At 74.4% G+C, this 56,882-nt stretch carries 48 protein-coding genes (2 of these 48 only partly in view); 22 read left to right on the forward strand and 26 right to left on the reverse strand.

The annotated features are described in order from the left end of the window. On the forward strand, positions 1-12 hold the final stretch of the coding sequence (locus ACZ4TG_RS18645; protein WP_468163964.1) for an alpha/beta fold hydrolase. It extends 861 nt beyond the left edge of the window; the window shows 12 of its 873 coding nt (coding positions 862-873); its start codon lies beyond the left edge, outside the window; it ends in the stop codon at positions 10-12. Positions 13-95: 83 nt separating this feature from the next. On the opposite strand, the gene ACZ4TG_RS18650 is transcribed toward ACZ4TG_RS18645, so the two are convergent. The 3 genes from ACZ4TG_RS18650 to ACZ4TG_RS18660 all read right to left on the reverse strand — a co-directional run bounded on the left by ACZ4TG_RS18650 (position 96) and on the right by ACZ4TG_RS18660 (position 5,362). After that, positions 96-896 carry an ATP-grasp domain-containing protein gene (locus ACZ4TG_RS18650; protein ID WP_468163966.1) on the reverse strand — a complete coding sequence of 267 codons (801 nt, stop codon included), beginning with the start codon at positions 894-896 and terminating at the stop codon, positions 96-98. After that, positions 893-1,834: an ATP-grasp domain-containing protein gene (locus ACZ4TG_RS18655; protein WP_468163968.1), complete on the reverse strand. Its 942-nt coding sequence runs from the start codon at positions 1,832-1,834 to the stop codon at positions 893-895. Before ACZ4TG_RS18655 ends, ACZ4TG_RS18650 begins: the two co-directional genes overlap by 4 nt. A gap of 141 nt (positions 1,835-1,975) precedes the next feature. Further along, a complete protein-coding gene (locus tag ACZ4TG_RS18660) occupies positions 1,976-5,362 on the reverse strand; it encodes a hypothetical protein (protein ID WP_468163970.1) in 3,387 nt (1,128 codons plus the stop codon). A gap of 214 nt (positions 5,363-5,576) precedes the next feature. On the opposite strand from ACZ4TG_RS18660, the gene ACZ4TG_RS18665 reads away from it, so the two are divergent. From ACZ4TG_RS18665 to ACZ4TG_RS18695, 7 genes are all read left to right on the forward strand, one after another. Beyond that, the gene (locus ACZ4TG_RS18665) at positions 5,577-7,148 is read left to right on the forward strand and encodes a sensor histidine kinase (RefSeq protein WP_468163972.1); all 1,572 of its coding nucleotides are present in this window, start codon (positions 5,577-5,579) and stop codon (positions 7,146-7,148) included. Further along, positions 7,145-7,546 carry a roadblock/LC7 domain-containing protein gene (locus ACZ4TG_RS18670; RefSeq protein ID WP_468163974.1) on the forward strand — a complete coding sequence of 134 codons (402 nt, stop codon included), beginning with the start codon at positions 7,145-7,147 and terminating at the stop codon, positions 7,544-7,546. The genes ACZ4TG_RS18665 and ACZ4TG_RS18670 overlap by 4 nt, the downstream gene beginning before the upstream one ends. After that, positions 7,543-7,896 (forward strand): DUF742 domain-containing protein, encoded by a 354-nt coding sequence (locus ACZ4TG_RS18675; protein WP_468163976.1) that lies wholly within the window; start codon positions 7,543-7,545, stop codon positions 7,894-7,896. Before ACZ4TG_RS18670 ends, ACZ4TG_RS18675 begins: the two co-directional genes overlap by 4 nt. Next, positions 7,877-8,506 carry a GTP-binding protein gene (locus ACZ4TG_RS18680; RefSeq protein ID WP_468163979.1) on the forward strand — a complete coding sequence of 210 codons (630 nt, stop codon included), beginning with the start codon at positions 7,877-7,879 and terminating at the stop codon, positions 8,504-8,506. Before ACZ4TG_RS18675 ends, ACZ4TG_RS18680 begins: the two co-directional genes overlap by 20 nt. After that, on the forward strand, positions 8,503-9,741 hold the full coding sequence (locus ACZ4TG_RS18685; protein ID WP_468163981.1) for a cytochrome P450: 1,239 nt from the start codon (positions 8,503-8,505) through the stop codon (positions 9,739-9,741). The genes ACZ4TG_RS18680 and ACZ4TG_RS18685 overlap by 4 nt, the downstream gene beginning before the upstream one ends. Next, positions 9,738-10,973 carry a cytochrome P450 family protein gene (locus ACZ4TG_RS18690; RefSeq protein ID WP_468163983.1) on the forward strand — a complete coding sequence of 412 codons (1,236 nt, stop codon included), beginning with the start codon at positions 9,738-9,740 and terminating at the stop codon, positions 10,971-10,973. Before ACZ4TG_RS18685 ends, ACZ4TG_RS18690 begins: the two co-directional genes overlap by 4 nt. Positions 10,974-11,101: 128 nt before the next feature. Continuing rightward, positions 11,102-11,833: a DUF7873 family protein gene (locus ACZ4TG_RS18695; protein WP_468163985.1), complete on the forward strand. Its 732-nt coding sequence runs from the start codon at positions 11,102-11,104 to the stop codon at positions 11,831-11,833. A 441-nt stretch (positions 11,834-12,274) separates the two neighbouring features. Here ACZ4TG_RS18695 and ACZ4TG_RS18700 read toward each other — a convergent pair whose 3' ends face one another. The 3 genes from ACZ4TG_RS18700 to ACZ4TG_RS18710 all read right to left on the reverse strand — a co-directional run bounded on the left by ACZ4TG_RS18700 (position 12,275) and on the right by ACZ4TG_RS18710 (position 14,691). Further along, a complete protein-coding gene (locus tag ACZ4TG_RS18700) occupies positions 12,275-13,003 on the reverse strand; it encodes an anti-sigma factor family protein (RefSeq protein WP_468163987.1) in 729 nt (242 codons plus the stop codon). Continuing rightward, positions 13,000-13,602 carry a sigma-70 family RNA polymerase sigma factor gene (locus tag ACZ4TG_RS18705; RefSeq protein WP_468163990.1) on the reverse strand — a complete coding sequence of 201 codons (603 nt, stop codon included), beginning with the start codon at positions 13,600-13,602 and terminating at the stop codon, positions 13,000-13,002. Before ACZ4TG_RS18705 ends, ACZ4TG_RS18700 begins: the two co-directional genes overlap by 4 nt. A 102-nt stretch (positions 13,603-13,704) precedes the next feature. After that, positions 13,705-14,691 carry a DUF1996 domain-containing protein gene (locus ACZ4TG_RS18710; protein WP_468163992.1) on the reverse strand — a complete coding sequence of 329 codons (987 nt, stop codon included), beginning with the start codon at positions 14,689-14,691 and terminating at the stop codon, positions 13,705-13,707. A gap of 137 nt (positions 14,692-14,828) precedes the next feature. On the opposite strand from ACZ4TG_RS18710, the gene ACZ4TG_RS18715 reads away from it, so the two are divergent. Next, positions 14,829-15,560 carry a DUF1838 family protein gene (locus ACZ4TG_RS18715; protein ID WP_468163994.1) on the forward strand — a complete coding sequence of 244 codons (732 nt, stop codon included), beginning with the start codon at positions 14,829-14,831 and terminating at the stop codon, positions 15,558-15,560. A 12-nt stretch (positions 15,561-15,572) separates the two neighbouring features. On the opposite strand, the gene ACZ4TG_RS18720 is transcribed toward ACZ4TG_RS18715, so the two are convergent. Next, positions 15,573-16,373 carry a hypothetical protein gene (locus ACZ4TG_RS18720; RefSeq protein ID WP_468163996.1) on the reverse strand — a complete coding sequence of 267 codons (801 nt, stop codon included), beginning with the start codon at positions 16,371-16,373 and terminating at the stop codon, positions 15,573-15,575. Positions 16,374-16,927: 554 nt separating this feature from the next. Here ACZ4TG_RS18720 and ACZ4TG_RS18725 point away from each other — a divergent pair. Beyond that, the gene (locus ACZ4TG_RS18725; protein WP_468164167.1) at positions 16,928-18,706 is read left to right on the forward strand and encodes a S8 family serine peptidase; all 1,779 of its coding nucleotides are present in this window, start codon (positions 16,928-16,930) and stop codon (positions 18,704-18,706) included. A 305-nt stretch (positions 18,707-19,011) separates the two neighbouring features. Further along, complete coding sequence (locus ACZ4TG_RS18730; protein ID WP_468163998.1) at positions 19,012-21,786, forward strand: helix-turn-helix transcriptional regulator; 2,775 nt, start codon at positions 19,012-19,014, stop codon at positions 21,784-21,786. On the opposite strand, the gene ACZ4TG_RS18735 is transcribed toward ACZ4TG_RS18730, so the two are convergent. The 11 genes from ACZ4TG_RS18735 to ACZ4TG_RS18785 all read right to left on the reverse strand — a co-directional run bounded on the left by ACZ4TG_RS18735 (position 21,776) and on the right by ACZ4TG_RS18785 (position 39,999). Continuing rightward, positions 21,776-22,666 carry a glycoside hydrolase family 19 protein gene (locus ACZ4TG_RS18735; RefSeq protein WP_468164169.1) on the reverse strand — a complete coding sequence of 297 codons (891 nt, stop codon included), beginning with the start codon at positions 22,664-22,666 and terminating at the stop codon, positions 21,776-21,778. The two genes, ACZ4TG_RS18730 and ACZ4TG_RS18735, sit on opposite strands and share 11 nt — an antisense overlap. A gap of 239 nt (positions 22,667-22,905) precedes the next feature. Continuing rightward, the gene (locus ACZ4TG_RS18740) at positions 22,906-23,319 is read right to left on the reverse strand and encodes a rodlin (RefSeq protein ID WP_468164000.1); all 414 of its coding nucleotides are present in this window, start codon (positions 23,317-23,319) and stop codon (positions 22,906-22,908) included. A gap of 140 nt (positions 23,320-23,459) precedes the next feature. Then, positions 23,460-23,651, reverse strand: coding sequence for a DUF5302 domain-containing protein (locus tag ACZ4TG_RS18745; protein WP_468164002.1), 192 nt, complete (start codon positions 23,649-23,651; stop codon positions 23,460-23,462). Between the two features lie 271 nt (positions 23,652-23,922). After that, entirely contained in the window at positions 23,923-24,198 is a 276-nt protein-coding gene (locus ACZ4TG_RS18750; protein ID WP_468164004.1) for a hypothetical protein, read from the reverse strand. Continuing rightward, the gene (locus ACZ4TG_RS18755) at positions 24,195-24,935 is read right to left on the reverse strand and encodes an HNH endonuclease family protein (RefSeq protein ID WP_468164006.1); all 741 of its coding nucleotides are present in this window, start codon (positions 24,933-24,935) and stop codon (positions 24,195-24,197) included. Before ACZ4TG_RS18755 ends, ACZ4TG_RS18750 begins: the two co-directional genes overlap by 4 nt. Before the next feature lie 329 nt (positions 24,936-25,264). After that, positions 25,265-27,337, reverse strand: a complete 2,073-nt coding sequence (locus ACZ4TG_RS18760) for a hypothetical protein (RefSeq protein ID WP_468164008.1) — start codon at positions 27,335-27,337, stop codon at positions 25,265-25,267. After that, the gene (locus tag ACZ4TG_RS18765) at positions 27,334-31,125 is read right to left on the reverse strand and encodes a vWA domain-containing protein (RefSeq protein ID WP_468164010.1); all 3,792 of its coding nucleotides are present in this window, start codon (positions 31,123-31,125) and stop codon (positions 27,334-27,336) included. Before ACZ4TG_RS18765 ends, ACZ4TG_RS18760 begins: the two co-directional genes overlap by 4 nt. After that, positions 31,122-32,276, reverse strand: a complete 1,155-nt coding sequence (locus tag ACZ4TG_RS18770) for an ATP-binding protein (protein ID WP_468164012.1) — start codon at positions 32,274-32,276, stop codon at positions 31,122-31,124. Before ACZ4TG_RS18770 ends, ACZ4TG_RS18765 begins: the two co-directional genes overlap by 4 nt. Positions 32,277-32,377: 101 nt before the next feature. Beyond that, positions 32,378-37,348, reverse strand: a complete 4,971-nt coding sequence (locus ACZ4TG_RS18775; RefSeq protein WP_468164172.1) for a DNA-binding protein — start codon at positions 37,346-37,348, stop codon at positions 32,378-32,380. A gap of 5 nt (positions 37,349-37,353) precedes the next feature. Beyond that, a complete protein-coding gene (locus ACZ4TG_RS18780) occupies positions 37,354-38,211 on the reverse strand; it encodes a DUF4132 domain-containing protein (protein WP_468164014.1) in 858 nt (285 codons plus the stop codon). A 282-nt stretch (positions 38,212-38,493) separates the two neighbouring features. Further along, positions 38,494-39,999 (reverse strand): MFS transporter, encoded by a 1,506-nt coding sequence (locus ACZ4TG_RS18785; protein WP_468164016.1) that lies wholly within the window; start codon positions 39,997-39,999, stop codon positions 38,494-38,496. A gap of 138 nt (positions 40,000-40,137) precedes the next feature. On the opposite strand from ACZ4TG_RS18785, the gene ACZ4TG_RS18790 reads away from it, so the two are divergent. Continuing rightward, positions 40,138-40,587, forward strand: a complete 450-nt coding sequence (locus ACZ4TG_RS18790) for a MarR family winged helix-turn-helix transcriptional regulator (protein ID WP_468164018.1) — start codon at positions 40,138-40,140, stop codon at positions 40,585-40,587. A 94-nt stretch (positions 40,588-40,681) separates the two neighbouring features. Here the strand turns inward: ACZ4TG_RS18790 and ACZ4TG_RS18795 are convergent, their stop codons facing one another. Continuing rightward, positions 40,682-41,209 carry a MarR family winged helix-turn-helix transcriptional regulator gene (locus tag ACZ4TG_RS18795; RefSeq protein WP_468164020.1) on the reverse strand — a complete coding sequence of 176 codons (528 nt, stop codon included), beginning with the start codon at positions 41,207-41,209 and terminating at the stop codon, positions 40,682-40,684. Positions 41,210-41,347: 138 nt separating this feature from the next. Between ACZ4TG_RS18795 and ACZ4TG_RS18800 the strand changes: the two genes are divergently transcribed. Beyond that, complete coding sequence (locus tag ACZ4TG_RS18800) at positions 41,348-41,758, forward strand: organic hydroperoxide resistance protein (protein WP_468164022.1); 411 nt, start codon at positions 41,348-41,350, stop codon at positions 41,756-41,758. A 106-nt stretch (positions 41,759-41,864) separates the two neighbouring features. Here ACZ4TG_RS18800 and ACZ4TG_RS18805 read toward each other — a convergent pair whose 3' ends face one another. Next, positions 41,865-42,356, reverse strand: a complete 492-nt coding sequence (locus tag ACZ4TG_RS18805; RefSeq protein WP_468164024.1) for an LPXTG cell wall anchor domain-containing protein — start codon at positions 42,354-42,356, stop codon at positions 41,865-41,867. Positions 42,357-42,533: 177 nt separating this feature from the next. Here ACZ4TG_RS18805 and ACZ4TG_RS18810 point away from each other — a divergent pair, with 177 nt between their 5' ends. The 4 genes from ACZ4TG_RS18810 to ACZ4TG_RS18825 all read left to right on the forward strand — a co-directional run bounded on the left by ACZ4TG_RS18810 (position 42,534) and on the right by ACZ4TG_RS18825 (position 46,078). Then, the gene (locus tag ACZ4TG_RS18810; RefSeq protein ID WP_468164026.1) at positions 42,534-43,799 is read left to right on the forward strand and encodes a sensor histidine kinase; all 1,266 of its coding nucleotides are present in this window, start codon (positions 42,534-42,536) and stop codon (positions 43,797-43,799) included. Further along, positions 43,787-44,443 carry a response regulator transcription factor gene (locus ACZ4TG_RS18815; RefSeq protein WP_468164028.1) on the forward strand — a complete coding sequence of 219 codons (657 nt, stop codon included), beginning with the start codon at positions 43,787-43,789 and terminating at the stop codon, positions 44,441-44,443. Before ACZ4TG_RS18810 ends, ACZ4TG_RS18815 begins: the two co-directional genes overlap by 13 nt. Beyond that, on the forward strand, positions 44,440-45,348 hold the full coding sequence (locus tag ACZ4TG_RS18820) for a DUF4097 family beta strand repeat-containing protein (RefSeq protein WP_468164030.1): 909 nt from the start codon (positions 44,440-44,442) through the stop codon (positions 45,346-45,348). Before ACZ4TG_RS18815 ends, ACZ4TG_RS18820 begins: the two co-directional genes overlap by 4 nt. Positions 45,349-45,478: 130 nt before the next feature. Further along, complete coding sequence (locus ACZ4TG_RS18825; protein ID WP_468164032.1) at positions 45,479-46,078, forward strand: MepB family protein; 600 nt, start codon at positions 45,479-45,481, stop codon at positions 46,076-46,078. A 159-nt stretch (positions 46,079-46,237) separates the two neighbouring features. Here ACZ4TG_RS18825 and ACZ4TG_RS18830 read toward each other — a convergent pair whose 3' ends face one another. The 5 genes from ACZ4TG_RS18830 to ACZ4TG_RS18850 all read right to left on the reverse strand — a co-directional run bounded on the left by ACZ4TG_RS18830 (position 46,238) and on the right by ACZ4TG_RS18850 (position 51,393). Next, positions 46,238-46,909 carry a TetR/AcrR family transcriptional regulator gene (locus ACZ4TG_RS18830; protein ID WP_468164034.1) on the reverse strand — a complete coding sequence of 224 codons (672 nt, stop codon included), beginning with the start codon at positions 46,907-46,909 and terminating at the stop codon, positions 46,238-46,240. A gap of 223 nt (positions 46,910-47,132) precedes the next feature. After that, entirely contained in the window at positions 47,133-48,179 is a 1,047-nt protein-coding gene (locus ACZ4TG_RS18835) for a LacI family DNA-binding transcriptional regulator (protein WP_468164036.1), read from the reverse strand. 294 nt (positions 48,180-48,473) lie between these two features. After that, positions 48,474-49,301, reverse strand: coding sequence for a hypothetical protein (locus ACZ4TG_RS18840; protein ID WP_468164038.1), 828 nt, complete (start codon positions 49,299-49,301; stop codon positions 48,474-48,476). A 78-nt stretch (positions 49,302-49,379) separates the two neighbouring features. Then, positions 49,380-51,017, reverse strand: coding sequence for an FAD-dependent monooxygenase (locus tag ACZ4TG_RS18845; RefSeq protein WP_468164040.1), 1,638 nt, complete (start codon positions 51,015-51,017; stop codon positions 49,380-49,382). Between the two features lie 172 nt (positions 51,018-51,189). Continuing rightward, positions 51,190-51,393, reverse strand: coding sequence for a DUF6204 family protein (locus tag ACZ4TG_RS18850; protein WP_468164174.1), 204 nt, complete (start codon positions 51,391-51,393; stop codon positions 51,190-51,192). Positions 51,394-51,729: 336 nt separating this feature from the next. On the opposite strand from ACZ4TG_RS18850, the gene ACZ4TG_RS18855 reads away from it, so the two are divergent. The 5 genes from ACZ4TG_RS18855 (at position 51,730) to ACZ4TG_RS18875 (ending at position 55,621) form a co-directional block, all read left to right on the forward strand. Further along, a complete protein-coding gene (locus ACZ4TG_RS18855; RefSeq protein WP_468164042.1) occupies positions 51,730-52,377 on the forward strand; it encodes a DUF4360 domain-containing protein in 648 nt (215 codons plus the stop codon). 187 nt (positions 52,378-52,564) lie between these two features. Beyond that, the gene (locus ACZ4TG_RS18860) at positions 52,565-52,972 is read left to right on the forward strand and encodes a YciI family protein (protein ID WP_468164045.1); all 408 of its coding nucleotides are present in this window, start codon (positions 52,565-52,567) and stop codon (positions 52,970-52,972) included. Positions 52,973-52,980: 8 nt separating this feature from the next. Then, the gene (locus ACZ4TG_RS18865) at positions 52,981-54,126 is read left to right on the forward strand and encodes an RNA polymerase sigma factor (protein ID WP_468164176.1); all 1,146 of its coding nucleotides are present in this window, start codon (positions 52,981-52,983) and stop codon (positions 54,124-54,126) included. A 242-nt stretch (positions 54,127-54,368) separates the two neighbouring features. After that, positions 54,369-54,734: a hypothetical protein gene (locus ACZ4TG_RS18870; protein WP_468164047.1), complete on the forward strand. Its 366-nt coding sequence runs from the start codon at positions 54,369-54,371 to the stop codon at positions 54,732-54,734. Between the two features lie 131 nt (positions 54,735-54,865). After that, entirely contained in the window at positions 54,866-55,621 is a 756-nt protein-coding gene (locus ACZ4TG_RS18875) for a carbonic anhydrase (RefSeq protein WP_468164049.1), read from the forward strand. A 55-nt stretch (positions 55,622-55,676) separates the two neighbouring features. Here ACZ4TG_RS18875 and ACZ4TG_RS18880 read toward each other — a convergent pair whose 3' ends face one another. Then, positions 55,677-56,882, reverse strand: partial view of an NAD(P)/FAD-dependent oxidoreductase gene (locus ACZ4TG_RS18880; protein WP_468164051.1) — the 3' portion only. 24 nt of this gene lie beyond the right edge of the window; only the last 1,206 of its 1,230 coding nucleotides appear in the window; its start codon lies beyond the right edge, outside the window; its stop codon occupies positions 55,677-55,679.

A 56,882-nucleotide genomic window follows, 5' to 3' on the forward strand; every position in this document is an offset into this window, starting at 1 on the left:
CTCGGCGGCTGATGCCCGGGCCGGCCCATCAAGTAGCCGCCCGGGGCGGGGCCGGGCCCGCGGGGCCCGACCCCGCCCCGGGCGGTCAAGGACGGTCAGCGGGCCTTGCGGACAGCCAGGGACGCCAGCGCCTCAGGGGCGCCGGCCTGGCCCCGGATGCCGGGGAAGGCGTTGACGTCCACGATCAGCGGGGCGCCCTCGCCCGTGTCGATGATGTCCACCCCGTACACGTCCAGTTCGAAGACCTCGCCGACCTGGAGCGTCAGCTCCGCCCAATGCGAGGGCAGTTCCTCCGCCGGTCGCGGCGAACCCCCTCCGCCGACGGCGAGTTCGGAGGGCCGCAGGGCGGTGAAGACCCGGTTGCCGATCGCCCACACCTTGTGGTCCCAGCCGCTGTTCGGCGCGAACCCCTGCACCACGACGGGCTCCTGGCCCCAGCCGCCCGCCAGCTGCCGCAGCCGGGCGGCGTCGTCGACCCGTGCGACCAGGTCGTCCTTGCGGCTGCGCCGGCTCTTGACCACCACCGGCCACGGCAGCCCGGGCAGCCCCGGCCCGGTCGCCTGGAGCGCGAGCTGCCCCAGCGAGCCGAAGGTCCGGGTCGCGGCGAAGGGCAGCCCGGCCCGGCGGGCCAGCTCCGCCATCTCCGTCCGGTCCTGGCAGCGTTCGGTCGCCGCCGCCGAGTTCACCACGGGCGCCCCGCGCCGCTCCAGTTCCCGCGCCAGCTCCAGCGCCCTCGGGGTGCGCGCCTTCAGCAGGTACACGTCGGCCCGCGCGGCGGCCGCCGCCCCGGGATCCCCCGGATCGAGTACGGCCACCTCGTGGTCGGGAGCGAGCAGCCCGGCCGCCGTCGCCAGCAGCGGGTGCCCGGAGTCCGCAGTGATCAGGCCGATCCTCATGCGCCATCCCCCGCCCGGGCCGGAACCTGCACCGCGATCTGCACCGGAATCGAGACCGGCAGCGGCGTGGACGCAGCGTACTGCCGTTGCCGCGGGCAGGAGGGCTCTGCCGGATGTTCCCGGGCGCCGCCGGCCCGCGCCAGTTCGAGCACCGCCCGCGCCACCCGGGCGGCCGCGTCCGGCACCTGGCGGAAGCTCGGGAAGTCGTTCACGTCGACCACCACCGGCCCGTCGGGACCCAGCAGCACGTCGAGCCCGTACAGGTCCAGCCCGTACACCGTCCCGACCCGGGCCGCGATGGCCGCCACCTCGGCGGGCAGCGGAACCTGCCGCTCCCGCACCGGGCGGTCCGGGCGCAGCGGCGAGCAGCGCTCGGTGGCGAACAGTTCCCCGCCGACGCAGTACACCTTGATGTCGGTGCCCGAATTGGGCACGTACGGCTGGGCGATGAGCATCCCCTCGCCCGCCAGCTCGGGCAGCAGGGCCGCGAGCCGGTCCGGCGAGGACACCAGGTGCACCGCCCGCCCGGAGCTGCCGTCGGCGGGCTTGACGACCAGGGGGTACTCGCCCGCGGGGATCTCCGCCAGCAGTTCGGGCCGCGCCACCGCGTACGTCGGGGGCAGCGGAAGCCCCCGGGCGCGGCCGATCGCCGCGGCCACCGCCTTGTCCCGTACGCCCCGGATGGATCGGGCGTCGTTGACCGTGGTCATCCCGGTCGCGGCGGCCGCTTCGAGCAGGGTCAGCCCGGGACCGCCGGAGACCGTCTTGAGCACCCAGGCGTCGTGGGCGCCGGCCTGTACCAGGTCGGTCATGCGCACCAGCGAGCCGCCCGGCCGCAGGACATCCACCTGGTGCCCCCAAGAGGTCAGTTGCCGGATCACCTCGTTCGGCATGCCGTCGTGGCGGTAGTGCTCCTCCACCAGGAAGCAGAGCCTCATGGACCTTCCCCATATTCCCCGGACGTCCGCCGATCCCGTCCGGCGAGTTGTGACGTCACAGGATGCCATGGCCGCAATGTGATGATCGTCCCGCAGGGGCCGTTCTCAGGAGAGGGTCCGGAAATGAGCCGTCGGTCCCGCTCACTCCTCGTGCGTCGTGGCCGACAGCGCCGCGTCCCGGACCTCGAGTTCGGGGTGCCCGCGCAGCGCGGCCAGCATCGTGCGCCACTCCTGCGGCCAGTCGTAGTGCCGGCCGAGCGCCGCGGTGAGGGCCGCGGCGAACAGCCCCCGCGTCCTCGTACCGGGCCGTGCGAGGCCGCGCACCACCTCCAGTACGGTCGCGGAGTCCGGGAGCGGATCGCGGTACCAGTAACGCTGGCGGAACCTGTCCGCGCAGGTCGCGGCGAGCCCCGGGCGGCCCTCCACCGCCTCGGCCAGCCGCTCCAGGGCGGCCACCACGACCGGCGCCCGTGCGGTCAGGTCGACCGCCCTGGCCAGCAGTTCGGCACGGGTCACGGCCAGCGCGGGCTCACCCGCCAGCTGCCCGGCCAGTGCGGTGAGCAGTTCGGGGGAGTCGTCGACCAGCCGGCCCGACAGGTGCCGGATCCGCTGCACGGCCGGCAGGTCCCGGTCCGCCCCGGCCTCCGGTTCGCCGCCGGCCCGTACGACGGCCAGCAGGTCCTCGACCGCGCCGTGCAGCGCGCTCCCCGGCGCGCCCCCGCCGACCGGATGCGGCTGCCCCGAGTGCGCGATCCGCTGCAGGGCCATCGCGGCGTGCTTCCAACGGCCGGGGCGCCCCAGGTCGCAGGTCAGCAGCCGGACGGCGTCGGCCGCCTCCGGCGCGTACGCCACCCAGTGCGGCAGGGCCCAGAGCGCGGCGTGCGCGGTGCGACCGTCCTCGGCCCCGGCCAGCGCGGCCACCAGCCGTGCGTAGCGGGGCCGGTGGGCCCGGGGCACGTCGAGCGGCGCGGCCGACGCGATCGCGCAGCGCGTGTCCGGTCCGGCCGTGCCGGCCACGGCCTCCAGGAACTCCCACACCTCCTCCAGGGCGAGCAGCTCCGTCGTGAGGCCCACGATCACGTCCAGCACGTCGGGGTGGACGCCCTCGGCGCTCCCGGCCTCCAGCAGCAGCGCGGCCGCACGCCGCGGCGGCAGGAACCGCACCGCCAGCCGGGCGGCCTCCTTGCGGCTGGTCACCTTCACGCCGCCGTCCGCGCGCAGCAGTCCCGCCAGCAGCTCCCCGAGCCGGGACGGCGGGGTGTGGGCGGCCGCGCGCCCCGCGGCGTACATCCCGGCGCGCGCCTGGTCGTCGCCCGCGTGCGCGAGCAGCCCCGGGAGCGCCTCGGCGGGCTCTTCGGTCCAGGCCGAGGCGCTCAGCGCGGCCTCGGCCAGGACCGGCTGCCGCGAACGGGCCAGCCGTCGCAGCAGTTCCGGCCCGTGGTCGGGGATCCGCGCCGCGTTGCGGATCAGGGCGGCGCGGTGGTAGAGGGCGGCCGACTCGTCGTCGAGGGCGGCCTCCACGAGCCGTACGGCCGCCTCCTGCTGGCGCGGCAGCCACCGGTCGGCCCGCTCGAAGCGGGGCAGCGGCCGGGCGTCTCCCGCGCGCAGGAACCGGCCGTACGGGGCCTCGTGCGCCAGTGCGCGGTCCAGCAGGTCGGTGCGGTGCGCCGACAGCACCTCCATGACGGGGGCCAGGGCGACCGCGGAGGGCTCGCCCTCGACCAGGGCCGCCACCCGGTCGCCGCGGGTGGCCGGGTCCGCGAGCCAGATCCGGGCGAGTCCGGGGAAGTCGGCGTCCTCGCACCGCTCCAGGGCCTCGCCCAGCATCCGCTGGAGGCCGGCCGACCCGCGGCCCCGGTCGCCCAGGGCGTCCGCGACGGCGAGCAGCAGACCGTACTCGCCCTTGGCGGCGGCGCCGTCGAGGAAGGGGCGCAGGGCGTCGAACACCGGCTGCTCGCGGCCGGGGCGCAGGCTCCGGCCGTGCGGGCCGAGTGCGGCCGGGCCGGTGTGGGCGGTGAGCTCCCGCAGGGTCAGCAGGGCCCAGTCGAGCAGCCCCTCGTCCGGGCCGGCTTCGTCGAGCACGTTGAAGACCAGGTCGCGCAGGGCCGCGCGGCTCCCGACGGAGCTGTCCCGGGCCCGCAGGGCGTCGAGCGCGATCCGCTCCAGTGCGCCGGCGGCCGCGCCGTCCAGCAGGCGGACGGGCAGGGCCGCGAGCGCGCGGAGCGCGGCCGCCCGGACGGGGTCGCGGTCGTTGCGCAGCCGTGCCGTCATCAGTTCCAGGGCATCTCGCACCGCCGCGGGGTCGCCGGCCCAGGACGCGTTGCCGAGGAGGTGCCGCCAGCCGGCGGCGCGGGTGTCGGGGTCGGAGTCCCCGATCGCCGCGAGGAGTTCGGGCCGGGCCTCGGCGACGGGCAGGTAGGCGAGCGTCTCCAGGCGGTCGCCGATCCACCCCTCCTCCCACCAGGCGGTGTCGCCCTTCTCCGGCGGGGCCAGGGAGCGCCGCACCTCGGTGAGGAGGCGCCGGCGGGGGAGCAGCTCCAGTACGGCCTCGCTGTGGTTGCCCTCCGGGATGGCGGCGTCCCGGAGGGCGGCGTCGTAGAAGGCCTCCCGGCGGTCCGGGGCCATCGCCTTCAGCAGGAGGAGGAAGGGGCCCGTGCGCTTGATCCAGAGCCGTCCGAGGGCGGGCAGGGACGGCGGATCGGCCCGTACGAGCCCGCGGAACACGGCGGCCGGGAGCGCGGACTCGTAGCGCCTCTCCTCCCGTTCGGGCGCGATGATCCAGCGCACGACGCGTTCGGCGTCGGCCGCCACCAGGTCGCCCAGCCGGTCCCGCAGGAGCCGCGGCAGGCGCTTGGGGCCGTACCGCTCCAGCAGGCCGAGCACCCGCAGCGGTTCGGCGGGCGTGGCGGCGGCCACGGCCGGTGACTGCTTCTCCCACCACGAGTCCAGGAGGGTCCCCGGCAGGGCGGCGAGTTCGGCTTCGGCCAGGTCCAGCAGGGGCCCCGGATGGGAGCGGCCCAGCCGCACCGGGTCCGTGACGGCGTGCGCGAGCTCCGGCAGCAGCCGGGCCGTGAACGCGGGCCCGCAGGCGGGGAGCAGGACGGCGGCCTCCCGGTCGCCCCAGCGCTCGCGCAGCCGCGGCACCAGGCGCTCCGCGAGGGCGGTCCGGGGCCCGGTGAGGACCGCCTTGGCCAGCTCCCTGCGGATCTCGGCGGCCGCCTCGGGGTACGGAGCCTCGATCGCCTCGTCCGGTACCGGCAGGGTCCGGGCGGCGCGCAGCGCGTAGCGGCGGACCACGGGGTCCGGGTCGGTCAGCCGCCGTGCCAGGTACCCGGCGTCCCGTCCGGCCAGCGCCCCGAGGGCTGCGAGCCGCCGCTCGTAGCGGCCCCGGGAATCCAGCTCGGCCAGTACGCCGGCCAGTTCACCGGTGCGCGCCAGATCCCGGGCGGCGGTGGCGAGGCGGCGGAGGCGCTCGGCGTGGGGGAGCGGGTCGAGGGAGGCGAGCAGTTGCTCGGCGCTGAACGGCATCCGGCCATTGTGGCTTCGCGGCCATCGGCAGACGAAACCATTTTTCGACCGCGCTCAAAGCTGCCGAAACTGCCCTTGAACCACCTCTAACGGTCGTTACCGAGGGTGATATTGGCCGAGAGCTTTCCAAAGTGATCAACAGTTCTCCTATAGTGACACCTCGTTGCCACAGGAACCCTCTCTTCCATTTCGCCCCGGTTTGAGGCTTTGATTGATGACGGCGTCGCCTTCCCCTCTGCGCCCCTCCGCGCTCGCCCTGCTCGTCACCGCGGTGGCGGCGGGAGTGCTCTGCACGGCGGCGGTGGCCGCGGCCCCGTCGACCGTCCGCGTCCCCCTCGGCTGGTTCTCCGTCTTCGGCGTCCTGTTGCTCTCGGTCGCCGCCTTCGCCGTCACCTGGACCGCGCGCACCGCCCGGCTGCTGCGCGGCCGGGTCTCCGGCCTCGGCGCCGAACTCGCCGCCCGTGACGGGCACATCGCACGGCTGACCGCCGACGCCGCCCGCGACGCGGCCGCCCGCACCGCCGAACGCGACCGGGTCGCACGCGCCCACGCCGCCGAAGTCGAACAGCTGGTGGCCGCGCACGCCGCCGAACTCGACGGCGTCGCCGCCGCCCAGCTCGCCACCCGCGAGCGCCTCGGCGCCGAACTTCGCCGCGCCGAGTCCGGACGGGCCGCCGCCATGGCCGCCGCAGCCAACGCGGCCGGCCGGATGCAGGCGCTCGCCACCGGAATGCTGGCCGACCTGCGCGAGATGGAGCACCGGCACGCGGACGAGGACGTCCTCGGCGACCTGCTCCACCTGGACCACCGCACCGCCCAGGCGGGCCGCCTCGCCGACTCCGTCGCCGTCCTCACCGGAGCCCGCTCGGGCCGCCGCTGGGCGAAGCCGATCGTCATGGAGTCGATCCTGCGCGGCGCGATGGGCCGCATCGGCGGCTACCAGCGCGTCCGGCTGCACTCCACCTGCGACGCCGCCGTCGCCGGGCACGCCGCCGAGGGCGTCATGCACGCCCTCGCGGAACTCCTCGACAACGCGGCGAACTTCTCGCCGCCGACCGCCGAGGTCCACGTGTACGTGGAGGACGTGCCGGCCGGGATCGTCATCACCGTCGAGGACAGCGGCCTCGTCATGAGCGAACTCCAGCTGCGCCGCGCCGAACAGGCCGTGACCGCACAGTCGCTGGACCTCGCCGGGCTCTCCGGAACCCGCCTCGGGCTCGCCGTCGTCGGCCGCCTCTCCCTCAAGCACGGGCTCAAGGTGTCCTTCCGGCCCTCCGCCCGCGGCGGCACCGGCGCGCTCATGATGCTTCCCCAGGAACTGATCAGCCGTACCCCGGCCGAAGCCGTGCCCGCGCCGGCGCTCCCGGCGACCCCGGCCGGAGCCGCCCCGGCGCACGCCCGCGGAACCCGCGCACAGGACCGCCCCCGGGCCCACGGCGGCGCCGCCGCGGCCCAGGACACCGGGCGCGCGAAGGACCGTACGCCCACCGGAGCCGGCACCCCGGCCACCGCGGGCACCACCCCGGAGGAAGACCCCGGACCCACCGGCGGGCACCCGCCGCTCGGTGACAGCGGCCTGCCCCAGCGGCGGCGCGGCCGGACCCTGGCCGCAGCCCACCCCGAAGGGCCCGACGCCGCGGCCCGGGCGGCCCGCACCCAGGCCGCCCCGACCGGCGCCTCCCAGTCGGCCGCCCGCTTCGGCAGCTTCCGGCAGGCCGTGCGCGGCGCCGCGGCGGAGCCGTCGACCCCCCAGCACCCCCCGCTCCCGGAAGGCAACACGGAATGACCGGCTCCACCACCGACGAGACGCTCAGCTGGCTCCTCGAAGGGCTCCTGGAACGCACCCCCGACGCCCGGCACGCCCTCGTGCTCTCCCGCGACGGCCTCAAGCTCTGCCGCACCCCCGAGCTCTCCGTCGACCAGGCCGACCAGCTCGCCGCGATCGCCGCCGGCATCCAGAGCCTCTCGCACGGCGCGTCCATCGAGTTCGGCGACGGCACCGGCGGAGTCCGCTCCGCCATGGCCGAGTTCTACGGCGGCATCCTCTTCATCGTCGAGGCGGGCGAGGGCGCGCACCTGGCGCTCGTCGCCGCCGAGGAGGCCGACGCCGGCCTCGTCGGCCACAACATGTCCGAACTGGTGGAGCAGCTGAGCGAGCATCTGATCGCCAGGCCCCGGGGTTGAGCCGCGGCAGGCCGGGCCGGGACGACTCCCCGGACCGGCTCTACACCCTCACCGGTGGCCGCAGCCGCTCCGGTTCGGACGCCTTCGACCTGGTGACCCTCGTCGTCGCCGAGTGCGACCCGGCGCCCGGCATGCAGTCGGAGCACGCGGCCATCCTGCGGATGTGCCAGTACCCGACGGCCGTCGTGGAGATCGCCGCCGAACTCGGCCTGCCGGTGTCCATCGTCAGGATCCTGCTCGCCGACCTCCTCGGCACCGGGCGGATCAGCGCCCGGCACCCCCGTTCGACGTACAGCCTTCCCGACCCCGACATCCTGGAGCAGGTGCTCGTTGGACTCCGCAATCTCTGACGCGTCCCCCGAACCGCGCGGGCCCCGCCAGACCCTCCACAGCACCGCCGACAACGGCCTGAAGATCGTCATCGTGGGCGGCTTCGGCGTGGGCAAGACCACGATGGTCCGCTCGGTCAGCGAGATCCGCCCGCTGAACACCGAGGAGACCATGACCAAGGCGGGCGAGGCCGTCGACGACACCGACGGGATCGCCGCCAAGACCGCCACCACCGTCGCCTTCGACTTCGGCCGCATCACCCTCGACGCGCACAACGTGCTCTACCTGTTCGGCGCCCCCGGCCAGGAGCGGTTCTGGTTCCTGTGGGACCGCCTGTTCGCCGGCACCCTGGGCGCCGTCGTGCTCGTCGACACCCGTCGGCTCGCGGACTCCTGGTACGCCATCGACCGGCTCGAACACCACGGCACGCCCTTCGTGGTGGCCTGCAACGACTTCGGCGGACCCGCCCACACCCCCGAGCAGATCCGCGCGGCCCTCGACCTGCCGGAGGGCGTGCCGCTGGTGTTCTGCGACGCCCGCTCGCGCGAGTCCAGCAAGCACGTCCTGATCTCCCTCGTCCAGCACCTCCAGACGGCCGCCCCGTCCAAGACCCCGGAGCCCGCCCCGTGACCACCCCCGCCGCCCGCGCACCCCAGCCCGTCTACCTCGGCGGCCCCCGGTTCCAGACCGACCCCGTCGCGCTGTACCGGGAGATGCGGCGCGAGCACGGCGCCGTCGCCCCGGTCGTCCTCGACGGCGACGTACCGGCCTGGCTGGTCCTCGGCTACCGCGAACTGCACCAGGTCACCAGCGATCCGCAGCTGTTCTCCAGGGACTCCGAGCTGTGGAACCAGTGGGACCGCATCCCCGCCGACTGGCCGCTGCGCCCGATGATCGGGCGCAAGCAGCCGTCCATCCTCTACACCGTCGGCGAACGGCACGGCGAGCGCGCGGCCGTGATTTCCGAGGCCCTGGAATCCGTCGACCCCTTCGAACTCAGGGGCCACGCCGAGCGGTTCGCGGACGAGCTGATCGACCAGCTGTGCGGAAAGGGCGAGTGCGACATCGTCGGCGAGTACGCGATGCTCCTGCCGATGCGGGTGCTGGTCCGCATCTACGGGTTCTCCGACGAGCAGGGCCCCGGGCTCGTCACCGCCATGAACGACATGATCAACGGGCGGGAGGGCGCCCTGGACGGCCAGCGCCACCTGGGCGAGTCGATGTACGCGCTGCTCGCCGCCAAGGCCGCCGCGCCGGGCCCCGACGTGGCCTCCCGGATGCTCGCCAACCAGGCCGGCTTCACCCTGGACGAGGTGGCCCAGGACCTGATGGTGATGATGGCCGCCGGCCACCAGCCCACCGCCGACTGGATCGGCAACACCCTGCGCCTCATGCTCACCGACGACCGCTTCGCCGCCTCCCTCGCCGGCGGCCGGCACAGCGTCGGCGAAGCCATGAACGAGGTCCTCTGGGAGGACACCCCGACCCAGAACGTGGCCGGCCGGTGGGCCTCCCGGGACACCGAACTCGGCGGAGTGCGCATCGGCGGCGGCGACCTCGTCCTGCTGGGCCTGGCCGCCGCCAACTCCGACCCGCACGTACGCACCGACGCGGGCGCGCTCACCGGCGGCAACAACGCCTTCTTCTCGTTCGGCCACGGGGAACACCGCTGCCCCTTCCCCGCCCAGGAGGTCGCCGAGGTCATCGCGCGCACCGGCATCGAAGTACTCCTCGACCGGCTCCCCGACGTCGACCTCGCCGTTCCCGCCTCCACGCTCGCCAGGCGCCCCTCTCCCTGGCTGCGCGGACTCTCGGCACTTCCCGTGACCTACACCCCGACCCCCGCCCTTGGAGCCACCAGATGACGTGCCCGATCGACCACACCGGCCCCGCCGCCATCACGCTGGACCCCTTCGTCACCGACCTCGACGCCGAGAGCGCCGCGCTGCGCGCCGCGGGCCCGCTCGTCCGGGTCGTCCTGCCCGGCGGTGTCGGCGTGTACGCCGTCACGCACCACGCCGAGGCCCGAAAGCTCCTCACCGACACCCGCGTGGTGAAGGACATCAACGTGTGGGGCGCCTGGCAACGCGGCGAAATACCCCTGGACTGGCCGCTGATCGGCCTCGCCAACCCCGGCCGCTCCATGCTCACCGTCGACGGCGACGAGCACCGGCGGCTGCGCAGCCTCGTGGCCCAGGCCCTCACCGTCCGCCGGGTCGAGAAGCTGCGCGCGGGCATCGAGGCCCTGACCACGGGCATGCTGGACAAGCTGGCCGGACTGCCCGCCGGGGGAACGGTCGACCTGAAGGCCGAGTTCGCCTACCCGCTCCCGATGAACGTCATCAGCGAGCTGATGGGCGTGGAGGCCGCCGAACACCCGCGGCTGAAGGCCCTGTTCGAGAAGTTCTTCTCCACCCAGACCCTGCCCGAGGAAGTCCCCCGGATGATGGCGGACCTGGGCGCGCTGTTCTCCCGCATCGTCGAGTCCAAGCGCGAGAACCCCGGCGACGACCTCACCAGCGCCCTCATCGCGGCCTCGGAGGACGGCGACCACCTCAGCACCGAGGAGATCACCAACACCCTCCAGCTGATGGTGGCCGCGGGCCACGAGACCACGATCAGCCTGATCGTCAACGCGGTCGTCGCCCTGGAGACCCACCCCGAGCAGCGCGCCCTGGTGCTGGGGGGCGAGGTCCCCTGGGAGAACGTCATCGAGGAGACCCTGCGCTGGTCCACCCCGACCTCGCACGTCCTGATCCGCTTCGCGAGCGAGGACGTCGAGGTCGGCGACCGGATCCTGCCCAAGGGCGAGGGCCTGATCGTCTCCTTCGGCGCCCTCGGCCGCGACGAGGCCCAGCACGGCGGATCGGCGGGCGAGTTCGACATCACCCGCACCCCGAACCGGCACATCTCCTTCGGCCACGGGCCGCACGTCTGCCCCGGAGCGGCGCTCTCCCGCCTGGAGGCCCTGGTGGCCCTCCCGGCCCTCTACGCCCGTTTCCCGGGGCTGAGCCTCGCGGTCGCGCGCGAGGAGCTGCGCAACAAGCCGATCCTCACCCAGAACGACCTGTTCGACCTCCCCGTACGCCTGGCCTGAGCCGCGTGACCTGTGACCCGTGACCCGTGACCCGCGTCCCGCCGACCCGATGGGACGCGGGGCCGGTGTGACGCGGGCCGGCGGGAATGCGCATGCGCGTACGAGGAACACGCTGCTAGGTTGATCACGTGCCGAAGCTGAATCAGATAATCGCCGTGGAAAAGGGCGTAAAGTCCAAGTCCCTCCAGGAGCTGACCCAGGCTCACCAGGACGTCCAGAAGCCCGCCCTGCTGGCCGGCATCTCGCGGACCTACCAGCCCAAGGACGAGGAGGGCGAGCAGCTGCCGCCCGAGTCCACCCGGGTGCAGATCAAGGCCGAGGACGTGCTGCGCGCCACGGCCGGGACCCTCACGCGGCTGTTCGACGTGACGGCGACGAAGGACTGGGCGAACCGCACCGCGGCTGCGGACGTCGTGGTCGACGGCCAGGTGCTGCTGCCCCAGGTGCCCGTCCCGTACCTGCTGTTCCTCGAGAAGCAGCTCACGGACCTGCACACCTTCGTACGCAAGCTGCCGGTGCTGGACGCGTCGGAGTCCTGGAACCTGGACCCCTCGACGGACTCCTGGAAGACGGACCCGGTCCGCACCATCCGGACCAAGAAGGTCCCGCGCAACCACGTGAAGGCCGAGGCCACGGAGAAGCACCCGGCCCAGGTCGAGGTGTACTACGAGGACGTCCCGGTCGGCTACTGGACCACCGTGAAGTTCTCCGGCGCGCTGCCCGCGCGACGGGTGAACGAGCTCCTCGACCGCGTCGAGAAGATCCAGCAGGCGGTCAAGTTCGCCCGCGAGGAGGCCAACAGCGCCGAGGTCACCGACCAGCGGGTCGGCGACGCGGTGTTCGGCTACCTGTTCAGGTAGCCCCACGATCGCCCCCCGTTCGAGCGGGGGGTGCGCTGAAGAGCGCAAGCTGAAACTGATGTTGAAGCTGAACATGGGGTGTCAGTTGGGGGTTCGAATCCCTCTCCCCGCACTGCGCGCGGGGGTGGCCCAAGCCTGGCAGAGGCGGCCCCGTAAATCTCAGATTCTCGCTCCAGTCTCAGTATTCGCCGCCGAACACCGGATCGACCGAGCGCGGGCGATCATCGACGGATGGGGGTTCAAGTCCCCTCTGCGCCTCTCTCGTGGCGCGGTAGTTCAAAGGCAGAACACGTCGGTCTCAGAATGACCCGCGGCTCTTAAACGCCGCCGGTGTGCGCAATTGGGTGGCAAACTGGAGCCCGGGAGCTGGATATGCTCCCGGGCTCCGTCACGTGCGCCCCCGGCCGGGTCGGCCGGTGGGATCCCGGCCGGACCGGCCCGCTACGCCTTCGCCGGCACCGGTACGGACACGAAGGCCTTGCCGGCCTCGTTCTCGACCAGGATCTCCTTCACGTCCGCCGGATCCACGGCCGCCGAGCCGTCCAGCGCGGCTCCCTTGCCCTCGCCGTGCTCCGCCGTGCCCACGACCCAGCCGCCCGCGGTGGTCCGCGTACCGTCCCGGGAGACGACGACCAGCCGGCACCGCTCGCCCGCCGGCACACCCGTCACCGCGGCGTGCACCCTGACCCACTTGGGCGCGGGCGCCACCTGGACGGTCATCCGCGCCCCCGTGCCCTGATCCGTCGCGGAGGCCACCTTGGTCCCCGGCAGCGGAGTCGAGGGCACCGAGGTCACCGTCGGGGTCGGCAGCGGGGGCACCGCCTCGACCCTGTCGCCGGTCTGGGTACCGGCCCAGAACACGGCCGCCAGCGAGGCGGCCGCGGCCAGTCCCGCCAGTCCCAGCCGGCGCCGTGACGCCGACGCCCGTTCGCTCCGCACCTGCCGCAGGGTGCGCTGGAGCAGCAGGTCCCCGCCCTGGGGCGGTCCCTCCAGGAACGCCTCCTCGGGTACCTCGCCGAGCGCGGCTTCCATCTCGCGCAACGCGGCCACCTCCTCCCGGCACTGCACGCAGTCGCCGACATGCTCCTCGACGCGCCGTGCGTCCTCCTCGTCCAGGACTCCGAGAACGTACGGGCCGAGCAGTTCCTCCTCGTGCCGCTGCCGGTTCATGCCACCACCTCCCGCAGTCCGCCGGGCTGCTGGGGCGGCCTGCCCGATCGTTTGTGCTTGTTGCCGTCCCTGGAGCCGTCCGCGAAGACCTCGCGCAGGGCCTTGAGCGCGTAGTGCGCGCGCGATTTGACCGTGCCCGCCGGGATCCCGAGGCGATCGGCGGCCTCGGCGACGCTGCGCTCGCGGTAGTACAACTCCGTGAGTACGTCCCGGTGTTCCGGGGTGAGCTGGTCGAGGGCCCCGAGTACGGTCATGGCGTTCACCACGGAATCCGCGTGGTCCACCTCCACCGGGGGAGCGGCCGCCGATCCGGAGACCTCCGGCGGCCTGGCCGCCTTCGCCCGGTACCGGTCGGTGATGATGTTGCGGGCCACCGTGAGCAGCCAGCCACGCACCGAGCCCTTCCCGTTGACCAGGACCTCGGAATGCCGCCAGGCCCGGATCAGGGTCTCCTGGACCACGTCCTCGGCGGCCGCCCGGTCCCCGGTCAGCCGGGTGGCGTACGCGAGCAAGGCGTGGCCGTGCTCCTCGTACACCGACTTGATCAGTGCCTCATCGGTCGAGCCCCGCCGAGTTCGGGGCCACAGTGGTCCGGCCATCTCACCCTCTCCGTCTTCCGTGCTTTGCGTGGTGCGGTCGGAACACGCCCTCGGGCCGGACCGGGTTCATGTGACCTGCGTCACGCCGGCCCGGCGCAGGGTTCACATCCGGCACTCGCGGCCCTCGTTGAGGCAGTCGACGGCCGCCTGCATCTGCCGCCCGGTCATCACGTTCACGAACATCGCGTGGTCCGTCTTCGGGCTGTGCCGCTGTTCCGGGAAGGAGTCCAGCGCGATCGGCGCCCCGGGCGGGACCTCGTAGGCGAGGGAGACGCGCAGCTCCGGCACCGGGAAGGCGCCCTGGGGGCACACGCCGTTGGCGGCCGGGAACAGCAGATGGGAGCGGTGGCCGGGGGTTTCGGTGTCGAGGCCGTTCCAGCAGCTGGGGAAGACCAGAGTCCGGGTGAGCCGCTCGCCGGCCGGACAGCGCGGGTAGCGGGTGGTGGAGCGGTCGGGGGATCCGGAACAGCCCCAGCGGGCGCGCACGTCGGCTTCGGTGTCCGCGGTGTACGCGACCGCGTCGCCGGTCATCGCGCGCAGGAACCGGGGCATCGGCACGACCTTGCTCACCGGGCTGCCGCGGAACTCCACGGTGACCGCCGCCTCCGGGAGGATCTCGCCGGCGTTCCCGTGTCCCGCGGAGCTCTCGTGGCTGTCCGTGCCCGGACGGTCCGTGCGGCGCAGCACCGGCCAGTAGTACGTGGACCGGTCGCCGCCGGCGCAGCTCGTGGACGCCGAGTCCAGGGAGGCGTCGGTGGACATGGCGTCCGTGGACAGGTTCCCCACGTACGCGTGCGTGTGGTGGGCGCCGGCCCGCAGGCCGGGCGAGACCACCAGGTTGTCCTCGTTGTAGTGGCCCTCCCGGTTGCGCCCGCACTCCACGACCACCGAGCCGGCCGAAGCGTCCGGCCCCGGCGGCGGTGACTGGCCGGTCCCGGACGGAACGTCACGTATGTCGACGAAATCCCCCGCCGCGGCTCCCGCGGCCTGCGGGCCGGCGGCCCGCGAGGCACCCAGCGCGGCAGCGGTCAGCCCGCCGCCCAGCACCAGGCAGACCAGCAGCACGAGCAGTCGGTGTTCGTTCCCCATGGCGGTCACGGTTGCCGGTGCCCGGCACCCTCGTCAACCTGGCATCCGCATGCCGGTCGCCCCCGGCCTCCCGGCCCCCGGCCGGATCGCGCCCAACGTCCTTGCGGGGCCTGCCACCAGCGCGCACAGTACCCACCATGACTCCCACGGAACTCCTCCAGGCCCTCGCCCGTACCCGCGCCTCGCTCGACGGCAGCGAGGTGACCTTCTGGTGGACCGGAGACGTCCACTCCTGGGCCCCCGGGGAGCCCTACCAGCGCCTCTTCGGCTTCGAGGGCCTCAACGTCGCCCGGCTCGCCGAGGAGGAGGGCACGTACCAGCTCCTCACCCGCGAGGCCGCCTTCTACCTCGACCCGCAGAGCCGCGAGATCCTGGAGACCTGGCAGGACAAGCCGGTGGTCCACGTGTGGAACGATCCGGCCAACCAGCGATGGCGTCCCTTCCCGGTCCCCATGACCGAGCTCGGCGACCAGGTCTGCTTCAGCCTGGAGATCCCCCTGGCCTACCCCTCACCGCTGCCGGTCGACCAGTACCCGGCCAACTCGGCGGACGACACCTACCGCGCCCTGGAGCTGTTCCAGTTCTTCGCACCGGCGTCCGTGCTCACCACCGACGAGCCGAGCGTCCCCAGCACCATGTCCTGGACCCGGATGTCCCCCTGGCTCCCCTGGATGGAGCAGGGGCAGCGCCCCGGCGGCCTCACCTTCCACTGCCGCGGCCGCAAACTGGGCTCCTACGACGAGGTACCCGAGCGCACCCGCGCGTACATCGCCGCCCGCCACCCGGAGTTCGCCCACGCCCCGCAGAAGTGGTCCGAGCCGAACGAGACCAGCTGGACCTACTTCCGCAAGCTCCACCCGCCGCGGTAGCCCCGCGCGGGTTCAGGCCGCCGGGGTTCCCTTCCACCAGGGCTCGCCCGGCTCGGACTTCCCGCCGGGAACGATGACCGTGTCCGCGGCCGGCGGGTACAGGGGTGCGGTGACCTCGAAGTCGGAGTAGGTCATCTCCGTCTTGCTCCGGCCGGTCTGCGTGCGCTTCAGCAGGTACGGCCGGCCCTCGGCGGCCACGTAGTCGGTGACGGTCCCGCCGTCGGCACCCTGGTAGACCAGGGTGACGGCGGGCCGGCCGTCGACGGTGGCCGCGGGTCCCTTCCTGCCGCCGGTCGCCTTCGCGTTGCGCAGCAAGATGTTCGGGTCCCCCAGACCGCACACGGAGGCGAGGGCCTGGGCGTCCTCGTCCTCGGCGTCGAGCTTGACCCAGCGGCCCGCGTACCGTGCGGCCACCGCGTCCTCCTCGGCCTTCGGCAGATCGCTGATCCGGGCCCGCCAGGCCTCGGCGTCGCGCTTGCCGTGGACGTGGTCCGCGGTGCGGTGGACCTCCGTCCTGCCCTGGCCGTCGGCGGAGTAGGACCCTGCGCAATCCGTGGCCGGAGCGAAGGAGAGGTCGATCACCGCGGTCACCCCGTCCGCGGTGAGCCGGGCCCGGAACTTCTTGAAGCCGGCGGTGCGCGTCGCGTCGTACGCGAGCAGGCGCAGCTCGTCGGCGGTCTTGTCGGCGTAGGGATCCGCGGCGGAGGGAGCCCCGGCGCTCCCGCCGGATCCGGATCCGGAGGAGGTGCAGCCGACGAGGCCGAGGAGGAGCAGAGCGGCCAGCGCGGGAACGGCTGCGGAACGAGCGAACAAGGTGATCCCCCCGGGTCACGCGGTGCGAGTCCGCCGAGGCTACCCCAGTGGCGTCGCGCCCCGCACACGCGTTCCAGGGCCGCGAGCCGGGGTCCGGCGACGGCCCCCTCGGCGGCGTCCCGGTGCGGTCCCCCGGCGGCGTCCCGGTGCGGTCCCGGACCGGGCCCGCCCGATAGGGGCCACCGGCCCCCCTCCCCCCGCCGCAGGGGCCGGACAAGGGTTTTCCCCGTATCGCGTTCATCCCCGTGTTGCCTACTGTCTGCCCACCGGCGATCTTCCCCTCCTCGAACAGCCCCCGCACCCACCCCACATGGTGTGAAGCCGTTCGCGGCCGGGCCGATCGTCGGCGCACCGCCGTCGCCCTGCCCCGCCGTCGCGGCCGGGCGACGCGGCGCTGCGGTGTCCGGGGCGGGTCTGACCAGCCCGTCCCGATCCCGTGGCCGCCGGTTCACCTCCCACACAGTTCAGACCGGCCGCTCCGGCCTGCCCGGAACCGGCCCGCGAAAGGGAACACCGTGCACGCAACCAGACGTCGGCTCATATCCGTGGTGGCCATGTCCGTCACGCTCCTGGCAGGCTCCGCGACCGCGTCCGTCGCCCTGACCGGCTCCTCGGATCCCGCCACCACCCTCCCGGCCGCCGCGGCCCCCGCCACCGCCCCCGGCGCGGCGCCGGTCGAGAACCTGATCGTCGGATACAAGTCGACTGCCGATGAGGCCAGTTCGAACTCCGCCGCCGCCGACGACGCCACCGCGAAGGGGAAGAAGGCCGGCAAGAAGGCGCAGTTCGACCGCCGCCTCGGCACCGGTGCCGCCCTCGTCAACCTCGGCGGTGCCACCGCCCCCGCCGAGGCCGCCGACGTGATCGCCCAGTTCCGCGCCGACCCCGACGTCGCCTACGTCGAGCCCGACTCGCGCGCCTACGCGCTGGCCACGCCGAACGACACCGAGTACGCCAAGCAGTGGGACCTCTTCGAGCCCACCGCCGGCATGAACGTCCCCGCCGCCTGGGACAAGACCACCGGCTCCGGGGTCACCGTCGCCGTGATCGACACCGGCTACGTGGCGCACTCCGACGTCGCCCCCAACATCGTCGCCGGCTACGACTTCATCAGCACCTCCAGCGCCGCCCGCGACGGCAACGGCCGCGACAACAACCCCGCCGACCAGGGCGACTGGAGCGCGGCGGGCGAGTGCGGCACCGGCTCCAAGGCCAGCGACTCCTCCTGGCACGGCACGCACGTCGCGGGCACCATCGCCGCGGCCACGGGCAACGCCAAGGGCGTCGCCGGCATCGCGTACAACGCCAAGATCCAGCCCGTCCGCGTGCTCGGCAAGTGCGGCGGAGCCACCTCCGACATCGTCGACGCCATCACCTGGGCCTCGGGCGGCTCCGTCGCGGGCGTCCCGGCGAACGCCACCCCCGCCAAGGTGATCAACATGAGCCTCGGCGGCTCCGGCACCTGCGGCGCCAGCTACCAGAACGCCATCAACGCGGCCGTCGCCCGCGGCACCACCGTCGTGGTCGCCGCCGGCAACAGCAACGCGGACGCGGCCGGCTTCACGCCCGCCAGCTGCAACAACGTCGTCAACGTGGCCGCCACCAACCGCACCGGCGACCGCTCCTTCTACTCCAACTTCGGCGCGATCATCGACGTCGCCGCCCCGGGCGGTGAGACCCGCCGCGCCACCGACACGCCCGGCACCGTCACCACCCCCGAGAACGGCATCCTCTCCAGCCTGAACGCCGGCACCACCACCCCCGGCGCCGAGATCTACAAGCCGTACCAGGGCACCAGCATGGCCGCCCCGCACGTCGCCGGCCTCGCCGCGCTGCTGGTCGCCGCCAAGCCCTCGCTGACCCCGGCCCAGGTCGAAGCGGCCATCAAGGCCAACGCCCGCCCCCTCGCCGGCACCTGCACCGGTGGCTGCGGCACCGGCCTCGCCGACGCGGCCGCGACCGTCAACGCCGTGACCTCCACGCCCACCACCCCGGCCTTCGAGAACACGGCCGACGTCGCCATCCCGGACAACGCCGGCGCCGTCTCGTCCTCGATCACCGTCTCGGGCCGCACCGGGAACGCCCCGGCCGCCCTCAAGGTCTCCGTCGACATCAAGCACACCTACCGCGGTGACCTCGTCATCGACCTGGTCGCCCCGAACGGCACCGTCAAGCGCCTGAAGAGCTCCTCCGGCGACAGCGCCGCCAACCTGCTCACCACGTACACGGTCGACGGCTCCGCCCTGCCCGCCAACGGCACCTGGCAGCTGAAGGTCCAGGACGTCGCCGCCGCCGACACCGGCTACATCGACTCCTGGAGCCTCGGCTTCTGAGCCGCCCCGGATCCGGCCCGCGCCCCGGGCCCCCAACCGGACCGCCACCCGGATCCACACCCGGTCCGCACACCGGCCCCCGCAAGCGCAGGAGCCCCCCAACTCCCGCCTGACGGGTCGATAGTACGGACCAATCCCACCCAGCGGACCTGCCGATACCACCCGTACCGGCAGGTCCGCCGGGCTTTCGTGTCCACTGACTGATTTCTGCGTCACAAACAGGGTCCGCCCGGCGGCCGACCTCGTATTGTCGCGTCTCACAGGAAAGGCACAGGAGCAGGGGCGCGAAAGGCTGGTGGCTGTGCGTGGCGGCGACGGGGAACGCTGACACGACCGTCGGACACGGTGAACTCATCGAGGCGGTCGACCGCGCGCTGACCACGCACGGGCGCGCCATCCTCACCGGACCGGCCGGCGCGGGCAAGACGGAAGTGGTCCGCGCCGTCGCGAGCGCCGCCGAGGGCCGCCGGGAAACCGTGCTCCACCTCGCCCCGGAAGCCGCCGACCAGTGGATACCCGAGGCCTCCGCCGCCGCCCTGCTCGCCTCCGTCCCCTGCGCCGCCCTGGAACGGCTCGCCGGACCACAGCGCACCGCCATCGCCCAGCTGCGCCGCGAGGCCGACGCCCCCGGCGCCGGCCGCGACCACGTCGCCCTGCGCCTGGCCGTCGTCGAGGTACTGCGCACCCTGGCCGACCCGGGGCCCGTCCTGCTCGTCCTCGACAACGCCCAGTGGCTCGACGCGGAGAGCACCGACCTCCTCCGCTTCGCCCTGCGCCTGACCCCGCCCCGCGTCCGGGTGCTCGTGGCCGAATGCGTGCAGGCCGGCTCCCCGGTCGCGGTACCCCTGTGCGGCCCCGGCACCCCCGCCATCCGGGTCCCCGCGCTCGGCGCCGAGCAGGTCGCCGAACTCCTCGTCCGCCACGGCCTCCCCGCCCGCCTGGCCGGCCGGATCCACCAGGCCAGCGGCGGCAACCCGCGCCTGGCCCTCGCCCTCGGGCACTCCCTCGCCGAAGCCGCCGGATCCCGCGACGGCGGCGCCCACCACGCCGACACCCTGCCCGTGTCCGGGCAGGCCCGCGAGGTCGCCCGCCGACTGCTCGCGGAAGCCCCCGCCCGCGCCCGCCGCACCCTGCTGCTCGCCGCACTCGCCGCCCGCCCGACCACCGCCCTGCTCCGCCGGGCCGGGCGCCCCGACGCGGACGCCGAGCTGGCCGAGGCGGAACGGGCCGGGCTGGTCACCGTCGGGGAGGACGGCTCCGTACGGTTCACCGCCGGCGCGCTGCCGACCGCCCTGGCCGCCGACGCGGGCTGGCCCGAACGCGCCGCCGGACACGCCGCCCTCGCCCACGCCGTCGACGACCCCGTGCAGGCCGTCCGGCACCGCGCGCTGGCCGTCGACACCCCCGACGCCCGGCTCGCCACCGAGATCACCGAAGCCGCCGCGGCCTGCCGCCGCCGGGGGCAGCGCGCCCTCGCCGCCGAACTCGGGCTGCTCGCGGCCGACCGTACGCCCGCCGGCCGGCCCCGCGAGGAACTGGCCCGGCTCGTCGGCGCCGCCGAGGACGCCGGCTGGGCGGGCCGCGCCGACCTCGCCCGCCGCGCCGCCCGCGCCGTACTGGCCCGCGACGCCTCGCCCGCCGACCGGGTCCGGGCCCGGCTCGCCGTGATCGACGCCGCCGGGCAGGCGCTGGCCGACCTCGACGAGACGTTCGCCTACGCGGTGGCCGACGCCGCCGGGGACCCCTCGCTGCGGGCCGCCGTCCAGCTGCGGATCGCCTGGAAGCACAACCTCAGCGACGGCGACCCCGTCCGCTCCCGCGACGCCGCCGCCGAGGCGGGCGCGCTCGCCGCCCTGGGAGGCGACCAGGTCGCCGAAGCGATGGCCCTGACCGTACGGGCCCGCATGGGCCGCATCCTCGGTGACCGCGACGCCGAGGACATCCTGGCCGAGGCCCTCGCCCTGCCCGCCCCCGAAGTGCCGCTCGGCATGCGCAACGCGCCCCAGTACCTGGCCGTACGGCACGCCCTCTTCGACGACCGGCTCGGGGACGCCCGCCGGCAGCTGCTCGTCCTGCTGCCCGCCGTCCAGCGCACCGGCTCCGCCGAGGACGTCTTCGAGGTGCTGCGCAGCTTCTCCGAGGTGGAGCTGCGCCGGGGAAGCTGCGCGGCGGGAGCCGCCCACGCCCGCCACGCCCTGGAACTGACCATCGAGGCGGGCCTGTCACCCGGCCCCGCCTGGTACGTCGCCGCCATGGCCGAGGCCACCGGCGGCAGCTTCGCCCGGGCCGCCGGCTACGCCCGTCGCGGCATCCAGGCCTCGGAGGAGGAACAGGACCAGGTCTTCCTGTCCCGGTCGCTGTACGCCCTCGGCCTGGTCGAACTGGCCACCGGCGAGGCCGCGAAGGCGGTGGCCACACTGCGCAGGGTGGCCGAACTGGAGGACGCCCAGCAGGTGGTCGACCCCTCCGTCCTGCGCTGGCACGGGGAACTCGCGGAGGCCCTGGTCGCGGCCGACGCCCCCGACGAGGCCGCGGCCCTGCTGGACTCCGTCCGTACGGTGGCCCTGGAACTCGGCCGCACCGGCGTGCTCGCCTCCCTCGACCGGGCCCGCGGCCTGTGCCTGTCCGCTCAAGGGGAGGCGCAGGCGGCCGTGGCCCTGCTCGACGCCACGGCCACCCGGTTCGGCGCCCTCGGGCTGCCCCTCGAACGCGCCCGCACGCTGCTCGCGCTGGCCCGCGTCGAACGCCGCCGCCGCCGGCGCGCACCCGCCCGGGCCGCCCTGCGGGAGGCGTCCGACATCTTCGGCCGGGCGGGCGCGAAGCCCTGGGCCGACCTGGCCCGGGACACCGCGCCCGACACCGCCGCCGCCTCGCTCCCGGGGCCGTCGGCCCTGACCGAGGCCGAGACCAGGCTGGCCCTGCTCGTCGGCCAGGGCGCCAGCAACCAGGAAGCCGCGGCGAAGCTCTTCCTCAGCGTCAAGACGGTGGAGGCCCGGCTGACCCGGATCTACCAGAAGCTCGACGTACGCTCACGGGCGCAGCTGGCGACGGCCCTGCGGACGGGCCGCGTCAGCAGCTGAGGTTGTTCCCCGGGGTCACTCCCAGCAGCTGCGTGAAGCTCTGGTACTTGTTCACCCGGCTCTGGACCTGCGCCGGATTGCCGCCGTTGCACTCCAGGGACCCGTTGATGGAGCGGATGGTCTCGCCGAAGCCCGCGCCGTTCACCATCGCGGCGTGGGCCGTCATCGTGCCCGGACCGTTCTGGGTGTTCCAGTACCAGAGCGCCGTCTTCATCGCGACGGCCGGATCCTGCTCCACGAGGTACGGGTTGGCGAGCAGGTTGATGCCGAGCGCGTCACCGGCCGCCTTGTAGTTGAAGTTCCAGCTGAGCTGGATCGGGCCGCGGCCGTAGTACGCGGCCTGCCCCGCCGGACAGCCGTACGGCTGCGTGGCGTCGCAGTAGTGCGGGTAGTTGGCGGTGTTCTGCTCGACGATGTACACCAGCCCGCCCGTCTCGTGCGAGACGTTCGCGAGGAAGGCCGCGGCCTCGCGCCGCTTGACGGTGTCGTCACCGGTGTTGGCGAAGGCCGGGTACGCGGAGAGCGCCGCCACCAGGCCGTTGTAGGTGTAGAACGGGTTCCGGTTCGGGAACATCTGGTTGAACTGGGCCTCGCTGACAACGAATCCGGACGGATTGCCGGTCCCCGGGTCCGGGTCCTGGCCCCCGCCGCCACCGCAGGCGCCCTGGTCGGACCAGACGCCCCACTGCCCTGTGGTCCCGGGCGTCTCGCCCTGGGTCCACCACTTGGCCTGCCAGTTGTGCCCGTTGTACGAGGCGTTCATGCCGCCCGTGTACACCGCCGAGGAGGTCCAGGAGCCGGCGCAGGCGGGCGCCGCGGCGGCGGGGGAGGAGGGCAGTGCGACGGCGAGTCCGAGGGTCACGGCGGCGGCAGCGGCCAGGGTGGTGGCCCGGCGTCGAAGCGTGCGTATCACGTAACTGCTCCTTGCGTGGGGGGAATTGCCGGGTGGGGCCGGCAACTACCCGCCACTGAACCGAAGGTGGTCTGGACCTGTCAAGGTCTAGACCAGATCTTTCGGTGGAGGGCCGGAACGTGGAACGCCTTGGCGGGGGAGGTTTCCCGGAAAACGCCGAACCGGCGTGACGACCAGAGTCGTCACGCCGGTTCGGACCGACTGGATCAGCTGCCGGCGGACAGGTTCCCGGAGAGCACGGGGATGTTGTCCACGATGTGCGACAGGGACTCGTCGCCCTTCGCCTGGGTGGAGTTCTCCGCGCACTGCTGGTTCTGCGGGTTGGACAGGACGTTGATGTCCTGGACGCCGACATTGGCGATGACCGCGACGAGCGACTGCGCGTTCACCTTCGCGGGCAGGCCGACGCAGAGCTTGTTCAGCGAACCCTGGATGGCGCCGAGCTGCGGACTCATCGCCCCTTCGGTCTCCTGGTTGCCGTAGATCTGCGCGGCGCCGTTGCCGTTGACGGTGGTGATGCCGTCGTCGTTGCCGATCGCCATTGCCGGGGTGGCCGCGACGGCGCCTGCGCCGATGACGGAGGCGGTGACCGCAGCGGTGGCCATGAACTTCTTGAGCATTGTGAGGATCCTTCTGTCGCATGAGCTGTCCCCGGCGGGACATGCTGATCAACTGTCCTCACGGTCCCGTGGTTATCGCCGATCACCCATGCGGCCCAACGATCCGTCCCCCCGGCCGGTGTCACCGCCCATGCGGAAGGTCAGCCGGTCTTGCGGCGGACCTTCTTGTTCTTGCCGCCGGGGCCGCTGCTGGAACCCTGGACCTTGGCCCGGCTCTGGTGCGCCTGCTGGGACTGGGCGTTCGCCGCGTTGCGCTCCAGGGCCTCCCGGAACTTGCGCTTGGCCTCGTCGGCCGGGGATTCGTTCTGCGGGGTGTCTGATTCGTCTGCCATGTTGTCCTCCTGGGGTGATCGAGCCGTTTCAGTCTGTCAGGTGGCAGTCCCCCTGACCAGCGAGTTCGCTCCCGGCAGGCGCGGGGACGGGTGGGGCGAGACGCCCGGAACCTCCCGTCCTGGCCGCCGTGCCCGCCGGACCGGCGCCGCGATCTTGGGCCCCGGCGCGGGCCCCACCCGGCTTCCGCAGGTCACCGGTGGTCGGGCCGGCCGCCACCGGCCGCCGCCACCTGAGTCCGCGGACCGGGGGGCGGGGAGACATCCGTCACGGTCAGGCGGGGCAGGGCGGTGCCTCGGCTCCGCCGCCGGCGCGGATCGCGGAGAGGGCGGCGAGGTGGAGGGCGTACGGATCTCCGTGCGGGAGGGGGCTGCCGGTGAGGGTGTACCACTCGTCGGCGTCCAGGTACTGGATCTCGAAGCCGATCTTGCCGTCGGAGCCGGCGACGGTGCGCAGGGTCAGCTCCCCGGTGATCACGCCGACCTCGTCGGTCATCGCGCCCCCGGGGCCGGCCAGGACCTGGTCCTCCCACTGCCGCGGCCCGGTCATGAGGCGGCGCAGGTGTCGATCATGGTGGTGAGCATGGCCTTCTCCGGCTCGGTGACCGTCAGCCCGTACGAGGACTTCACCGTGGTCCAGGCGCGTCCGTACTGGCACCAGCTCGACTTGTCCGAAGGCTGCCACAGGTCCGGGCTCTGGTCGCCCTTCGAACGGTTCGAGGCCGCCGAGACCGCCAGCAGCTGCGGCCGGGTCAGGTCGTTCGCGAAGGCCTTGCGCTTGGCCGCGTCCCAGTCGGCGGCGCCGGAACGCCAGCCCTCGGCGAGCGGGACCATGTGGTCGATGTCCAGCTTCGCCGCGTCGCCGGACTCCGCACCGTCGTACAGGCTCTTCCAGGTCCCGGACACCGCCCGGCACTCGGAGTCCTGGGTGACGTCCTTGCCGTCGCGCTTGAGGACGACCTCACGGGTGTCGCACTTGTTGCCCTGCTCGGCCCAGTGGGTGAACTTGGCGCGGCTGTACCCGGCCATCGTGCCGGGCTTGCCGACCGTCAGGGCGGCCAGCTGCGTCCGCGCCACGGCCGCACTGACCATCCCGGGCAGTACGTCCCCGGCGGCCGGCTTGGCGTCGCCGCCCGACGCGGCGGGTGCCGGGGAGGACGCGGCCGGCGGGACCCCACCGCCCTTCCCGTCGGAGCGCCCGCTCCCGGAGGGCTGACTGCATCCGGCCACCCCGAGCAACAGGACGACGGCCACCGCGGCGCCGCGCACACCGGTCTGACGATCCATGAACCCACCCCGAGTCGAACTCCGCACGCTGTCCCGGGAAGACTACCCATACCGGGACATCCAACCCGCACTTGCCCCGCCGATGAGCCGGGACCGCCTGGCGCCCGCCCGACGGCGGTTCGTCGGCCGCCCGGGGGCGACCGCCGCAACTGCTGCGTCGCATACCCCCGTTCCGGCCGGTGACACGGCCGGACCGCGGGTGACACGGCCGGACCGCGGGTGTACCGCGCCCGTTCCGGGCGGCGACGGCACCCGCGGTCAGGCCCGGGACGCCGGCGGCAACGGCTCCCGCGGTCAGGCCCGGGACGTCGGCGGCCACGGCCCCGCGGTCAGGCCCAGGACGCCGCCACCAGCGAGCGCTCCGCCGCCGTGAGGTGGGTCGCGGCGGCCAGCCAGGCCCACGCGTAGCGGTCCGCCGAGGCGTCGGTGAGGCGGCCGAAGGGGTCCCGGGGACGCCGGTCGGCCTCGGTGGCCAGGGCGGTGGCCAGGTCCGCCGCCGCGCCGAAGCCGGAGCGGTGCAGCGGTCCGCGCAGGCCGAGCGGCTCCGGGCCCCGGGCCGCCTCGGCCACGGCCCGGCGCCCGCCCGCGACCCCCGCCTCCAGCAGCCGCCGCACCCGCCACAGCGGGGAGTCGGCCAGCGGATCGGGTCCGGGCGGAGCCGCGACGGGCGCCGCCGCGGGAGCGCCCTGCGGGAAGTGGGCGCCCTGGAGGCGGTCGTAGCCCAGGTCGGCGCGGCCCAGCCACTCCTCGGGCAGCCGCAGCGTGAACTCCGCCTCCGGCACCGGCCCGGCCGCCAGCGCGCTCAGGGTGGCCGCGCGGTCCGGATCCGGGCGGCCCAGCACCCGCACCGCCAGCCCCGGACACCCCGCGAGGCGGCGCAGGTTCGCCGTGTGCGCCAGCTCGGGGTGCGGATGCGCCGCGCGCAGCCGGAGCAGGGGCGCGTCATCGCGTACGGTCCCGTCGGGCGACAGTTCCCGGGCCAGCAGATACTCCCCGGCCCCGCCGACGACCCGGACGTCGACGCCCATCAGCTGCGGTCCGGCTCCGGCATCGGCCCCGGCGTCCGCGTCGGCGAGGAGGCCGGCCACCGCCTCGGCGGCCGGCCGGGCGAACAGCGCCGCGGCGGGCTCCTGCGTCCAGGCGATCCCGCGCAGGGGGGTGGCCCTGACGCCGCGTCCGGCACCGAGCCGGCCGTCGGCGGAGACGGTCGCGCCGACGATGCGCAGACCCCCGCGTGCCAGTCCCGCATGGTCGAGGGCGGCTCCGCCGAGGGCCACGGACGCGGCTCCGGCACCCCGGGCCCGGCCCGGTCCGCCGGGGCGGACGTCGGACACCGAGTAGCGGGAGCCGTCCGTGCCCAGCAGGTGGGTGACCACACCGCCGTACCCGGTGGCCGACAGCACGGGCTCCCGGCACAGGCCGAACACCCGCAGGCTGCCGCCGGCCGCGTAGGCCCGCCGCCCCGCCCCCGTCAGCCCCCGGTCGGCGGCTCCGGACGCCAGCAGTCCGGCGGTGTACAGCAGTTCGCGGAAGGCTTCGGTGAGAGCGCCCAGCCGCTGGGCGGCGCTGCGCTCCCGGGCGGCCCGCAGTCCCCGTACGACCCGCAGGGCGGCGGCCTCGGCGCGCGGCAGCCCGGCGAGGCGCGCGGTGTGCGCGGCCCGCAGCAGTTCGGCCTGCACCACCGCGCCCCCGGCCGTGACCCCGGCGGCCAGTGCTTCGGCCGCCGCCTCCCACAGCGCGGCGGCGGCACGCGCCTGGGCGGCCGTCAGCGGCTCGGGGCCGGAATCGGAGGCGGCACCCGGAAGAGCGGCACCGGAGCCGGGAACAGCGGGGCCGGTGCCGGGAACAGCGGGACCGGAGCCGGGGACAGCGGCAGCGGCACCCGGAACAGCGGCACCGGAGCCGGGAGCAGAGGGACCGGTCCCGGCGGAGGCCGGTGCGTCGTCGCCTGCGACGACCCGGACCCCGGGCCCGCCCGCCGAGTCCGCCCCGGCCCCCGGAACGCCCCCGGACGCGACCGCACCCCCGGCCGCCTCCTCAGCCTCCTCAGCCTCCCGCGCCTCCTCAGCCTCCTCCGCCTGCGCGTCCGCACCGGCGTACTGCTCCGGCCCCGCCAGCGGCGCCGCCCCCAGCACCGCGGCCCGGTGCAGGCAGCGCGGCGCCAACAGGCAGCCGCAGACGGCCTGCTCGGCGCCCGTGACCACCCCGGACGGCCCCGGCCGCAACGTCACCACGGCATCCTCGCCGAACCGGACGCTCACGCTCCCGTCCGCGCCGGCCACCGCCCCCGCCCCGCACGCCTCGATGGCCGCGTCCAGCTTCTTGCGCAGCCGCGCGCTCAGGTTCTCCACCGCCTCGGCAAGGACCTCAGGGGCAACGGGCGGCAGCAGATCGGTGCTCAACGGACATCTCCACGGAGGCGTTCGCCCACCCAGCGGGCGAGGGCGAGAGGACTGAGAGCGGCCACCGGCATTCCGGCCGCGACGAGTTGACGTGCCACCGGAACCGAGTACCGGGGCGCGCCCGCGTCGTCGAGCGCGGCGCAGCCCAGCAGCTGGGCCCCGGATGCGGCCAGGGCGCGCACCTCGCCGAGCAGGCCGCCCAACGGCGCGCCCTCCTCGAAGTCGCTGACCACGACCACCAGCGTGCGGCTCGGGACGGTGATCAGCGAACGGGCGTGCGCGAGGCCCGCGGCGATGTGCGTACCGCCGCCGACCCGCACCTCCAGTAGCAGCGAGAGCGGATCGTCGACGCGGTCCGTCAGGTCGACGACCTGGGTCGAGAACGCGAGGAAGTGGGTGGACAGGGTCGGGACCCCGCCCAGCACGGCCGCCGTCAGCGCCGACCAGACGACCGAGGCCTCCATCGAGCCGGAGACGTCCACCACCAGGATCAGCCGCCAGTCGGCCTCCCGGCTCGCCCGCGTGCTGAAGACGGGCCGTTCCGGCACGATCACCACCCGGCCGTCGGCCAGCCGGCGGGTGTGCGCCAGATTGGCCCGCAGCGTACGGGCCAGGTCGAGCTTCCCGCCGGGGCGGCGGGTCGGGCGGGGCGTGGCGAGGCCCGAGAGCGCCGGGCGCAGCCGGGTGGCCAGCTCCCGGGACAGCTCGTCGACCAGCCGGCGCACCAGGGGCCGCAGCCGGGCCAGTTGCTGCTCGGGCAGGCCACCGGCCAGCGACAGCACCGAGGTCAGCAGTTCCACCGAGGGGCGTACCGATGCCGGGTCGAGCTGGGTCAGCACATCGGCCCGGCCCGCGTCCGCGGCGTCGGCCAGCACTTCCTCCCGTACATCGGCGCCGAACAGTGCCTCCAGTTCCTCGGACCACTCCCGGGCGGTGGGGAACGAGGCCTCCCGGCCCCCGCCCCGGCCGCCGTCCAGATCGGTGGCGCCCTCACCGCGCCCGGCGCCGTACAGCTCGTCGAGCGCCCGGGCGTAACCCCGGGCGTCGGCCGGCAGCCGGTCGCGGCGACGGCCGAGCAGCAGCCGCCAGCGGTCGGCGGGAGCCAGCCGGTGCGCGCCGGGACCGGCCGTCGCCGCCGCGGCCGGGAGCGGCGCCCCCTGCGGAACCTCGGCATCCGCCGGATCCCGGCCGGGCAGCGGCAGGGCCTTGAGCGCGGCGAGCCCCGCCGCGTCCGCCGCCGCCCAGAGAGCGAGCAGCGCGGGCGGCGCGTCGAGCGCCAGGTCGATCCGGTCCCCGAGCCGCTCCGTGACGGTGTCCAGGAGGCGGTCGCGGGCGGCGGGCGAGAGCGTGTCGAACCCGCCCCGCAGCGCCGGGAGCCGGTCCAGGAACTGCTCGTCGCGCAGGCCGTCCACCCGGTCCAGCAGCGGGGCCAGGGCGGCCGGCGAGGACCCGAGCAGCGGCCCGGCGGCGGTGAGCAGACCGGCCAGGCGGCGGGTGAGGGCGCGACGGGTGTCGGCGGTGGCCGCGCCGTCGATCCAGCCGGCCGCGCGGGCGCCGAGCCCGGCGGCCGGATCCAGATCCAGCAGTACCCGTACCGCCAGGGCGGCGCCCTGCATCAGCGGAGAGGCCGTGGAGGCCAGTTCCGCCAGGGCGGCGTCCATCCGCAGCCCCAGGTGCCGGCCGGCGGCCCGGTCCGCGAGGGCCACCAGGGCGGCCGCGTCGGCGGGGTCCTCACTGCCGGCGAGCCCGGGCAGGGCCCGTACGGCGGCATCCACCAGCTCACCGGTGAGCGCGGCGGCCCGGCGCCGGGCCGCGTCCGCGGTCCCCGGGAAGTGTCCGCGGCCCAGGCCCTCCAACAGGTCCAGACCCTCCATGAGTTCCCCCAGGGCGGCGGTTTCCGGCAGGACGGCGGCCACCTCCTCCAGTCGTACGTCGACCAGTGCGGGCAGGTCACACCGCGCGGCCGCGGCCAGCCCGGCCAGGACCTGTGCCGCAGTCGGCCCGCCTTCGTCGGCCGCGCGGCGCGCGTCGTCACGCAGCGTCCCCGCGGCCGCCTGGGCGACGGTCACGCCGCGGACCCCGGCCAGATCGAGCCGGGCCGGCACGGACGGGGTCCACGACAGCCGCCACTTGCTTCCGAGCGCGGTGCCGTCGCCGGTCGAGGCCACCGCCACGGGCTCCCCGTAGCCCACCCCGCACACCAGCAGCCGCCGCAGCACGACCTCGCGGCGCGCGTCCAGTTCGGAACGCAAGGGGTCCAGCCGGACCTCCCGGGGCGCCGGGTCCTGCGGGCACGGCAGCCGCAGCGCGGCCAGCTCCGCCTCGACCGCGGGACCGAGCCCCGAACGGGGGGCGTGCGGGGTGATCCTGCCCCGCGCCGCCCCGACCAGCACCGCCTCCAGGGCGCGGGCCAGCGCCCGCCCCCGGCCCAGGGGTTCGCCCTGCCCCAGGACGGTGGTGACCGCCTCCAGCAGCTCCCCGCGTCCGGGGGCGGGCAGCCCGCGCAGCACCGCCAGGTCGCAGGCGAGGCGCAGCGTCTCCGCTGCCTCGCCGGTCCCGGCCGTGTGCCCGGCCCGGCGCAGCTCGCGGCAGACCCCGGTCACGGCCACCGAAGCCGCCTCCCGCAGCCGCGCGGGGTCCCCGCCCGCCTCGAACACGGCCTGCTGCCACAGCGGATCCCGGATCCCGGCGGGATAGCCGGAGCGGGAGTCGAGCAGATCGAACGAGTACGGAACGAACGAAGCCACGAACGACGCCACGACCCCGTCCCCGTCTCCGGCGGCCGGCCCCCCGGCCGTTCCCGGCATACGTCCCGCGGCCGCGCCCGCGCCGCCCGTGACGGCCGGGGCGAGGGCCGGGGCGTGGAAGGCGCCGATCAGGGCGGCGACACGGCGGCCCCCGGCGCCCGCGTCGGCGATCACGCCGCGCATGTGCGCCTCGCGGGCCAGGTCCCTCGCAGGCACCTCGGCATCGGCCCGCAGCGCCCAGCCCACGCCGAGGGCCGCCCGGCGTACGGCCTCGGCGGTGCAGCCCGGGGCCAGTACCTCGACGGCCCGGTCCCAGAGGTCCTCGCCCTCCCGCCCGGTTCCGGACGCGGCGAGCGCCTGCGCGAAGGAACGCCGGCCCGCGGCGACGCCCGACGAGCCCGAGTCGGTCCCGGCCTCCGGATCCCGCCGCGCTCCCGGCACGAAGGCCCCGCCCGCGCCCCGGCCGGAGTCCGGCGCGAGCACCGCGCCCGGCCCCGACCCGCCCGGCCCCGATCCGCTCGGTGCCGTCGCGTCCGGCGCCGTCCCGCTCGGCCCCGATCCGTCCGGCCCCGACCCGTCCGGTCCCGACTCGCCCGGCCCCGATCCGTCCGGCCCCAGGGCCCCGGCGGGGGAGACCCGTTCACCGCCCGGACGCAGCTGCGGCGGCTGCGGCTCCGGCAGCGACCAGCCCGCGTCGCCCAGCGGCAGGTCGCAGCACACCACCTCCACCCCCCGGCCCCGCGCCCAGCGGATGGCCGCCAGCTCCGGCGAGAAGTCCGCGAACGGGTAGAACGCGAGCCGCCCGTCCCGCCCCTCGCCCGCCAGCGCGACCGGGGCCACCGTCTCCGGGTCCGCCAGGTGCCCCAGCCACGGCTGGAAGTCGGCCGGGAGCTCCACGCAGAGCACCTGCGCGCCCGCCGCCTCCAGCAGCGCCGGGACCACCGCCGCCAGGGCGGGGCTGTGGTGCCGCACGCCCAGCAGGTACGGCTCACGGCAGGCCGCGAGCGCCTCCACCGCCTCCCGCGGACCGGCGGCCGTCAACGCAGGCTCCCGCGCAGGTCCCACAGCCGGCGCCACATCGCCGAACCGTCCTCGGCCCGGCGGCGGACCGGGCCGTCCCAGTAGCCCAGCAGCCGCCCGTGATCGGCGGGGTCGTCCTTGCGCACGACACCCAGCAGATGTCCGGGCAGCAGGTCCAGCACGTCCCCGCCGGGCAGGTACGCGGCGGCCACCCCCAGCGAGGCCGCCACCTGCACGGCCTCGGCGGTGGACATGACCGTCCCGGGCCGCTCCACGTCCCAGCCCTCGGCGGAGCGCCCCGAGCGCAGGTCCCGGAAGACGGTGACGAGCGCGTCGAGCACCGCGTCGTCCACCCCGAAGGCGGCTCCGGCGCGCTGTACCGCGGCCACCGCCTGGCGCCGGATCAGCGTGGCCTCGGCGTCGGCGTCCGCGATCGGCGCGACCGTCTCGAAGTTGAACCTCCGCTTCAGCGCGGCGGACATCTCCGAAACCCCGCGGTCCCTCAGGTTGGCCGTGGCGATGACCGTGAACCCGGGGGCGGCGGAGACCACCGCGTCCTCGGTGGCGGTCAGTTCGGGCACGCTGACCCGGCGGTCGGACAGGATCGACACCAGCGCGTCCTGCACCTCCGGCAGGCAACGGGTGATCTCCTCGACCCGCACCACGCGCCCCGTCCGCATCGCGGAGAGCACGGGGGAGTCGACCAGGGCCTGCGAGGTCGGGCCCTGGGCCAGCAGCAGCGCGTAGTTCCAGCCGTACCGGAAGGCGTCCTCGGTGGTGCCCGCCGTGCCCTGCACGGTGAGCGCACTGGTGCCGCTCACGGCGGCGGCCAGCAGCTCGGACAGCATGGACTTGGCGGTGCCGGGCTCGCCGGTGAGCAGCAGCCCCCGCTCTCCGGCGAGGGTGACCACGCACCGTTCGACCAGAGCGCGTTCCCCGACGAACTTGGGTGCGATCACCAGCTTGGCCGGCAGTCCGGCGCGCCGCTTGGGCAGGGCCAGCTCGGCGCCGTCGCTGCCGCAGACGAAGGTGACGACCGCGCGCGGCGTCAGCGCCCAGCCGGGCGGGCGAGGCCCGGTGTCCTGAGCGGCGAGGAAGGCGAGTTCGGCGGCGTGCCGCTCCTCCGCGGGCAGCACCTGCCGGGCGGGTGCGGGCTGTTCGGTGACGGTCATCAGAGTCCTCAGGTCGGTACGGGAAAGGTTCGAGAGGGGCAGGGCCGGGCCGGTGGGGGCCCGGCCCTGCCCGAGAGGGCGGGCAGGCGGACGGGCGGGCGTCAGCGCCGCCGCTTGGTGCGCTTCACCTTCAGCTCCTCGAAGCGGGGCGCGTCGCCCTCACGGACCCGCCCCCACGCGCGCCGGTACAGCTCCGCGGCGGGCTCGGTCGGCACCAGCACCCCCAGTACGGGATTGCGTCCCGCGGCCAGGCCGTACATCGCCAGCTTCCACTGCTCCACGGGCGCGATGGGCGAGGGCAGCTCCGCCCACCCGCCGGGCAGGAACATCGAGCGCCCGGCCCGGCCGCGGACGGCCGTCACCACCAGGTCGGTGGCGCCCAGTTCCGCCCGCGCGGCCTTCAGCCGGGCCGGCTTCCAGCCCGTCCAGCGCGCCGTGTTGCGGTCGGTCGGGTCGGGCATGGCGAGCAGCGCGAGGTAGAGGGCGGCGGCGTCCGGCCCCAGGCCGTAGGCGGCACCGGCCTCCTGCACGAGCTCCGGCACGGACCGGCTCGGGTCCTGCGGCCACCAGGTCCCGTCCTTGTCCACCGAACCCGCCGCGGGCGCCCCCGGATCGGCGAGCAGCCGGGCGAACGCCGGGTCGTGGGCCGTCCTCAGCGCCAGTTCGACCGAGGACGGCTCCTGGTCGCTGCCGCGCAACGCCGGCAGGTACGGGTCCTGGCCGGTCGAGTCCAGCAGCGCGGTGCGCAGCGACGGCCACGCCCACATGTTGTCGTGGCCGGTCAGCACCACCGCGCCGTAGCGCACGTACCCCTCGCCGGTCTCCGTCGGGGTCCCGGCCGCCGTGCGGAAGTCGGCCGAGCGCACGTGGTACCCGGCGCCCATGAGCAGTTCGGGAGCGGCCAGCCGCTGCCGTACCGCCGTGAGCGCGGGCGGCAGGGCGGCCCGTACGGCTTCACCCGCGGGCAGCCGGTGCGCCAGCCACGCGGCCAGGGCGATCGACCCCGTCAGTACCGCGGAGTTGAAGACCGGCGCGCCCGGCAGGCGGGGCACGACCTGCCCCTCCTTCACGTCCCAGGGCACGTCGGTGCTCAGCACCGGATCCGCCGCCGGGTCGAGCAGCGCGGGAAGCGCCTGGTGGACCTCCCACGAGCTGCCGCCGGCGACCGCGCGGGCGGCCTCGACCAGCAGCCAGTCGGGTACCGGCGTACGACGCCCCACGCGCCGGTTCCACACCTCCGCGGCCGCGGCCACGTCCGGGCCCTCGCTCCACAGCCGCGCCGGATCGGCGGGCAGCAGAGCGGCGACCACCGCGCGGCGCACGGCGGCGTCGAGACGCTTCAGGTCGTCACGGGCGTACCTGGCGTCGGTGGACTTGATCCCGATGGCCGTCCGCAGCTCGGCGGGCAGGAAGTTGCGCTCCCAGCTGTCGACGTGCGGCAGACCGGCGAGCACCAGCCGGGCCGTGGGCCCGGGAACCCCGGTCAGCCGGGAGAATTCCTCCACCGCCTCCGGGAACCACGGCGCCGGACCGCGCCGGGCCGCCTCGCCGAGGAACGCGGCCAACCAGCCGGCCCCGCGCTCCCGGTCCCCGAGCGGGGCGTCCCCGCGCGAGGTGTAGGGCGCGGGTACGGCGAGACGCCCGGCCGGGTCGTGGAGCAGCGCGGAGAACTCGTGGCCGTCGTCGACGGACTGGCTGCGCTCGCCGGTGATCGCGAGCAGGGCCCCGCCACCGAGGGGGAGCACGGTACGCCCCCACGTCCTGCGGTCACGGCCGTCGGAGCCCGTCACGTGTTCCTTGCCGAGGTGGACCAGTACCCGCAGCCACCGGCCGTCGCAGGTCTCGGCCGCGTCCAGGCCCAGTGCGGCCACGTCGCCGAGCACGCCGGTCAGCGCCAGCCGCTCCTCCTCGGTGGTCCCGGTCACCACCGCGCGGTACGCGACGGCGGCGGGGTGGTCGAGGAAGGCGCCGGTCCACGGGAACGCGGAATGGTCCAGCGAGGGCATGTCGAAGTGCAGGCGCCCGGGCACCGCTTCGGCCGCGGTGTCGGCGCGCGTGGCGGCGAGCGCCCGCAGGTACCGGTGCGTGGTGTCGGAGTCACCGCCGTGGCGGTGGTGCCCGCTGTCGACGAGCCCGTGCAGCGCCGTGTGCAGCAGGCGGTCGGAGGGACCCCGTTCGACCTTGGGCGCGGGCTCCCGCTCTCCGGTCTTCGGGGTGAGCGAGGCGGCGACCCTGTCCAGCGCCGCCTGCTGGCCGACGGCCGTGCGCAGGGCCTCGACCACACCGCCGATCACGGCGGGGGCGGTGATGCCCGGCAGTGCGGCGCTCACCAGTGCGGCCAGTTCCTCGCCGCGGTTGGCACCGGCGCGGTCGGCGCCGGTGCGGTTGGCCTCGGTGGCGGCCTTGAGCAGCGCGCCGCAGGTCTGGGCGTCCGCGGCCCGCAGGGCGGCCGAGCCCTCGGGGTCCCGGGCGCGCAGGCAGTACCAGTAGGGGAGCGGAGGGAGTTCGGCGTGGCGGGTGGAGTACGCGGGGTCGTCGTGGGAGGAGCCGGCCTGGGCGACGACCACGCCGTCGTGGTCGCCGAGGGTCAGCGTGCGCCAGTCGGTCGACACGACGCGGAGCCGGTCGTCACCGGGAAACCGGACCGCCGCACGGGGAACCCTGTCGCCCTGCTCCAGGGTGACGGCGCGGCCGCCGGGCTCGCTGCCGTGCCGGCCGCCGCCGTGGACGTTCACGGCACACCAGCCGAGCAGCCCGTCCACGGGAGCGCCGAGCACCGAACCCTCGACGGTGGGCGTGGGCCGCAGCCAGTTCTGTCCGCACCGGTCGGCCTGGGTGCTGCCCTCGGGGTGGCCGCGCAGCGCGTCGGCGAGGAAACCGGGCTGCGAGCGCCGCCCGAGGTTTCCGCTCGCCGGGTCGTACTCGCGCCAGCCGGACTCGTCCGGCTCGCCGCTCGACTCCCACACCCAGTACGAGGTTCCGTCGGAGATGACCGGCCGCTCGACGGGCAGCTTGCTGTCGCCCCGGTGCAGGACACCGCCGCCGGTGGTGCGGCCGCCGCCCGGCAGCGGGAGGGTGACGTACTCGGAGCGGATGGACCAGTAGCTGCCGGGGTGGTCCAGGGTCAGGATGTCGTTCGGGGCGCTGAGCCAGTAGCCCTGTACGGGGCCGTTGTAGGGGACCCAGAACACCAGCAGGTCGCCGTCGACGTAGTGGAACCCGTGGCGGGCGTGGTTGCCGGCCGGGACCCGCAGGTCGTGGGTGAGCACGGTGGAGTCGGCGTCGATGACCCGGACCTGCGAGGCATTGGCCACGATCACCTGGGGCCACGCGTCCATGACGGTCAGCGTCTGCTTGCGCCCGGCCTGGGACAGTTCGGCGACGGCGGTCTCCCAGGCGGGCCAGACGAGCTCCTCGAACAGGCCGCCGCGCAGGGTGCGGGCGAGGACGCCGCCCACGTCGAGCGAGGCGGCCGCGGCCACTTCCGCGGGGGCTAGCGCCAGGACCTCGGCGGGCAGCCAGGTCAGCCAGCGGATGGCGCCCGGCAGCGCCGGCAGTGCGGTCGCCGTGGACGAGGCGGCCACCTCGCGGACCCACTCGGTCAGCAGGGGGCTGCTGCCGGGGGACTGGGCGAGCCCGCGGAAGGCCCCCCGTCCGGCCGAGCGGCTGCCGAGGGCGTTCAGGGCCCGGAAGACGACGGGCCGGAACCGCGCGTCGGCGCACAGGGCCGCCAGATCGCGTCGGCCGGCGGATCCCTGCGAGCCCCAGTGCTCCAGCCCCAGGACCCGCTTGTCCTCCGGGTCGGGGTCGGCGAGCGGCACGTCGAGGGAGAGCAGCAGGTCGAGGAGGTCCACGTCCTGGAGGCCGAGCCGCAGGCCCGTCTCGCGCTCCGGCGCGGCGAGTTCCGCGCGCAGCCGCTCGGCGCAGCGTTCGACGAGGGCCATCAGGGCCGGCAGGGCAGGCGGGTTGCCCCAGCCGCTGTACCGGGCGGTGTGGAAGCGCTCCAGCCAGCCGGCGGCGCCGTCGGCGCAGCGCTCCTCGGCGGGCGCCCCGTCGCGGAACAGTCCGGCGGTGGCGTCCGACTCCTCCAGCAGCTCCAGCCACATGGCCGCCATCTCGCCCGAGTTGCCGCCGCCGGGCGGGGTCAGCCCGAGCAGGGTTCCCCGTACGGACGGCACGCGCCGGGCGAGCGCGAGGAGCGCGGGGCGGTGGGCCTTCCACCAGCCGGGCGCCGCCCGCAGGGTGGCGGGCAGCGGCAACAGCTCGGCCAGGTACTCCTGCTCGGGCACGGTACCGGTCAGCCCGGCCGCGCGGGCCAGGCGGCGCAGCTCCACGGCGGCCTGCGCGGACGGCGGCAGCCCGCCCGCGGTGCGGCGTACGCACAGCCGCCGGAACCGGTCGAAGGCCTCGGCGGGCGCCACCCGGAGCGCGAGGTCCTTGGCGTAGCCGGTCAGCACCTTCACCGGCAGCGCGCCGGCCAGGGCGAACTCCAGGAACACGGCGTCCAGGCGGTCCTCGTCCACGGTCAGGCCGAACTCGGCCTCGCTGGTGCGGGCCTTGCCGAAGAGCTGGGCGGCGTACGTGGCGTTCTCGACGGCGAGGAAGAGCCGCGCGGCCTGCTCGTAGAAGACCGGCAGGAAGTGCGGGACGGCCGCGGCGAGGCGGCCGGCCAGCTCGTGGCAGGCGTCGAGGGCCGCCTTGGGCTTGGTCTTCGCCTGCCGGGCGGCCCGGTCGAGCTCGGGCACGACGGCCAGCGCATGGTGCCCGTCGCGCGGATGGTGCACCAGCACCCACTCGGGGAAGCCGAGCGCCTGGCGCTGGCCGAGCCCGACCACGGCCGGCTCCCCGGCCGGTTCGAGTCCGAGGAAACCGGCGGCGAGGTCCTCGGCGGCGCCCAGTTCGGACGCGGCGAGCCGGATCACGACGCGGCCGTCGCCCAGCGCCGGGTGCCGGTAGGCCCGTGCGGTCAGGTCGACGGCGGTGGCGCCCGCTCCGCCGGTGCCGACGGGCAGTACGGCGCCCGCCTTGAGCAGGGCCGCTGCCTGGCTGCCGGTGTCGGTGTCGGTGGTCATGGTGTTCACGCGTCCCCGCCCTCCTCGATCTTGCGCCCGGCGTACAGCGCCGCGGCCATCCGCATCCCCTCGGACCAGGCGACCGGCCCGACCTCGTCGAGCCGCACGGCCCGGCCGTCCTCGTCGTGCCAGTTCAGGCCGCCGGTGGTCGACTCGTCCTCCCAGTACGGCTCTCCGATCCACACCGCGGCCTCCACGGCGCCGCCCGTGTCCCGGACCTTGCAGGTGGCGTAGCCGCCGGAGACCCGGTAGCCGAGGCCGGTGGCGCGGGCCGCGAGGCTGAACCGGGAGGGGAACACCCCGCCCGCGTAGTCCCGTACCTCGGTCGCGTTCGCCGCGAGGCCCGCGGGCTTCTGCCAGGTCGCGCGGTGGATCTGCTCGACCTGCTGGGTGATGCCCAGGTCGGCCGCGAAGTCCCGTACGTCGTCCAGGTCGGGCAGCAGCACCGGGTGCGGCAGGGTCACCGTGCGCGGGGAGAGCCGAACGGTCTCGCCGTCGAGGTTGACCACCTTGAGCTCGCCCGCCTCGGTGGCGTCGCGCAGGAAGCCCACCTCGTCGGGGTCGTCGTCGGCGACGATCGCGAGGTCGCGCAGCGCGCTCTGCCAGGCCTCGTCGGGCCACACCCGGGCGAGGAGCGCCGTCGGCACCGGCAGCGAGGACACCATCCAGGTGTCGACCTGGGCGACGCACGCCGCCGTGTGCCGGTCGAGCCACTCGGAGAGCCTGCGCAGCCGGTCCACCTCCGGATGGTCGCGCAACGCCTTGGGCAGCGTCTTCAGCTGCCGCCCCGTCGATCCCCGGGCCACGACCCGCCCCTCCAGGAGGGAGATCTGGTACCCCTCACCCGCCGCCAGCCAAGCCATCAGCCCGTGCCCCTCTGCCTGTCCCGTCAGATTCCGCGCAGCCCGAAGGAAGGCGCCAACGCCCTCTGAGCTGCGGTATGCGGGGAGACTAGCGACCCCCACTGACAACGCCGCAGCCAGGAGGCCCCGGTGACACGACGGCAGGGTCCGGCCATCCCGGCCCGGACTCAACCCGGGCCGTGCCTGGCTGCGTTGAGGTCCGTACGCAGAACCGCCCCCGGTCCGAGAGGACCGGGGGCGGTTCGACGGCCGGGGCAAGGCCGTGCGGCGCGGAGGGCGGGGTCAGACGGCGTCGGCCGTGTCGACCACCTTCAGCACCGGGGTGCCGCCCGAGGCGACGGGCTCCGGAACCCGGGGGCCGTGGCCCGAGCGCAGGCCGAGCCAGCTGATCACGGCGACCAGTGCGAAGGCGACGGCGCCGATGCCGAAGGTCAGGGTGAACCCCGACTCGGCGGGCAGCGCCGGGACACCCGCCGGGAGGTGCTCGATGGTCTTGGAGGCCAGGATCGTGGTGACGATGGCGCTGCCGATCGCGCTGCCGGTGGAGCGGGAGATCGAGTTGATGCCGTTGGCGATGCCGCTCTGGTGGTGCGGGACGCTGGCCATGATCACGGCCGGCATGGCGGCGTAGCCGAAGCTGACGGCCGCGCCGACGACGAGACCGGCGCCGATCACCGAGAAGGAGTGGCCGTGGTCCAGGGCCAGCCAGCCGAAGCCGGTGGCGCCGAGCGCGGCGGCGAGGCCCAGGGCGACCCGGGGGCCCCGGTGGCGGACCAGCTGGCCGCCGATGGGGGAGGCGAGCAGCGAGACGATCGCGCCGGGCAGCAGGAACTGGACGGAGGCGCGCAGGATGGACGCGTCGAAGCCGTACCCGGTCAGGGCCTTCGGCATCTGGACGAGGTAGGAGACGCCCAGGAAGTTCGCGAACATGCCGAAGCCGACGAGGATGCCGGCCAGGTTGGCCATCAGCACCGGGCGGTGGACGAACATCCGCATGTCCACCAGCGGCTCGCGCACCTTGCGCTCCACCAGGACCCAGACGGCGGTCATGACGGCGGCGCCGGCGAAGCTGCCCAGCGTACGGGCGGAGGCCCAGCCCCACTCGTGGCCCTGGGAGATCGGCAGCAGGAGCAGCAGGAGGGCGATGCCCAGGGTCAGCGCGCCGAGGAAGTCCGTACGGCCGCCGGTCTTGTGGCGGGTGGCCGGGACCAGGAACACGACCGCGAGGAGGGCCACGGCCGCGAAGCCGGTCGCCATCCAGAAGGCGTTGCGGTAGTCGGCGCCGGCGCCCGAGGTCAGCAGACCGGTGGCGACGAGAGCCAGGCCGCTGCCGAACGCGAGCGTGCCGCTGACCAGCGCCATGGCGCCCGGCAGCTTCTGCGGGCGGACCTCTTCGCGCAGGACGGACAGCGCCAGCGGGAAGATCGCGGTGGCCGCGCCCTGGAGCACCCGGCCCAGGATCAGCAGCGGCAGCGAGCTGGCGAGCGCCGCGATGACGGACCCCGCGACCATGACGCCGAGCACGGCCACCAGGGTCGGCTTCTTGCCGTGCTGGTCGCCGAAGCGGCCGAGCAGCGGGGTGAAGACGGCGGCGGACAGCAGGGTGGCGGTGGTCACCCAGCTGACATTGGCGGTCGAGGTGCCGAGGTCGTTGCGGATCAGACCCAGGATAGGGACGGGCAGGGTCTGCATCATCGACACGACCATGGCGGCGAGGCTCAGGGCGAAGACGATGACCGTCTCGTTCCTGGGCCCGGCGTCGGCGGGGGCGGATGCGGCGGTGCTCATGGCGGGGGTGACCTTCTTAGTGCTTCAGATCGCAGATGTTTTATGTCATCAAGTACTTCGGTGAAGGTAGACGGCAATGGTTAAGGTGGTCAAGTAAAAGGTTGATAATGTCAAGCATCTTGGAGTAGGCTCCAGCGCATGAGCGCCACCGCACCGGCCGCCCCGCACGGCCCCACGAAACTCCAGCTGCTGGAACTGCTCGCCGCCATCGGCACCGCCCAGTGGCGGGACTTCGCTGCCGCGGCGGCCCGCTACGGGCTCACGTCCACGCAGGCCAAGGTCCTCGCCCAGCTCGAAGGGCCGGTACCGATGCGCGGCCTGGCCACGCTGCTGGCCTGTGACGCCTCGAACGTCACGGGGATCGTCGACCGGCTGGAGGCGCGCGAGCTGGTGCGGCGGGAGCCTTCCCCCGCGGACCGGCGCGTGAAGAACGTCGTGGCGACCGACGCGGGCCGCGAGACCATCCGGCGGGTGCGCGAGGAGATGCAGGCGACGCACGGCGCGCTCGACACGCTGGACGAGGCGGAGAGCGCGACCCTCTACGCCCTGCTGGAGCGGCTCCGCCCGACCATGGAGAAGGACGCCTGAGCAGGGGGAAGGCCGCCTGGACGCCCGACCGTGGAGGCTGGACGTCCGACCGTGGAGAAGGGTGCCGGACCCGGTCGGCCGGACCCCGCGGGGTTCACGCCCTCTGAGTGCCGGCGCCGTCCTCAGTGCCGGCGCCGTCGTCCTCGGCCGCGTCGCCGACGGCGGCCGTGTCGAGGGCTTCCGTCAGTCGGTTCAGTCGCGTCTGGAGATCTCGGATCTCCTCCAGCTCGAATCCCGTGGCCCGCGCGATCCGGCGGGGCACCTCCACCGCGCGGGCCCGCAGTGCGGCGCCCTCCGCGGTCAGGACGGCGTGCACCGAGCGCTCGTCCTCGGTGCTGCGCTCGCGGCGGATCAGGCCGGCCGCCTCGAGCCGCTTGAGCAGCGGCGACAGGGTGCCCGAGTCGAGGCGCAGGTGGTGCCCGAGCTGCTTGACGGGCATCTCGCCGTGCTCCCAGAGCACCAGCATCACCAGGTACTGGGGGTAGGTCAGCCCCAGGTCCTTGAGCACGACCCGGTACAGGCCGCCGAAGGCGCGGCTCGCGGCGTTGAGCGCGAAGCAGATCTGCCCGTCCAGGCGGAGGAAGTCCTGGTCGTGGAGGGTGTCGCTCGGCTGCTCGGTCATGGTGCTCAGTGTACCCGGGGAGACTTGCGAGCGATTGAGTTGTGCACAACTCAGTTGCATCCAATTGAACTGTGTGCTTTATTTGTGGAGCGGCCGGAGACCGGCCGCGACGGTTCACCCCTCCGAGAGGAACCCCCGATGGACGCGCTGTACACCGCTGTCGCCACCGCCAACGGCCGCGAGGGCCGCGCCGTCAGCTCCGACGGCCAGATCGACCTGGCGCTCGCCATGCCCCCGGCGCTGGGCGGCAACGGCCAGGGCACCAACCCCGAGCAGCTCTTCGCGGCCGGCTACGCCGCCTGCTTCGCCAGCGCGCTCGGCCTGGTCGGCCGCCAGGCCAAGGTCGACACCAGCGACGTGTCGGTCACCGCGGAGACCTCCATCGGCCAGGACGCCACGGGCTTCGCCCTGGCCGTGACCCTGCGCATCGAGCTGCCGGAGGCCCTGGCGGGCGAGACGGGCACCCTGCTGGTCAAGCAGGCCCACGAGGTCTGCCCCTACTCGAAGGCCACCCGCGGCAACATCCCCGTCGAGCTCGTCATCGAGTAACCCGAACGAGCCGCCCGGCGGCGGCTCCGCACCCCGCCGCCCGGCCTCTTCCGGCGCCCCTCCCGAGGGGCGCCGGACGCGTTTTCCGGACCGTCCCCGACCCCGGTCAGGCATCCCGCCGGGCGGGCCGCCGCGCGGCGACGACCGGGGCGTGCTGTCGCGCGGCCACGACCGCGCAGGCCACCGCCAGCGGCAGTTCCGCCACCGCGGCCAGTACCAGCGCCATTCCCTGGCCGCCGGTCCCGGCCGAGGTGGTGACGTCGAACCAGGCGTCCAGCGCCAGCAGCGCGGCCGTCGCCGCCGCCACCGGGGACACCCGGGGGTCCCCCCTGCGCAGCAGCATCCCGGTCCCGGTCAGTCCGGCGGCCAGCATCAGGTCCAGGCCGATCCACGCGGTGGACCAGTTCGACACCTCGGCCGTCTGCGGCAGCGTCTTCGCCAGCACCACCATCCACGGCACCAGCGCCACCCCGGCCCCCGTGAGCACCGTCGAGAACCGCGGAGCCCGCCGGCCGGCCCAGCCGGAGCGCAGCCGGCCGGCCGTCGACCGCCGGGCCGGGGTGCGGCGGGCGGGGAAGTACGGGGCGGCGAGGGCCATGGCTGCGGGTCTCCTTCCGGCCTGACGGTCCGTCCGCCGGGCACACCACAACCCTGGTCCGCGGGAGCCGGAAGATCAGTAGCCCCACCGTCCGAACCGGGGGTGGTGCCGGGTACACCCCCGGGCGGGCACCAGGGTGGTCGCAGGCCCCTGGCCAGTGCGATTAACGTACGGCGCATGGCAATTCGCGGCGCGTTGAGGCGTACGTACACCTGGATCGCGGAGCACACCCCGTGGTCGGCGTGGGCCTGGCGCAACACGGTCTTCTGCGTGGCCGCGATCCCGCCCGCGCTCCCCGTCGCCCTCGGGTTCACCTTCCTGACGGTGACTCAGGGCCGCAACGTGATCCCGCTGCTGCTCGCGCTGGCCTGCCGCCCGCTGCTCACCCGGCTCCAGCGCAGCCGCTTCTGGTCGCTGCTCGGCCTCGACGTACCGGACGTCGTGCGGGAGCACCCCTGGCCGACCGTGCGCGGACTCCGCGAACGGATGCGCTCCGAGGCGACCTGGCGCCAGTACGGCTACCACCTGCTGGTCAGCCCGGCCGCAGCCCTCGCCGGCGCGGTGCTGGTGCTCGCCTGGATCGGCGGCCTCGCCGCGGGCTCCGTGTACGCCTGGCTCTGGCTGCTGCCCGACGGCGACCAGGTCCCCGCCCCCGGCTGGACGGCGCAGTACGACGTGATCACCGCGGTCGGCGTCCTGACCCTGCTCGCCGCACCCTGGGCGGCCGCGCTCCTCACCCGGCTGGACTCCGCCGCCGCGGACGCCCTGCTCGGCCCCAGCCGGTCCCGGGAACTCCTGCGCCGCGTCGAGGACCTCGCCGAGAGCCGGGCCGGGGTCCTCGACGCGGCCGACCTCGAACGCCGCCGCATCGAGCGGGACCTGCACGACGGCGCCCAACAGCGGCTGGTCTCCCTCGCCATGAACCTCGGCATCGCCCGCGCCACCCTGCCCGGCCTGCCGCCCGAGGCCAAGGCCGTCATCGACGAGGCCCACCGCGAGGCGAAGGAGGCCATCGAGGAACTCAACAGCCTGGTACGGGGCCTGCATCCGGCCGTCCTGGAGGACCGCGGCCTCGACGCCGCGCTCTCCGGGATCGCGGCCCGCGCTCCGCTCCCCGTCGAGCTGACCGTGGACCTCCCCGTGCGGCCGGGCCCCACCGTCGAGGCCGTCGCCTACTTCGTGGTCTCCGAGACCCTCGCCAACGTCGCCAAGCACGCCCGGGCCGAGCGCTGTGCGGTGCGGGTCGACCGCGTCCCGGGCCGGCGCGGGGATCTGCTGCGCCTCGTCGTCACCGACGACGGGGTGGGAGGGGCTGACCCGGCCGGGGGGACCGGTCTGACCGGACTGCGCAAACGCGTAGGGTCGGTCGACGGAACCATCATGATCAACAGCCCCCTCGGGGGCCCGACCGTCGTCACCGTGGAGCTGCCGTGCGCGCTGTGATAGCCGAAGATTCCGTCCTCCTGCGCATCGGGCTCGTCAAGGTCCTCGAAATGGCCGGGTTCGAGGTGGCCGCCGAGACCGGCGACGCCGAAGCCCTGCTCGCCGCGGTCGAGGAGCACAGACCCGCCCTCGCCCTGGTCGACGTACGCATGCCACCCGGCTTCACCGACGAGGGCGTCCGCGCCGCCCTGATGATCCGTCAACAGCACCCGGACACCGCTGTCCTGCTGCTCTCGCAGTACGTCGAGGAGCGCTACGCCGCGGACCTGCTGGCCACCCAGAGCGGCGCGGGCATCGGCTACCTCCTCAAGCAACGGGTCGCCGACGTCGAGGAGTTCATCGACGCCCTGCGCCGCGTCGCGGCCGGAGGCACCGCGCTCGACCCGCAGGTCGTGGCCCAGCTCCTGCTGCGCCGGGGCGGCGGGCCGGACCCCTTGGAGCGTCTCACCCCGCGCGAGCGCGAGGTGCTGGCCCTGATGGCGGAAGGCCGCTCCAACGCCGGCATCGCCGCCGGACTCGTCGTGAGCGAGAGCGCGGTGGCCAAACACATCAACAACATCTTCGCCAAGCTGGACCTGCCCCCGGCCGACGGCGCCCACCGCCGCGTCCTCGCCGTCCTGCGCTTCCTGGACGGTACGCCGTGACGGACACCGGTGTGACGGACGCCGCCATGACGGACACCGCCGCGACGCACGCCGGTGTGACGGACACCGGCGGATCCGGGTCCGGCCCGGACCGCCCGGGGCACCGCCGCGCGTGGATCACCGCGGCGCTGCTCAGCTCCGTGCTCGTGGTGATACCGGCGGCCTGGCAGGTGTGGGCGCACAGCGGGTCCCAGAACCGCACCCTGCAGGGCGGCAGCGCGGGGCGCCCGGTGACCGGACTGGAGATCGCGGCGGGCGGCTCCCAGGTCACCGTCACCCCCCGCGCGGACCAGCAGGTCGGCTACCGCGCCCGGTTCAGCGCGTCACAGCAGCGGCCCACCATCGAGGAGACCTGGCACGGCAGCACCCTGAAGCTCACCCCGCACTGCCCCGACGACCCCACCGGCCTGGATCCCGGCGCCGGATGCTCCGTGCGGCTCGCGGTGACGGTGCCCGCCGGGATCCCGGTCAAGGTGGCCGGGACCTCCGGCCGGGTGGACATCAGCGGGCTGGGCGGCGCCGTGGACGCCGACGTCGACTCCGGCTCCCTGAACCTGACCGGGTTGCGCGGCGCCCTGCGCGCCCGGGTCGGAACCGGGCAGCTGCGGGCGGCCGACCTCACGTCCCCGCAGGCCGACATCCGCGTGGGCTCCGGCCAGGCCGCGGCCGCCTTCCTGACCCCGCCGGACCGGGTGGGCGCCCGCGTCGACACCGGCCGGCTGGACCTCACCTTCCCGACGGCCACCCGCTTCCGGACCGGCGGCGAGGCCGGCCGGGGCCGCTGCGAGGTGGACGTCGCCCTGCGCGACCCTTCCGCCCCCCAGACCCTGGACATCTCGGTGAACTCGGGCTACGCCTCGGCCGGGTACCCGGCCTCGGGCCTCTGGACGAGTCATTCCGAATGACCGTTAGTGGTCGTAGGCGATCAGGGATCGTGTGACGGGTTGGCCTGTCCTGTGGTTGTGGCAGCCGCCGCGCTCGACGAGGTGAAGCCCCAACCCGACTGCGCCCAACCGCCCGTGACAGAGTGGACAAATGACCACGGACCGCAAGCAGTCAGCCGATCTCCGCCCGGAACCATGGCTGGGCACCGCCCCGGCCCACAAAGATCTCGTCGCGGCGAAGGCGCTCGTGTACGACCGCTGCGGATTTGCCTGCTCGCAGCCAGTCCCCGAAGCCGAGAGTGCCGAGTACGCCGCCTACCAGTTCACCCTCGAGGGTCTCGCCGTCCGGTTTCGCGCCGCCAAGACGACCCCCACCAAGGCCGGCCAGTTCGTCACTGTCTGGAAGAGGTCCCCGGCCGGGCCCATCCAGCCCTTCGATGTCACGGACCCCGTCGACCTCTTTGTCATCAGCACCCGCGACGATCACAACTTCGGCCAGTTCGTCTTTCCCATGGACGCGCTCCGCCAGCACGGCGTCGTATCGGCAAACGGTTCAGGTGGGAAACGAGCCTTTCGCATCTACCCGCCCTGGGTGACCCCTGCCAACCGCCAGGCCGGCAGTACGCAAGCGTGGCAGCTGGACTTCTTCCTGCACCTGCACCAGGACGGGCCCATCAACCTGGCCCGCGCCCAAGAGCTCTACCACCCGCAGGACAGTGCTGTCATCGGCCAGCCTTCACACCACCACTGATCGCCTACGACCACTGATCATTCGGAATGACTCGTCCAGGACCCTGGCCGGGACACGGCCGAGGCTCGGCTGCCGTCTTCGCGATGATCAACAACTCGGCGGCGCTGCCCTGGCCCCTTGGGGTGACCCGCCGCGGCCCGGCTTCGCGGGCGGCGTCGCTCAGGCCGTCGCGTAGCGCGCCAGGAAGAGGTCGACCCCCGAGGCCATGACGCGGGTGAGCTCGGCGTCGTCGATCTCGGCGTCGGGAGCGAAGGTGCGGACCAGCTGGGGTACGCCCACGGTGGCCGCGACCAACTGCTGCACCGCGAGCGCCGGGTCGGGGGCGTCGAGCTTGCCGGTGCGGTTGAGCTCGATCACCGCCTCGGTCAGCGGGCCGTTGTTCATGTCGTACGTGACCCGGTACCAGAGGTGCCCGAGCTGCGGGAAGCGGTCGATCTCCCCGATCACCAGGCGGCGCAGCGACATGATGTCGGGGCGCAGCAGCAGCGCGGCCCAGTCCTTGGTGAGCTGGATCAGCGCCGCCCGCAGGTCGGCGGCCTGCGCGATGGTCGAGCTGCACGGTTCGAGGTCGGCGTAGGTCCGGGGCAGTATGCCGCCGATGACGGCGAGGAACAGCCGCTCCTTGTTGCCGAAGTGCTTGTAGATCGTCGCCTTGGACACACCGGACCGGCTGGTGATCGCGTCCATGGAGGCGGCCGAGTACCCCTCGGCCAGGAACTCCGCCACGGCCGCGTCGATGATCGCCTGCCGCTTGCGCTGAGCGGCATCGGAGGGCCCCGGAATGACCGGGATGCCGTACTCGTCCGTGGCGTGCGCGGTGTCGGCGTCCATGGGGGTGTCCTTCTGATCTGCCGTGCTGAAGCGGGGGGACTGCTGAGGTGGAAGCTCCCAGTATATGAACTGAACCGTTCGGTATGCCACGCACCCCCGCGCGCGTGCGTGGCGGTGGCCGCGGCGGCGAGGGGCAGCCGGTGCAGGGTGTCCGGCTGCAGCGCGGTACGCGGCAGTACCTCCGCCCGCCCTTCGGCGCTGCCCGCTGAAGCGGCCCGCCCCGTCAGGCGGAGGCGCGGCGGACCAGGGAGGTCGGGGTGATCACCGAGCGCGGGGGCTCGGGCGGGTCCCCGGCCCGGTGGAGCGTGTCGAGCAGCAGACGGGCCATGAGCCGGCCCATGCCCTCCACGTCCTGGCGCACCGTCGTCAGCGGCGGATCGGCTGTCTCCGCCACCAGTTCGGTGTCGTCGAAGCCGACCAGGGCCACATCCCCCGGCACCGTGCGGCCGTGCTCCCGCAGCACCGCCAGCGCCCCCGTCGCCATGAGGTCGTTCGCCGCGAACACCGCGTCGAGCGCCGGGCAGCGCTCCAGCAGCTCCCGCATCGCGCGTGCGCCGCCGGCCGCGGTGAAGTCCCCCTCGGCGACGAACGCGGGATCCGCCTCGCGCACCACATCCCGGTAGCCGTCGAGCCGGTCCGCCGCCGAGGTCTGGTCCAGCGGGCCGGCGATGTGCGCGATGCGCCGCCGGCCCTGGGCGCGCAGATGCCGTACGGCCTCCCGGGCGCCCCCGCGGTTGTCCGCGTCGACGTACGCGACGCCGTGCTCCCCGGAACCGGCCGTCCAGCCGGGCCGGCCGCCGTAGACCGTGGGCATGCCGATGCGCCGGGTGATCTCGGGCAGGGGGTCGTCGGTGTGCAGGGAGAAGGCCAGCGCCCCGTCGACGTGGCCGCCCGCGAGATAGCGCTCGATCCGGTCGTAGTCCCCGCGGTGCTCCACGAGCAGCAACACCAACTGGGCGTCCCGCGACGTCAGTTCCTTGCTGATGCCGCGGATCTGGCGGGAGAAGAAGGGGTCGGAGAAGATCCGGATCTCCGGCTCGGCGATGATCACGGCGACGGCCCCGGTCCGTCGGGTGACCAGGGTGCGGGCCGCGTGATTGGGGATGTAGCCGAGCTCCCTGACGGCCTCCTGGACCCGGTCCACCAGATGCGCGCGGACCCCGTCGCCGCCGTTGACGACGCGGGACGCGGTGGCCCTGGACACCCCGGCCCGGGCTGCCACGGCCTCCAGAGTGGGGCGGTTCCCGGGAACGCGAAGCTGTTCGGGCACGGGCCCTCCTCATGCGTGACCGCGGGCGGTTGCCGCGCCGGGCAGCAGGGTAACCCGGACCGCCGGGAGCGTGAGAGCGCTCCCGGCGAAGTGGCTTGTCACTGGCTCGGCACGGCGCGTTCTCACCCCGGCGGTCACTGCGCTCCCGGGGCCGGTCAGTGGCCGAAGCCGAACCAGTTGACGTTCACGAGGGCGGCTCCTTGGACAGGCCCGCCCGGTCGTCGTACGACCCGCCTCGATGGCGGCGTACGCGTCACGAGCACCGCCGGGCGGGGTGGCCGGCGCGGACCGGGGTCAGGAGGCCGCGCCGGCGCCCTTGGAGAACTTCTCCCACTGCGCGGTGACGATCTCCTGCGGGACCCCGCCGAAGTCCTTGGTGTCGACGATGTCGGAACGGAAGGACAGCGTGACCGCCCCGGACCGGACCAGGGTCAGGTACTTGTACAGGGAGATGTCCTGGCTCTTCACGTCCTGCACCACGATCCGGTACGCCTGCGCCTCGTCCCCGATCGCCGGCGCCTGGACCTGCTCCACCCTGAGCACCTTGGCGTCCACGAGCGCGCGCTCCTCGGTGTAGCCGCCGGCGCACTGCTTGCCCGCCGCGGCCAGGGCCCTCATGGCCGAGGCGGCCGCCGCCGGGTCCTTGTAGGACCGCAGCAGGATGTCGGTGTCCACCCCGAGGATCTCGTCCGGTGCGGCGGCCCGCGCATAGGCCTGGGCCGTGTGCTCCGCCTTGCGCAGGCTGGTCAGCGGCTGGCAGACCGCCGGAGAGGCGTCGTAGAGCTCGCTGATCGGCTCGTCGAGCAGCGGTTCGGTGGCCTCGAACCGGCCTGCCTTGTCACCGGCCGTGAGCGCGAGGGCCTTGAGCCGCTCGACGCCCGGTCCGGGCGAGCCGCCCGGGCTCGGGGCGGCGCTCGATCCCGTGCCCCCGCCGGTGCCCCCGCTCGTCCCCGTGCCCCCGCTTGTCCCCGTGTTCCCGCCGGGGCTCGCGCTGCTGCCCGCCTTCGCGCCCCCGGCGGCCTGTCCCGAGCCGCCGCAGGCGGCGGTCCCGAGGAGCAGTGCCGCGCCGATGGCGACCGCCGCCGTGCCCCGGACTCTGTGGCTGTTTCCCGCCCCGTACATGTGCCGTGTCCCCCTGAGGTTCGTGCTGGAGCCATGATTGTGCAGTACGCCCCCGGACCCGCCCACGGCGGACCACCCTCAGGCGCCGAACACCCCCGCGAGGTGGCTGACCAGCGCCTTCCCGTCCGGCGGTCCGATCCGGGCTCCCAGGTGGCCGTCCGGCCGCACCACGAACACCGTCGGCTCCCGCACCCCGTAGAGCCGCGCGAACTCGCCCCGGCCGTCGTGGTAGACCGGCAGCGCAGCCCCGTCGCCCGGGACGCCGTCGGCTAGTACGGCGCAGGCCTCCACCCGGCCCGCCGGGAAGTCCCTTACCAGGGCGGCGAGTTCGGCGAGGTCCGGGTCCGCCGGGCCCGCCCCGGCCAGCAGCAGCACGTGCCCGCGGTCCCGCAGCAGGTCGTACAGCCGCAGCGGGTAGGACGCGAGGGCCGAGGTGAGGCCGCCGCAGTCCGGGGCCCGGTCGCCCGGCTGCGGACCGGCCGCGCCGTCCTGCCCGGCGGGTGCGACGATCGGGCTGCCGCGGTAGCCGACGAGCAGCTGCGCCTGCTGGAGCATGAGCGTCGCCGGATCCGTCGGGTCGGCCCGGACGCCCTGCACGGCGTGCCGGACCGTGCGGCCGACGACCTCCTCGCCGACCGGCCGGCGCTCGGCGTCGTAGCTCTCCAGCAGCCGGGGGTGCGCGGCGCCCTGCACGGCCAGGGCGAGCTTCCACGCCAGGTTCCACGCGTCCTGGATCCCGGTGTTCATGCCCTGCGCGCCGGTCGGGGGATGGATGTGCGCGGCGTCCCCCGCGACGAAGACCCGCCCGTCGGAGTACCGGTCCACCAGCCGGTGGCTGATCCGGAAGACCGAGGACCAGCGCAGCGCCGACGCGGTGGCCGGCTGCGGAGACAGCCGGTCCAGCACCGCCTGGACGTGCGGGAGCTCCGGTGTCCGGCCGCCCTCCAGCCCGTGCACCACCGAGTCCCCGGTGGCCTGCGGCGCGGCGGACAGCTCGGGCGGCACCAGCATCGACATCCGGTAGCGGCGCACCCCGGGGAGCGGGATGGCCACCAGCAGGTCGTCGACGGCGCCGTCGGCGTCGTGGTGCATGGCGCGTACGCCGTACCCGTACGGCAGGTCCCAGTCCACCTCGACATCGGCCAGCATGTACTCCTCCGGGAACCCGGCCCCCTCGAAGCCGAGCCCGAGCCCCTTGCGGACGGCGCTGTGCGCGCCGTCGCAGCCGACCAGGAACCGGGAGCGGACCTCCTCCTGCGCCCCGGAGTCCAGGTGGACCAGGCGGCTCGTCACCCCGTCGGCGTCCTGGGTGAAGGACACCAGCTCCGTGCTGCGTTCGATGGCGGTCCCGTAGCGGCCGAGGAACTCCTCGATGATGCGTTCCGTCTCGTACTGCGGGAGCGAGGCGAACCAGTACGGCACCTCGGGCGGCAGTTGCAGTTCGAGCCGGTCCTGTTCGGCGCCGTCGACGTACATCAGCTGCCCGTACATCGGGATCGCCGCGTCGAGGGCGGCCCGTACGAAGCCCATCCGGTCCCAGATCTCCAGGGTGCGGGGCTGGACCCCCACCGCCTTCGCGTACGGCAGCCGCGCCGGCAGGCGGTCCACGATGCGGCAGGCCACCCCGCGCCGCCGCAGTTCCGCGGCGGCCGTCAGTCCGACGGGGCCGCCGCCCACGACCAGTACGTCCGGGTGTGATGCGTCGGTGCGGGCCACGTGCGTCTCCCCGGGGCGGGCCCCCCGTACGGAAACGGTCCTTCCCATCGTGGCGCGGCCGGCCGCTCCCGGCCACCGCGCGGGGCCCGGGCGCCGACCGGTCCCGCCGCAGCGGCGGGACCGGCCCCCCGCGGACACCCGGGGCGGGCCGCCGCCCTGCTTCGCCCGCTGGTCAGACGGTGTTCACGCGGGCCGCCTCCCGGCGCCCGCGCTTGCCCAGCGGAGCCAGGGACATGTCCTGGGCCTGGGACTTGAGGTGCTTGAAGGCGTAGCCGCGCTGCTTGAAGGCGTACCCGCGCTCGGCCAGCCAGGTCTCGGCGGTGAGGTCGGCCCGGGCCGTCGCGCCGAGGATGTCCTCCTGCGCTTCGCCCGACAGCTACGGCACCTCGCCGCGTTGTCGGAGCGCCCGGATACGCCCGGTATGAGGACGCTCCTCCGCCTTGCGATGCACCGCATCTGACGCCGCGCGCTGATCCACCGGGGATTACGGGACAGCCCTTGGGCCGGCCGCCCGGGCACGCGCACCGGGATTTCGGCGCTGACGTGGCCTGTCGGCCTGTCGGCCTGTCGGCGGCGCGGCGGGGCCGGTGAGCCGTTCGGCCCTGCCACACCTCCTAGCGGAACGTTTCTGCGGTGAACCGCCCCGTCCATCGGAGTGAGGCCGCGTGCCCGGTCCCGGGCCGCGGCCGTTCGGAGCGCTATCCATAGCGACGTGATCAAGTCACTGCGCACCACACTCACCGCAGCCGTCGTGACCGGCACCCTCGTCACGCTCGCCCCGGGTGCCGGGGCCAACCCCACGGCCCCTCCCGACCAGGTCACCGTGGACGTCGCCACGGTCAACGGCTCGGGCTGCAAGCCCGGCACCGCGACCGTCGCCGTGTCCCCGGACAACTCGGCCTTCACCGTCACCTACAGCGAGTACCTGGCCCAGGCCGGCGGGGGCGTCCCCGCGACCGAAGTCCGCAAGAACTGTCTTCTCTCCCTGGTCGTGCACGTTCCGCAGGGCTTCACCTACGCCGTGTCCCACGTCGACTACCGGGGCTACGGCAGCCTGGAGAAGGGTGCGACCGGCACGCAGAAGGCCAGCTACTACTTCCAGGGCATGAGCCAGACCGCGTCCCGCTCGCACACGTTCCGAGGAGAGCTGAACAACAACTGGCAGGTGACCGACACCACGGACATCGAGGCGCTGGTCTACGCCCCCTGCGGCGAGCTCCGCAACTTCAACATCAACACCGAGCTGCGCGCGACGGCCGGTACGGACGCGTCGAAGACCAGTTTCATGGCCGTCGACTCGACGGACGGCAGCATCAACACCGTCTACCACTTCGCCTGGAAGCAGTGCGCGCGCCGCTGAACCCACTGTCCGCGGCATCCATTCGTCCGGATGGATGCCGCTCCGACCACTCTCGCCGGCCGCCGGGACCGGCTCATCCACGAGTTCCCGAAAAAGTTTCACCGGCGATGTCGAGAATCGGTGCCCGGCTCCGTCCTCGTAGTGAAAGCGACCACAATGGGTCGCACTCGCACCGAGGAGAAGCACCATGGCCAAGTACCTGCTCCTGAAGCACTACCGCGGCGCCCCGGCTTCGGTCAACGACGTGCCCATGGCCGAGTGGACGCCGGAGGAGATCTCGGACCACGTGCGCTACATGCGGGACTTCGCGGCCCGGCTCGAGGGGACCGGCGAGTTCGTCGACGGTCAGGCGCTCGCCCCAGAGGGAGCGTGGGTCCGCTACGACGGTGAGGGGCGCCCGCCGGTCACCGACGGCCCGTTCGCCGAGACCAAGGACCTCATCGCCGGCTGGATGGTGATCGACGTCGACAGCTACGAGCGCGCCGTCGAGCTGGCCGGGGAGCTGTCGGCCGCCCCCGGGGCGGGCGGGAAGCCGATCCACGAGTGGCTCGAGCTGCGCCCGTTCCTGGCCGCGCCGCCCACCATCACGGAGTGACCTCACCGATGGACGAGGCCCTGCTCCGGAGCCTCACGCCGAGCGTGCTCGGGATCCTCGTCCGCCGCGGAGCCGACTTCGCGGCGGCCGAGGACGCCGTGCAGGACGCGCTGGTCGAGGCGGTCCGCGTCTGGCCCGCCGACCAGCCGCGGGACCCGAAGGGCTGGCTGGTCACCGTGGCCTGGCGCCGGTTCCTCGACGCGACCCGGGCGGACGCCGCCCGCCGCCGGCGCGAGGACCTCGTCGACGAGGAGCCGGCGCCCGGGCCGGCGCCCGTGGCGGACGACACGCTCCAGCTCTACTTCCTGTGCGCCCACCCGTCGCTGACGCCGTCCTCCGCGGTCGCGCTCACGCTGCGCGCCGTCGGCGGGCTGACCACCCGCCAGATCGCCCAGGCCTACCTGGTGCCCGAGGCGACCATGGCGCAGCGCATCAGCCGGGCCAAGCGCACCGTCTCGGGCGTGCGGTTCGACCGGCCCGGCGATGTCGCCACCGTGCTGCGCGTCCTCTATCTGGTCTTCAACGAGGGCTACTCCGGTGACGTCGACCTCGCCGCCGAGGCCATCCGGCTCACCCGGCAGCTCGCGGCCGTGATCGACCACCCGGAGGTGGCGGGGCTGCTCGCCCTCATGCTGCTCCACCACGCCCGGCGCGCCGCCCGGACCGCGTCCGACGGCAGCCTGGTACCGCTCGCCGAGCAGGACCGCGGCCGGTGGGACACCGGGTCGATCGCCGAGGGCGTCTCGATCCTGCAAGCGGCCCTCGGCCGCGACCGGCTGGGCGAGTTCCAGGCCCAGGCCGCCATCGCCGCACTCCACGCCGACGCGCGCAGAGCCGAGGAGACCGACTGGGTGCAGATCGTCGAGTGGTACGACGAGCTCGCGCGCCTGACCGACAGCCCGGTCGTCCGGCTCAACCGCGCGGTGGCCGTGGGCGAGGCCGACGGGCCGCGCGCCGGCCTGGCGGCGCTCGCGGCGCTGGACGACGCACTGCCCCGCCACGCCGCGGTGGCGGCGTACCTCCACGAGCGCGACGGCGACCTGGCGACGGCGGCGCGGCTCTACGCCGAGGCGGCCCGAAAGGCACCCAACCTCGCCGAGCGCGACCACCTGACGCGCCAGGCCGCGCGGCTCAACGCCCGCGGGTGCCGCTGACGGGGCCGGGACCAGCGGGGCTGGTGCGTGACCGGTGCGTCCCCGGTCCCGGCGTCAGGATTGCAGAGTCGTTTCCGCAGTGAACTCGGCCACTCGAACAGGTGAGTTCACGCGCGCCGCCCTGTCGCTGAGGGGCCCGGCACCGCTAGACCCGTGGGTGATCACCTTGCACCACGGGTACCCGGGCCGCTGTCCGGGCGTTCCCGTGTCCTTCCCTGCCCGCCGACATGAAGAAGGCCCTTGTGAGCACCCTTGTGAACACCTCCCTGCGCCAGATCGCAGCGACCGTCGCCGCGGCCGCCGCCCTCGCCCTGCTGGCCGCCGCTCCCTCCAACGCGGCCGCCGCGCGCGTCGACACGCAGTGCGGTACCTACATCTGCGTCCACACCGCGCACCACAACCGCTTCGTCCAGGACATCACCGTGCAGACCAAGGACGGAGTGACCGGCACCCTGCGCGCCTACTGGGGCAACTACCACAGCGGCCGCGTGAACGCCGCCTCCCACCGCTGGGACGTGGGCTACGAGCAGGCCGGTGCCAAGCTCGTCTGCGGAGGCCTGGAGCGCGACGGCCGCAACATCGAGGACGGGATCTGCGTCACCATCTGACCCCTCGGCACCTCGGCCCGGCGGGAGCCGGGTCTGCCGCGAACGTGTGATTGAGCCGAGTCCGGGGGCGATCCCGCCAATCCTCCCGGACGGCGGAGTCGTACCCGGGGGTACCGGGATACCGTCCCGCGATGAATTCGAACACACGGCGTCAGAACACGCGCTCGCACAACGCCGCCCCTTCGCCCAGCCGCCGGACCCTGCTCCGTACCGCCGTCGCGGGTACGGCGGCCGCCGGGTCGGTCCTCGGCCTCGGCTCCGCCTTCCCCGCCGCGGCCGCCCCGCCGGGGCCCGCCACCGACCGGCCCACCACCCCCGAGCAGGCCCTGCGCGAGCTGGCGGCCGGCAACCGGCGCTGGCGGACGTACCGCCAGGAGCACCCGCATGAGTCGCCGTCCGTACGCACCCGGCTCACCCGGGCCCAGCACCCCTTCGCGATCGTGCTGGGCTGTGTCGACTCCCGGGTCCCCCCGGAGCTCGTCTTCGACCAGGGGCTCGGGGACCTGCTGACCGTCCGGTCCGCCGGTGAGGTGCTCGACGAAGCCGTGCTCGGCAGCATCGCGTACGGGGTCCTGGAGCTGGAGATCCCCCTGGTGCTGGTCCTCGGCCACCAGTCCTGCGGAGCCGTCGGCGCCGCGGTGCACGCCGACGAGACGGGGGAGCGACTGCCCGCCCCCATCCAGTACCTGGCCGACCGGATACGCCCCTCGATAGACCACGCCCAGCAGGGCGAGGCCCGTATCGACGCCACCCTCGACGCGCACACCCGCCGCACCCGCGACCTCCTGGCGGCCGAACCCGACCTGGCCCGCAGGATCGTCACGGGCAGGCTCGCGGTGTCCGCGGCCCGCTACGAGCTCCGCGACCAGAGGGTGCGCACCCTGTGATCCGGCGCCACGCCTGACAGGCCGGCCGCCCCGGGCGTCATGGCGGCCCCGGGCGTCAGGGCAGCAGTGACTCCAGTGGCACGCTCGGGTCCGCCAGGCGCGCCGTGTCGACGGGTTCCCGGGAGCGGATGAGGTTCTGGACGGGCTCGGTGACGTCCCAGACGTTGACGTTCATGCCCGCCAGGACGCGGCCCCGGGACAGCCAGAAGGCGATGAACTCGCCCGTGCCGGTTTCGCCGCGGAAGACGACCTGGTCGTAGCCGTCGGGCTCGACGTATCCGGTGTACTCCATGCCCAGGTCGTACTGGTCGGTGAAGAAGTACGGCATCCGGTCGTACACGGCGTCCTGGCCGAGCATCGCCTTGGCCGCGGTCTGCGGCTGGTTGAGCGCGTTGGCCCAGTGCTCGACGCGGATGCGCCGCTTCAGGAACGGGTGGTAGGCGTTGGCGACGTCACCCGCGGCGTAGACGTCGGGGGCCGAGGTGGCCAGGTGCTCGTCGGTGACGATGCCGTTGTCGACGGCCAGGCCCGCGGCTGCGGCGAGTCCGGTGTTGGGGGTGATGCCGACGCCGACGACGACCGCCTGCGCCTCGATACGGGTCCCGTCGGCGAGGAGCACGCCGTCCGCCGCACCGGAGCTGCCGGTGATCCCGGCCACCTCGACGCCCAGGCGCAGGTCCACGCCGTGGCCGCGGTGCAGGTCGGCGAAGACCTGCGCCACCTCGGGGCCGAGGACGCGCAGCAGCGGCAGCTCCGCGGTTTCGAGCACGGTGACCTGGGCTCCGGCGGCGCGGGCGGCCGCGGCGGTCTCCAGGCCGATCCAGCCGGCGCCGATGACGGCGACCCGGGCGCCCGGCCGGAAGGCGGCCTTGAGGCGGTCGCTGTCCTCGACCTGGCGCAGGTGGAACACCCCGTCGAGCTCGGCCCCCGGGACGGGCAGCGTGCGCGGTGAGGATCCGGTGGTCAGCAGCAGCTTCGCGTAGTCCAGTCGGCTGCCGTCGGCGAGCGTGACCCGGTGCGCGGCGGGGTCGAGGGCGGTGGCCTTCGTGTCCAGGCGCAGGTCGACGTCGTGTTCCGCGTACCACTGCCGGGGGTGGACGTAGATCTTCTCGCGCTCTTCCTTGCCCAGCAGATAGCCCTTGGACAGCGGCGGGCGCTCGTAGGGCCGTTCGTGTTCCGCACCGATCAGGACGACCGGGCCGTCGAAGCCCTCCTCGCGCAGGGTCTGCGCGGCTTTCGCCCCGCCGAGGCCCGCTCCGAT

Source organism: Streptomyces sp. NPDC028314, from assembly GCF_055565795.1.

Excerpts from the sequence above, each read along its gene's own strand:
- ACZ4TG_RS18650 (WP_468163966.1), bottom strand. The coding sequence starts at position 896 with ATGAGGATCGGCCTGATCACTGCGGACTCCGGGCACCCGCTGCTGGCG.
- ACZ4TG_RS18655 (WP_468163968.1), bottom strand. The coding sequence starts at position 1,834 with ATGAGGCTCTGCTTCCTGGTGGAGGAGCACTACCGCCACGACGGCATG.
- ACZ4TG_RS18660 (WP_468163970.1), bottom strand. The coding sequence starts at position 5,362 with ATGCCGTTCAGCGCCGAGCAACTGCTCGCCTCCCTCGACCCGCTCCCC.
- ACZ4TG_RS18665 (WP_468163972.1), top strand. The coding sequence starts at position 5,577 with ATGACGGCGTCGCCTTCCCCTCTGCGCCCCTCCGCGCTCGCCCTGCTC.
- ACZ4TG_RS18670 (WP_468163974.1), top strand. The coding sequence starts at position 7,145 with ATGACCGGCTCCACCACCGACGAGACGCTCAGCTGGCTCCTCGAAGGG.
- ACZ4TG_RS18690 (WP_468163983.1), top strand. The coding sequence starts at position 9,738 with ATGACGTGCCCGATCGACCACACCGGCCCCGCCGCCATCACGCTGGAC.
- ACZ4TG_RS18700 (WP_468163987.1), bottom strand. The coding sequence starts at position 13,003 with ATGAACCGGCAGCGGCACGAGGAGGAACTGCTCGGCCCGTACGTTCTC.
- ACZ4TG_RS18705 (WP_468163990.1), bottom strand. The coding sequence starts at position 13,602 with ATGGCCGGACCACTGTGGCCCCGAACTCGGCGGGGCTCGACCGATGAG.
- ACZ4TG_RS18710 (WP_468163992.1), bottom strand. The coding sequence starts at position 14,691 with ATGGGGAACGAACACCGACTGCTCGTGCTGCTGGTCTGCCTGGTGCTG.
- ACZ4TG_RS18715 (WP_468163994.1), top strand. The coding sequence starts at position 14,829 with ATGACTCCCACGGAACTCCTCCAGGCCCTCGCCCGTACCCGCGCCTCG.
- ACZ4TG_RS18725 (WP_468164167.1), top strand. The coding sequence starts at position 16,928 with ATGTCCGTCACGCTCCTGGCAGGCTCCGCGACCGCGTCCGTCGCCCTG.
- ACZ4TG_RS18740 (WP_468164000.1), bottom strand. The coding sequence starts at position 23,319 with ATGCTCAAGAAGTTCATGGCCACCGCTGCGGTCACCGCCTCCGTCATC.
- ACZ4TG_RS18745 (WP_468164002.1), bottom strand. The coding sequence starts at position 23,651 with ATGGCAGACGAATCAGACACCCCGCAGAACGAATCCCCGGCCGACGAG.
- ACZ4TG_RS18750 (WP_468164004.1), bottom strand. The coding sequence starts at position 24,198 with ATGACCGGGCCGCGGCAGTGGGAGGACCAGGTCCTGGCCGGCCCCGGG.
- ACZ4TG_RS18755 (WP_468164006.1), bottom strand. The coding sequence starts at position 24,935 with ATGGATCGTCAGACCGGTGTGCGCGGCGCCGCGGTGGCCGTCGTCCTG.
- ACZ4TG_RS18770 (WP_468164012.1), bottom strand. The coding sequence starts at position 32,276 with ATGACCGTCACCGAACAGCCCGCACCCGCCCGGCAGGTGCTGCCCGCG.
- ACZ4TG_RS18775 (WP_468164172.1), bottom strand. The coding sequence starts at position 37,348 with ATGACCACCGACACCGACACCGGCAGCCAGGCAGCGGCCCTGCTCAAG.
- ACZ4TG_RS18780 (WP_468164014.1), bottom strand. The coding sequence starts at position 38,211 with ATGGCTTGGCTGGCGGCGGGTGAGGGGTACCAGATCTCCCTCCTGGAG.
- ACZ4TG_RS18785 (WP_468164016.1), bottom strand. The coding sequence starts at position 39,999 with ATGAGCACCGCCGCATCCGCCCCCGCCGACGCCGGGCCCAGGAACGAG.
- ACZ4TG_RS18790 (WP_468164018.1), top strand. The coding sequence starts at position 40,138 with ATGAGCGCCACCGCACCGGCCGCCCCGCACGGCCCCACGAAACTCCAG.
- ACZ4TG_RS18795 (WP_468164020.1), bottom strand. The coding sequence starts at position 41,209 with ATGACCGAGCAGCCGAGCGACACCCTCCACGACCAGGACTTCCTCCGC.
- ACZ4TG_RS18800 (WP_468164022.1), top strand. The coding sequence starts at position 41,348 with ATGGACGCGCTGTACACCGCTGTCGCCACCGCCAACGGCCGCGAGGGC.
- ACZ4TG_RS18805 (WP_468164024.1), bottom strand. The coding sequence starts at position 42,356 with ATGGCCCTCGCCGCCCCGTACTTCCCCGCCCGCCGCACCCCGGCCCGG.
- ACZ4TG_RS18810 (WP_468164026.1), top strand. The coding sequence starts at position 42,534 with ATGGCAATTCGCGGCGCGTTGAGGCGTACGTACACCTGGATCGCGGAG.
- ACZ4TG_RS18825 (WP_468164032.1), top strand. The coding sequence starts at position 45,479 with ATGACCACGGACCGCAAGCAGTCAGCCGATCTCCGCCCGGAACCATGG.
- ACZ4TG_RS18830 (WP_468164034.1), bottom strand. The coding sequence starts at position 46,909 with ATGGACGCCGACACCGCGCACGCCACGGACGAGTACGGCATCCCGGTC.
- ACZ4TG_RS18840 (WP_468164038.1), bottom strand. The coding sequence starts at position 49,301 with ATGTACGGGGCGGGAAACAGCCACAGAGTCCGGGGCACGGCGGCGGTC.
- ACZ4TG_RS18860 (WP_468164045.1), top strand. The coding sequence starts at position 52,565 with ATGGCCAAGTACCTGCTCCTGAAGCACTACCGCGGCGCCCCGGCTTCG.
- ACZ4TG_RS18865 (WP_468164176.1), top strand. The coding sequence starts at position 52,981 with ATGGACGAGGCCCTGCTCCGGAGCCTCACGCCGAGCGTGCTCGGGATC.
- ACZ4TG_RS18875 (WP_468164049.1), top strand. The coding sequence starts at position 54,866 with ATGAATTCGAACACACGGCGTCAGAACACGCGCTCGCACAACGCCGCC.